Source organism: Acidovorax sp. 35-64-16, assembly GCF_002281195.1.
GTDB lineage: Bacteria > Pseudomonadota > Gammaproteobacteria > Burkholderiales > Burkholderiaceae_C > Acidovorax > Acidovorax defluvii.
This window is the reverse complement of record NZ_NCFM01000016.1, coordinates 1-55,274: the sequence shown is the minus strand read 5'-3', so window position 1 is coordinate 55,274 and position 55,274 is coordinate 1. Positions and strand designations below refer to the sequence as shown.

Genomic DNA, 55,274 nt, shown 5'->3' with positions numbered 1-55,274 from the left:
TGTTCGTCAGCGGCGCGCTGTGGGGTATCGACAGCTTCGATCAGTGGGGCGTAGAGCTGGGCAAGGTGCTGGCGCGCGATCTGCAGCAGCGCCTGGCCAGCGGGGATGCCGAGGGGCTCGATGCCTCCACGGCAGGCTTGCTGAACCGCCTGCGGGGCTGAGCCCGGTGACCCCTCAGCAGGGTCGAAAAAAGTTTACCGGCAGACCCGGAGTGTCTACCCGCATGTGCAGCAGCGAGCCCGCCGGAATAGCCGCCTCACATTCGCTGACGGGCCGCCCGGCACGCGCCGAGGTGACATAGAGCGTGCGCAGGTCATCGTCGCCAAAGCACACCTTGGTGGGGCATTGCACGGGCGTGGGGATGCGCTGCAGCACATCGCCCGAAGGCGACAGCTGCACAATGCCGGCCCCTTCGTACATGGCCACCCAATAGTTGCCGTCCACGTCCACGCTGGCGCCGTCGGGGCGGCCACCATAGGGCTCACCGACCACCTTGGGGGCGAAGCGGGCCCAGGGTTGCCGATCACGGATGCTGCCTGTGGCGGCGTTGAACGCAAAGCGGTCAATACGGTGTTCGGGGGTGTTGGACCAATACATCCAGCGGTTGTCGGGGCTGAAGGCGAGGCCATTGGCCGTGAAGTTGTCGCCCGCCATGCGGTCGATGGCGCATCGGCCTGTGGTGCAGTCCAGGCGCCACATGGCGGCATCGGGTTGCGTGCGCGGGGTGATCATGGAGCCGGCCCAGAACCGCCCGGCCGTGTCGCATTTGCCATCGTTCAGGCGCAGCAGCCGGGTGTTGTGCGCATCGGCCGGCAGGGTGGCCAGGCAAGCCAATGCACCTGTGGAGGTGGTCAGGCTGTAAAAACCATCGCGTAACCCGATTACTATTTTTCCATCCTCCGACGGAGCGCAGCATCCGGGCTCGGACGGCGTCTTCCATTGCCAGGTGCGACCGGTGCCGGGCTCCCATGCATTCACCGTGAAGCCCGCGATGTCGCACCAATACAGCCGCTTCTCCAGTGGATGCCAGAACGGTGACTCACCCAGCTCAGAGGGTGGCAACGGGAGTGCTTGCAAGGGCATTGCTTGATCCGGAGGTGTTATCAAATTACATTCTAGGTCGATATCCGGATGGAGCATCCCATGCATTCAGTTGTAGCGCGCGTGACGGCTCGCATCACCCAGCGCAGCGCAGGCACCCGCGCCGCCTATCTTGTCGGCGTGGATTCCATGATCCACCGCCAACCCTCCCAAGACCGCATGGGCTGCGCCAATCTGGCCCATGCCTTCGCCGCATTGCCGGGCGCCGACAAGTTCCGGGTCACGGTTGAAAAGGCGCCCAACATCGGCGTTGTGACGGCCTACAACGACATGTTGTCGGCCCATCAGCCCTACCAGAGCTATCCCGCCATCCTGCGTGACGAAGCGGCCCGCCACCAGGCCACGGTGCAGGTGGCTGGCGGCGTGCCCGCCATGTGCGACGGCGTCACGCAGGGCACGCCCGGCATGGAGCTGTCGCTGTTCTCGCGCGATGCCATTGCCATGGCCACTGCGGTAGCGCTGTCCCATGATGTTTTTGATGGCGCACTGCTGCTGGGTGTGTGCGACAAGATCGTGCCGGGCCTTTTGATTGGCGCGTTGCACTACGGACATTTGCCCTGCGTGTTTGTGCCTGCCGGGCCCATGGGTACCGGGCTGCCCAACAAGGACAAGGCCAAGGTGCGTGAGCAGTACGCCCAGGGCTTGGTGGGGCGCGAAGATTTGCTCCAGGCCGAAACGGCCTCGTACCACAGCCCCGGCACCTGCACGTTTTACGGCACGGCCAACAGCAACCAGATGCTGCTCGAAGCCATGGGCCTGCATGTGCCCGGCGCGGCCTTTGCGCCACCGGGCACCGAAGAGCGCGAAGCCTTCACGCGCCAGGCCCTGCGCACGGTGCTGGACATCGGCAAACGCGGCCAGCGGTTCACACCCATCGGGCGGCTGGTGGACGAGCGCTGCATCGTCAATGCCATGGTGGCGCTGCTGGCCACGGGCGGTTCCACCAACCACCTCATCCACTGGGTGGCCGTTGCGCGCAGTGCGGGCATTCTGATTGACTGGTCCGACTTTGATGAGCTGTCGTCTGCTGTGCCGCTGCTGGCCCGCGTGTACCCCAATGGCGATGCCGATGTGAACCAGTTCCAGGCGGCAGGCGGCCCTGCGTGGGTTCTGCGCGAGCTGTTGTCTGGCGGCCTCATGCACCCCGATGTGATGAGCGTGAACGCGGGTGGCATTGCCGGAGGCGGGCAGGGGGCCCCGGCGGTTTCGGGTGACGAAACCGTGCTGCGCCCCGTGACTCTGCCGTTCTCGCCCACCGGCGGGCTGCGCTTGCTGCAAGGGCGCCTGGGCCGTGCGGTGATCAAGGTCTCAGCCGTGCCCGAAGACCGTCACATCATCGAGGCGCCTGCGCGTGTGTTTGATTCGCAAGAGGCCTTGCTCGCCGCCTTCAGCGCAGGCGAGGTGCAGCAGGACATGGTGGCCGTGGTGCGCTTTCAGGGCCCGCAGGCCAATGGCATGCCCGAGCTGCACAAGCTCACCCCGCCGTTGGCCGTGCTGCAAAACCGGGGCTTCAAGGTGGCGCTGGTGACCGATGGGCGCATGAGCGGGGCCTCGGGCAGGGTGCCCGCTGCCATCCATGTCACGCCCGAGGCGCTGGCCGGTGGCCCGCTGGCCAAGGTGCGCGACGGTGACATCGTGCGCGTGGATGCCGTGGCCGGCACGCTGGATGTGCTGGTGGATGAAGCCGAGTGGGCCGCCCGCACGCCCGCGCCGTACAACGCCCCCGCCGCCACCGGCTTTGGCCGCGAGCTATTCGCCAACTTTCGCCGCCATGCAGGCGGTGCAGAACAAGGAGCCTGCACATGGATGTAAAGGCTGGCCCCCTGAGCCGCTTCGCGTCATCCCCCCGGGGGGACGCCACCACTGGCCTGGCAAAGCCAGTTCCACGGTGGCCCTGGCTTTGCATCGCGACCGTTTCAACCGCCGTGCGCGGCACCCAGTCCTCAGGAACACAACACTTATGAACCCGCTTGATATCGCCAGCCATGGCCCCGTCATCCCGGTGATCGTGATCGACCGCGTGGCCGACGCGCTGCCCCTGGCCGAGGCGCTGCTGGCCGGTGGTGTGAAAGTGCTGGAGGTGACCTTGCGCACGCCGGTGGCTCTGCCGGCCATCGAAGCCATTGCCCGCCAGCTGCCCGAGGCTGTGGTGGGCGTGGGCACGGTGCTCCATGCGGACGATGCCCGCCGTGCCAGCGAGGCGGGTGCCCGCTTTGCCGTGAGCCCGGGTTACACGTCCGAAGTGGGCCGAGCCTGCCAGGGCCTGAACCTGCCCCTGCTGCCCGGCGTGGCCACGGCCAGCGAGATCATGGCGGCGCTGGCCGACGGGTTCTCGTTCCTCAAGCTGTTTCCGGCCGAGGCCGTGGGCGGCATCCCGCTGCTCAAGGCCTGGGCCAGCCCGTTTGGCCAGGTGAGCTTTTGCCCCACGGGGGGTATCACCCCGATCACCGCCCCCAACTACCTGGCGCTGCCCAACGTGCGCTGCGTGGGCGGTTCGTGGCTCACGCCCGCCGATGCCGTGCGTGCTGGCGACTGGGCGCGCATCACCCAGCTGGCACGGGCCGCGCAGGCCTTGGGGCGTGGTGGCGACTGAAATATTGATGGAAAGTGGCTCTAGCGCTTATTTAACAAGCGCTGGCAGCTATTAAAAATGGAGTATTTTTGGTGCGGTGTGGCTGCGGAGAATGCCGGGCTAAGGCTTCCAGCGCACCGTGACGCGCAGCCCACCCAGCCCCGGGCTGGTGTCGGTGCCGACCTGCAAATGGTGCAGGCGCGCAATGCGCTGGATGATGGACCAGCCCAGTCCGCTGCCGCTTTGGCCGGTGCCCAGCACGCGAAAAAACCGTTCTCCCAGGCGCGCTTGTTCTTCGGGTGTGAGGCCGGGGCCGCTGTCTTCCACGCTCAATTGCGCGTGGCCATCGCCTAGCTCGTTTATCTGCAGCTGCACCTCGGCACCCTCCGGGCTGTAGCGCAAGGCGTTGTCCAGCAGGTTGCGCAGCAGTACGCGCGCCAGGGGCTCGGGCAACGGGATGTGCACGCCGGGCGCTATCGGCTCGCGCAGCACGATGCGCTGGTGCCGGCGTTCTGCCGTAGCCTGCAGATCGGCGGCCACCTGGCGCGCAACGTCGGCCAGCGGCGTGCTACTGCGGTCGGGGGTGGCTTCGGCATCCAGCCGGGCCAGTTGCAGGAGTTGTTCCACGAGCCGGGTGGCCCGGTCGCAGCCCTGGACGGTGGCTTCGAGCGCTTGCGCTCGTTCATGTGCGTCTGTGGCGCCTTGTGCCACCTGGGCCTGCATGCGGATGCCGGCGATGGGGGTGCGCAGCTCGTGCGCCGCATCGGCCGTGAATTGCTGCTCGGTGGCCAGCAGCCGGGCCATGCGCTGGAACAGCTCGTTCAACGCTGTCACCAGCGGCAGCACCTCGGGCGGGACGCCTTCGATGGACAGCGGCGCGAGCGACTGCGGTTGGCGTGTTGCTACGGCGTTTCCGAGGCGCCCCAGCGGCCGCACCGAGCCACGCACCGCCCACCAGATGCCCAGTGCCAGCAATGGCATGGCCCACAGCATCGGCTTGAGGATGCTGGTCAGGCTGGCCTGCACGATCTCGCGGCGCACCGATTGCAGCTCGCCCACCACAATGCGTACATCGCTTTCTCGCCCCTGGGTGACGAACACGCGCCAGGCCTTGCCATCCACCTGGCTGTCCGCAAAGCCCCGCTTGCGCCGCTGCGTCAGGGGCTCCTGCGGCGCGCTGGCCGAGCGGGCCAGCAGCTGGTCTTCGTGCCACAGCTGGAACACCACGCGCGGCTGGTGCTTATCCAGCTCGGGCGCTTCGTTCAGGCGGTCTTCGTCCAGTTCATCGAGGGGTTGCAGGCGCAGCAGGGCGGCGGTCTGCGCCAGATGGGCGTCGAGCAGGTCGCTGACTTCGTCATCGGTTTCGTGCCAGGCCAGCGCTGCGGCCACGCCCCAGGCCACCAGCACCAGCGCCAGCACCGTGGTCAGCAGCCGGGTCTGCAGCGAGCGTGGCGTGCGGGGGGCGGCAGCGCTGCTCATGCCGGCTCCCGTGCGATGCGGTAGCCCACGCCGCGCACGGTCTCGATCAGGGCCGCGCCCAGCTTGCGCCGCAGGTGGTAGATGTGCACCTCGACGGCGTTGCTGTTGATTTCGCTGCCCCACTGGTACAGGCGCTGCTCCAGCTGCTCGCGGCTGAGCACACGCCCGGCGTTCAGCAGCAGCGCGTGCAGCAGGTCGTATTCGCGGTTGGACAGCTCCACGGGTTGGCCATCCACCAGCACCTGGTGGGCGGCCGGGTCCAGCGCCACGTTGCCAGCGACCAGCCGGGTTTCGCTTTGGCCGTGCGCGCGCCGCACCAGGGCGCGCAGGCGGGCGGCCAGCTCATGCAGGTCGATGGGCTTGATGAGGTAGTCGTCAGCGCCCGCGTCCAGCCCGGCGATGCGCGCGGGCACCGCGTCGCGGGCCGTCAGCACCAGCACGGGCGTGGTGTTGCGCCGTGCGCGCACCTGGCGCAGCACCTCCATGCCATCCAGCCGTGGCAGGCCCAGGTCCAGCACGGCAGCCTGGTAGGCGCCGGTGGCCAGCTCACGCTCGGCCGCCACGCCATCGCGCACCCAGTCCACCTGGAAGCCGTTTTGCGCCAGGCCGGCGCGGATGCCCGAGCCCAGCAGTTCGTCGTCTTCGGCCAGCAGGATGCGCATGGAGGGTGCTTTCAGTCAGTCGTCGTCATCATCATGGTGATTCTCGCTCCAGCGTGCGGCATCGCCAGCGGGCAGCTCGGGCGCAGTGTTCCACTGCCACGTCCAGAATGCGAGCACGCAGGCCAGTACGGCGGCGGCGAGCCAGCCATGGTTGCGCTGGGCCAGATTGGGCCCGGGGCCCTGCACGCGGCCTGTCAGCATGGGCAGTGCCTGGTTTTTACGGCGCAGAACGCTCAGCAGGGCGATCAGGCCGATGTGCGCCAGCACCACGAACAAGAGGGTGTTGCCAAAGAACTCGTGCACTTCCTCCAGCCATTCGCCGCCCCATTCGTCCCACACCGCGTAGCCGCTGAGGGTGAGCGGCGCTACCAGCGCCAGGATCAGCGCCACGGCCAGTGCCATCAGCAGGTTTTGCCCCGGTCGCCAGGTGGCCTGCAGAGCGGAGGGTGAACGCACCGCGGCCAGGGACTTCAACCATGCCGGCAGCCCCTGCAGCTTGCGCCACAGCACCGACATGCGCACTTGGCGCGGTCCGAACACGCCCCACAGCAGGCGTGCCACGACCAGCCCCGCCAGCGTGTAGCCCAGCGTGACGTGCACCAGTCTCCAGCGCTCGCCATCGGCGGTGATATAGGCCGCCGTGAAGCTCAGCGCCATCAGCCAGTGCAGCATGCGCGTGGTGGCATCGACCACGCGGCGGGTGGCAGGCCGGGGCGTTTGCGCTTGCGCCGGGGACGGCGCGGAAGCTGAAGAGGGCGAGGCTGAAGAAAGGGTGTCAGAAGTCATGGCGGTTCTCACTTCGGAATGCGGACGCGGTCGTCGTCAAAGTCACCTTGGTCGGCGCGGGTGTGGCAGGCCATGCAGTTGGCGCGGCTGCCCACGGCGGCGCGCTTCCACACCGCCGGCTCCACGTCGCGGTGCTTGCGCTCAAACCAGGCGGATTGGGTGATGCGGTCTTGGGGCGGCGCCTCGCGCACGCGCTTGTAGGTGCCCGCATGGGCTTCGAGCCAGGTGCCGATCTGGCGCACCATGGCCGCATCCAGCGAGGCGTCGGTGCCGTAATGCTGGTCCAGCCCTTTCATCATGCGGCTCCACGAACTGGCGGGCAGCATGCCGGGCGGGTAGGCCATGTGGCAGGCGGCGCACTCCTGCTTGTAGACCGGCAGCATGGCGCTGGCGGGCATCTGGCGGCTGTCAGCCCAGGCGGCGGGCAGTGCGCAGGCCAGCGCCAGCAGCGTGGCAAAACGGCCAGTGGTGCGCAGGAGCGGCGCGGGGGGAATCATCAAGGAGTTGCGGTTCATGGCTTGTCCTTGGCGGGGGCGGGGGCGGGTGGGGGTGGGTTTTTGGCGTCGAACTGCAGCAGCCAGGCCAGTACATCGGCCTTTTCGACGGCGGTGCATTCACGGCTCAGCACGTCGTTGCAGTTGCGGCGAAACCATTTGTCCACCTTGGCCTGGTCTGTGAAGCGCTCGGGGTTGAAGGCCGGCGCCAGCGGGGTGATGGTCTTGCCCGTGCTGGCGTGGCGCGTGGGCGTGGTGGGCGGATTGCCATGGCACGAGGCGCACGACCATTCGCCACCATGGCGGCTGGTGAAAAACACGCGGCCGCGCTCGGCGTTGACCGACTTGCCGGAAACATCGCTCCAGCGCTGCATCTGCGAGGCGGCGGTGGTGTCGCCGGCGTGGGCCGGTACCAGGGCAAAGGTCAGCGCCAGCAGCGCAACCATGCGTGCGAGAGAGATGGGGTGTTGTTTTTGCATGCCGCCATGGTGCAGGGCGGGCATGAAGAATGGCTTAAGGAGCGCCAAGGCCGCCGCAGGTCATTTCGTCAAAATAATGGTCAAAATTGCCTCTGGTGCTTATTTATAAAGCGCTAATAGCTATTAAAGTAGTAGCAAATGGGGGTGCGGGTCGACGCCGCTGCAGCGATCCGACGGACGTGGCCACGCACACGCACTTGTCGCACTGCCCGCCTATCATGCTCCGGGGCACTCGCCCGCAATTCGTCAGCATTCAACCAAGACAGAGGGAATTCACCATGGATTTTGTTCAGGCAATCAAGTCGTGTCTGGGGCAGTACGCCACGTTTTCGGGGCGGGCAAAACGCTCCGAGTTTTGGTGGTTTTTTCTGTTCCAGGTGCTGGTTATGGTGGCCGCCAGCATGCTGGGCGATGTGATCAACGGCATCGCATCGCTGGCGTTGCTGTTGCCGGCACTGGCCGTGGGCGCCCGCCGCCTGCACGACATCGGCCGCACGGGCTGGTGGCAACTGCTGCTGCTCACCGGTATCGGTTTTCTGGTGCTTCTGTACTGGTGGGTGCAGCCCAGCGACGCGTCGGCCAACGGCTAAACGCAGCCCCTGGCCGCGTGGCATGAAAAAAGCCCGCAGGCCAAAAGACCTGCGGGCTTTTCGTGGGGCTGCGCAGCCAGCGCGGCTGCGCGAGGACCAGGCAATTACATGCCCATGCCGCCCATGCCACCCATGCCGCCCATGTCAGGCATGCCGCCGCCAGCACCGGCTTCTTCCTTCGGAGCGTCAGCCACCATGCACTCGGTCGTCAGCAGCAGCGATGCCACCGATGCTGCGTTTTGCAGCGCCGTGCGGGTGACCTTGGTGGGGTCCAGAATGCCCAGCTCGAGCATGTCGCCGTAGCTGTCGTTGGCAGCGTTGAAGCCGAAGTTGCCCTTGCCGGCCAACACAGCGTTCACCACCACCGAGGCTTCGCCGCCGGCGTTGTTCACGATTTCGCGCAGAGGCGCTTCGATGGCCTTCAGCACCAGGGCAATGCCGTGGTCCTGGTCAGCGTTGTCACCCTTGATGGAGGTGCCAACGGCTTGCTTGGCACGCAGCAGGGCCACGCCACCACCGGCCACAACGCCTTCTTCCACAGCTGCGCGCGTTGCGTGCAGTGCGTCTTCCACGCGGGCCTTCTTTTCCTTCATTTCGACTTCGGTGGCAGCGCCGACCTTGATCACGGCAACACCGCCAGCCAGCTTGGCCACGCGCTCTTGCAGCTTTTCGCGGTCGTAGTCGGACGTGGCTTCTTCGATCTGCACGCGCACTTGCTTGACGCGGGCTTCGATGTCAGCAGCTGCGCCAGCGCCGTCGATGATGATGGTGTTTTCTTTGCCCACTTCGATACGGGCAGCCGTGCCGAGGTCGGCCAGCGTCACCTTTTCGAGGGTCAGGCCCACTTCTTCTGCGATGACCTTGCCGCCCGTCAGGATGGCGATGTCTTCCAGCATGGCCTTGCGACGGTCGCCGAAGCCAGGAGCCTTGACAGCCACCACCTTCAGGATGCCGCGGATCGTGTTGACCACCAGCGTAGCCAGGGCTTCGCCTTCGACTTCTTCGGCAATGATCAGCAGCGGACGGCCAGCCTTTGCCACTTGCTCCAGCGTGGGCAGCAGGTCGCGGATGTTGCTGATCTTCTTGTCGAACAGCAGCACGAAAGGGTTGTCCAGAATCGCGGATTGCTTTTCGGGGTTGTTGATGAAGTAGGGCGACAGGTAGCCGCGATCAAACTGCATGCCTTCCACGACGTCCAGTTCGCTTTCCAGCGACTTGCCGTCTTCCACGGTGATCACGCCTTCCTTGCCAACCTTGTCCATGGCGTCAGCGATCAGCTTGCCGATGGTTTCGTCGGAATTGGCAGAGATCGAGCCGACCTGTGCGATTTCCTTGGAGGTGGTGGTGGGCTTGGAAGCCTTCTTCAGCTCGGCAACCAGGGCCGTCACAGCCTTGTCGATACCGCGCTTGAGGTCCATCGGGTTGATGCCGGCGGCCACGTACTTGAAGCCTTCGCGAACGATGGCTTGTGCCAGCACGGTGGCGGTGGTGGTGCCGTCACCAGCGTTGTCGCTGGTCTTGGAGGCCACTTCCTTCACGAGCTGGGCGCCCATGTTCTGCAGCTTGTCCTTGAGTTCGATTTCCTTGGCCACGGACACACCGTCCTTGGTCACGGTAGGGGCGCCGAACGAGCGCTCCAGCACCACATTGCGACCCTTGGGGCCCAGAGTCACCTTGACCGCGTTGGCCAAAATGTTCACGCCTTCAACCATGCGTGCGCGGGCTTCGCCGCCGAAAACTACGTCTTTTGCTGCCATGATGGAGCTCCTGAATATCTAAAAATTTGTGAAACAGATGACTGTGTCGGGAAAAGAATTGCGTAGCGAGCGGTTCACAGGCTAGGCGGACGGAGCGCAGGAACCGGAACGTACTCCCTGTACGTGAGGACTCCGAGCACCGCCCAACGACGCATGTGGGCCGCGCAGTAGCAATTACTTCTCGACAACGGCGAACAGGTCGTCTTCTTTCATGACCAAGAGTTCGTCGCCGCCGACCTTGACGGTCTGGCCCGAGTACTTGCCGAACAGAACGCGGTCGCCGACCTTCACGTTCAGGGCGATCAGCTCGCCCTTGTCGTTCTTCTTGCCGGGGCCGATGGCCAGCACTTCACCTTGATCAGGCTTTTCAGCGGCGTTGTCAGGGATCACGATGCCGGAGGCGGTCGTGGTTTCGCTTTCGATACGCTTGACGATCACGCGATCGTGCAGAGGGCGAAGATTCATTGCATTGCTCCTGTTGACTGAAAAAAATAGCCGGATTACAAGCACCCGAAGTTTCGGACGCCACCAAACTTCCTCCGCACCAGCGCCTTGTTAGCACTCGTTTGGGGTGAGTGCTAATGATACGGGCATTTGTGGCCATTTCAAGACGCCCCTGTGCGAGCGGGGGATTTTGGGTGGGGTTGCAGCGTGCAGTCACCCTGATGGGTGTGCCCTGGCCAGACCGTGTTGCGTTCACCTGGCCGTGCGTTTATGCGGGGGGTTGAGTGCCGCAAAAATAAAGGCTAATTGGGCAATGCCAGCAAGCACTTGCGCCTGTTTTTGCTCCCAATCATGTGGATCGGAGTCATTGAGCTTACTCAGGCCCCCTGCCGGGCCACCAGCGCTTCCAGTCCCATGGCACGTATGGTGACGGCGGCTGCGTCGGCGGCAGTGCGGTCGCTGTAGGGTCCCACCCGCACTCTTAGCCGGCGCTTTTTTCCCACCCGTGTTTCCTGCCGGAAGGCCGGCAGGCCCTCGTTGAGCAACCGCGCCTGGGCCTTGCGGGCATTGGCTTCTTCGGCAAAAAGACCAACGTTGATGTAATAGCCCGGCGCAGTGCCGACCGCTGGCAGGGGTTGGGCGGTGCTGGCGGAGGCAGTGGTGTCTGGCGGTGCTGCCGGGGCGTCGGGAGTGGATGCCCTGGCCTTGGCTTGGGGCGGCGATGGGCGTTTTGGGGGTGCGACCTTGTCTGCGGCCTGCGCCAGGGGCGCTGCGGCAGGAGGGGAGGAGGCAGCGGGTTGTGGTTGAGCAGCGGGAGCAGGAGCAGGAGCCTGCTCGGGAGCTGCCGCTGGCACTGGGGTAGGCATTGTTTCCGAGGTGGGCAATTGGCCCGCTGTGGCGCTGTCGGTCGCTGCTGGCGACGGCAGTGCTGCGGGTTCGGACGCCACAGGCTGGGTCGGCATGGTGGCTGGCTGCAGGAGCGCATCGGGTGGCGTGGTAGGCGCAGCGGGTTCGGGAGGCACGGGGCGAACCGGGGCAACGGGCGTGGAAGAGTCTGCCCCCGCCGTGCCGGTGGAAGGCATTGCCAGATAGGCACCGGCAGCGGCCAGCGCCAAGGCCAGATTACCAGCCACCAGCCAGGCGAGCCGTTTCCAGGAGCTGGCTTGCCGCGCCAGCAGTGCGCAGGCTTCGTTGAGGGTATGCGTGGCAGTAAGGGCCCGCGCTATTTTTTTGTGGGTATCGGCATGCAGCAGGGCGTTCCCGTAAAGGCCGGGCACGGCACAACTGAGCAGTACAAAAGCCGCCGCCACGCCCCATTCCACCGCCTCGGGCCACTCCAGCAGCGGGCGCCCCACGCCGAACACCAGCAGTGCCACGCCCTCGGCCGCCGCCACATACACCAGCGCTGCGCCCCACAGCTGGCGAAACACCATCCAGTTCAGGGTGCACAGGCTGGCGGCCCAGTTCCAGCTGGTGGTGGTGCGGCCCGCCTCATCGAAGCGCGCAAAAATCGGCAGATAGCGGGATAGATGCACGGGGCCCAGCGCCGCGCTGTAAAGGGCCGTCAAGGCGCTGTCGGACCGGGGTTTCGACGGCAGCTGTGCGGTAATTTCTGCAGATTCCGTGGTGGCGTGCATGGCTGATTCTGGCATGTGCCGATCCGCAGGCCACGGGGTTTGACCGTGGTGTTGCAACGGCGCAGCTGCCCTTGCCCGCAGTTGCAGAGGCGGCCGCCGGGCCCTGCGGGAGGCGCCGGGTTGGAAGTGCAGGTGCGTGGGCCGTGGAATATATGCCAAAACGGCCGCTAGCCCTTTTAGGTAAAGCGCTGGCAGCTATTAAAATTGATGGTGCCGATGGGGTGCAGCACGCACCGTTCGCACTGGGTGAAACCGTTTCACGAGTGCAACGCGAACGGCTCCAGCCTTATGGCGCCGGCCCCGCCACCCGCCACCCAGCATCATGCGGGGCGAGGCTCGGCCCTGTGGGTTGCTTATGCCCCCCGCACCATCGCCAGGATCTGCCCTGCGTCCAGCGTAGCGGCCTTCTGCTGGATTTGCGGCAGGTATTGCGTCTGCAGTTGCTTGGCGGGGCCGAGCAGGTTCTGGAAGGTTTCGCGCAGCATGGCCGTGCTCATCACCCGGCCGCCCGCGTAGTAGCGCCGGGCTACCTGCCCCAGCGCGTAGGTGGTGGCAAACGAAAACGCCATGCCGGTGGCGGCACCGCCCATGCGGCCCAGGGTTTTGCCCGCTGCCTTGCCCAAGAGGCCACCGAGCAACTTGCGGCCAAACTGCTCCAGGTATTGCGAGGTCAGGCCCACCCCGGCGGCGGCGATGAATTCCTTGATGTGGCCCTGGTCCAGCTCTACGCCGTAGGCCTTGCCAATGCCATACACCATCTTCACCTGCAGCGGAATGATGGCCATCGACGCCCACGACTGCGGCAGCAACTCCAGTGCGCCGTTGAGCAGGGCGTAGTTGAGGATGGATTTGTCCAGGTCCGCATCCGATGTGCCCGTGGCGGGGGCAGCGGGCGCGGTACCCGGTGCTGCTACTGCAGGCAGGGTGGGCGGGATGGCTTTTTCTGCCACATCCACCAGCGCATCGGCTTCCTGGTCAAACGCCGCAGTCTGCTGGGCATCGAGTTGCAGCGCCGTTTTGAGCGTGGCCAGAAAGTCGCGCTCGGCCGCCGTCTGGCGGCCGTCCACATCGCACACGCACACCGCCATTTCGTAGGCCAGCTGGCGCTGCATGGGGTCACCCAAGGCGCTGGCCGCCGCCTGCACACTGGTGCGCTGCAGCAGCACGTCCTGGTAGATGCGCGGCAGGTCGGCCATGCCCGCGTCGCCAGCCAGCGACTGGGCCAGGCGGCGGATTTCCTCGCGCTCGGTGTCGTCCTTGCTGCCGTCGGCAAATGCGGCCAAAAGGGCAATGGTAAGAATGGATTTTTGCTGGTCCAGGTTCATGGTGGCAGGTCTCGTGCGGCGTTAAAAATGGTGAGGGGCGGATAGCAAGCGCCTTGGCGCAGCACCAACGCGGTGCTGTGCAAGTGCCGTTCATACAGATGCAGTCTAGGCAAGCTTGTTTCAACGCCACAGTTTGTGTGGAATTGTGGGCGGGTGCCAGGCAATGGCGTGGCACAACCAGGCGCTGCAAATACCTCGCCTGTAGCCGCAGTGCCCCGCTGGCGGCGCAGGCATTGCCGAGTCACTACCATGCAGCTTTTGCCCGCCGGAGCCACTTTGCCATGACTGCCACGCCCACTGCCCTCAAGATTGATTTCGTCTCTGACGTGTCCTGCCCCTGGTGCATCATCGGCCTCAAGGCGCTGGAGCAGGCGGCAGACAGGCTCAAGGATGAAGTCGCGGTCGACCTGCACTTTCAGCCTTTCGAGCTGAACCCGCAGATGGCACCGGAAGGCCAGGACATTGGCGAGCACCTGCACGAAAAGTACGGCGCCTCGCCCGAGCAGAGCCAGAAGAACCGCGAATCCATTGCCGCGCGCGGTGCCGAGCTGGGATTCACCTTCGGCATGGACAAGCGCAGCCGCATCTACAACACCTTTGATGCGCACCGCCTGCTGCACTGGGCGCAAGAGCACGGCCTGCAGCGAGCGCTCAAACATGCGCTGTTCACGGCGTATTTCACCGATGGGCAGGACCCCAGCAGCCACGAAGTGCTGGTGCGGGTGGCGGGCGAGGTGGGGCTGAACCCCGATGCCGCCCGCGAGCTGCTGGCCTCGGACCGCTATGCCACCGAGGTGCGCGAGCGCGAGCAGTTCTATCAGCAGCAGGGCATTCACTCGGTGCCCGCGATCATCATCAACGACCGCCACCTGATCTCGGGCGGGCAGCCGGTGGAGGTGTTCGTACAGGCGCTGCGCCAGATTGCGGCGCAGGGTTGATGAGGTTGATTTGCTATTAAATTAATAGCTGTTAGCGCTTTAAGGGTAAGGGCTAGAGGCTGATTTCATTAAAAAACCAGCCGGGTGCCCCATGTGAACGGGTGCGTGACCCATCCTCAAAGGCTGGGTTTGTTACCGCCTGAATGCAAGGGGCAGGCCCTTCGACTAGCCCAGGATGAAAGGCGTTGAAGGGCTGCTCCGGCATAGCGCCCGCCGGTTCACTTGCGCAGCGGAATCGGCGTGGCGCGGTCCACCGGCACGGCGGTTACGCTGTTCTGGGGCGAACCGTCGATCAGCTTTTCTGAATAGGTGAGGTAGACCAGCGTGTTGCGCGCCGGGTCCACCATGCGCACGATGCGCAGGCGCTTGAACAGGATCGACATGCGCTCGCTGAACACTTCTTCCTGCTTCTTGAGCGGCTCAGGGATGCTGATGGCACCTACCTGGCGGCAGGCGATCGATGCCTCTGCGCGGTCTTCGGCCAGGCCCAGCGTGCCTTTGACGCCCCCGATACGCGCGCGCGACACATAGCAGGTCACGCCCTGCACGCCGGGGTCGTCGTAGGCCTCCACGATGATGTCGTGGTCGCGTCCGATCCATTGAAAGGCCGTGTCCACAGTGCCGATTTTTTCACCGGAAGCGGCCAGCGCAGCGCCCGACAGCAGGGTGGAGGCCAGCAGGCCCCCGGCCACAGCCGCCCGACCTGCCCATCGGCGCGCGGCCATCATGCGGCCACTCCCGCTTCGGCGCAGCGCCGGGCCAGGTGCGCCAGGGCTTCTTCCACCTGGTCCACCAGCACCAGGCACAGGTCGCCCGGCTGCAGGCGATCCAGGGCAGTGTCGATGGCAATGAACTCGCCCCGGATTTCCTCGACATGCCTGGTGCGGGCTGCGCCGGCAAGGCCTTCACGCAGCAGCGCCATCACTTCGCCATCGCCGCGGCCGCGCTGGGCGGCGTCCTGGTACAGGATCACGTCGTCAAAGGCCGCGCCGAGAATCACGGTCTGCTCGCGGATGTCTTCGTCGCGGCGGTCGCCGGCGCCGCTGATCACCACGCTGCGGCGGTTGCCGGGCAGTGCATCGACGGCGGCGACCAGGGCGCGCATGGCGTCGGGGTTGTGGCCGTAGTCGGCAATCACCGTGGCGCCCTTGAAGTCCATGAGGTTGAAGCGGCCCGGGGCGTTGTCGCTGTCATTCACAAAGCCCGAAAGACCGCGGCGAATGGTCTGCCAGGGCAGGCCAGCGCCCCAGGCGGCCGCCACGCTGGCCATGACGTTTTCGACCTGAAAACCGATCTTGCCGTTGCGCGTGATGGGCACGTCGCGCAGGTGGATGGTTTCGCGCCACGAGCCTTCTGCGGCCACCACGGAGTCGCCGTCCACATACACGGTGCGGTGGCCCTGGGCGCGGTGCGTGGCCATCACGGGGTGGTGGCGGTCGCTGGCAAAAAAGATGATCTTGCCTGGGCAAGACGAGGCCATGGCCGCCACGATGGGGTCGGTGGCGTTGAGCACGGCATAACCGGTGGTGGCCACGTTCTGCACGATCACGCGCTTCAATACCGCCAGGTCTTCCACCGTGGTGATGTAGTTCAGCCCCAGGTGGTCGCCCGCGCCGATGTTGGTGACCACGGCCACCTGGCAGCGGTCAAAACCCAGGCCTTCGCGCAAGATGCCGCCACGGGCCGTTTCGAACACCGCGGCGTCTACCTCGGGGTGCAGCAGCACGTTGCGGGCGCTCTTGGGGCCACTGCAGTCGCCGCTGTCGATCTGGCGGCCGTTCACATACACGCCATCGGTGTTGGTCATGCCCACGCGCATGCCCTGGGCCGTGAACAGGTGGGCGATCAGGCGTGCGGTAGTGGTCTTGCCGTTGGTGCCGGTGACGGCCACCACCGGAATGCGGCCGTTGTCGCCATGGGCGAACAGGCGGTCCACCATGGCCTGGCCCACGTTGCGGGGCTTGCCATAGCTGGGGGCCAGGTGCATGCGCAGGCCGGGGGCGGCGTTCACCTCCACAAAGCCGCCGCCTTGTTCTTCCAGCGGGCGCAACACGGTTTCGGCCACCATGTCCACGCCGCAGATGTGCAGGCCCACCATCTGGGCGGCGGCCACGGCGCGGGCGGCCACTTCGGGGTGCACGTCATCGGTCACATCGGTGGCGGTGCCGCCGGTGGATAGGTTGGCGTTGTTGCGCAGGATGACGCGCTGGCCCTTGGAGGGCACCGAATCGGGCGTCAAATCCTGCATGGCCAGGCGGGCCACGGCAATGTCATCGAGGCGTATCTTGGTGAGCGAAGTGGCGTGGCCTTCGCCACGGCGCGGGTCGAGATTGACCTGGTCCACCAGCTCGCGCACGGTGTGCTGGCCGTCGCCCAGCACCTGGGGCGGCTCACGCCGGGCGGCGGCCACCAGCTGGTCGCCCACCACCAGCAGGCGGAAATCGTGGCCGGGCAAAAAGCGCTCGACCATCACGGTGCCGTAGTCGGCCGCGTTCTTGTAGGCTTCTTCGAGCTGGGCGCGGTCGGTGATGTTGACCGTGACGCCCTTGCCCTGGTTGCCGTCCTGGGGCTTCACCACCACGGGCAAGCCGACCTTGAGGGCGACTTCCCAGGCCTCTTCCACGGTATCCACGGGCTGGCCCAGCGGCACCGGCACGCCGGCCGCGTGCAGCAGGCGCTTGGTGAGGTCTTTGTCCTGGCCAATCGATTCGGCCACGGCGCTGGTCGAATCGATTTCGGCGGCCTGGATGCGGCGCTGCCTGGAACCCCAGCCAAACTGCACCAGGCTGCCGCGGGTGAGGCGGCGAAACGGAATGTCGCGCGCCACGGCGGCATCGACGATGGCGCCGGTGCTCGGGCCCAGGCGCTCGTCTTCGTCCAGCTCTCGCAGGTTGGCAATGGCGGCTTCGGCATCGAAGTCGCCCTGGCCCAGCGCGGCGTTGATGAGGCGCTGGGCATCTTCAAAGGCCTGCCGGCCCACCGCTTCCTCGCTGTATTCCACGACCACCTGGTACACGCCGGGATCGATCGTGGCGGTGGTGCGGGCAAAGGTCACCGGGCAGCCGGCCTGGGCCTGCAGGGCCAGCGCTGCCGTTTGCAGCACATGGGCGAGCGAGACATCGCCGCTGCCGCCTTCGGGGTGCAACATGCCGATGGCCGGAAACAGGGCCCGCAGCCGGGCTTCGAAGCCGTCCATGCGGGAGATGGCCTGTTCAGACTCGGCGCAGGCCACCACGGCCTCGATGGCCATGTGGCGGCTCCAGAGGTTGGGGCCGCGCAGGGCCCGGGTGCGAGATACATCCATGAAAGTGTCTTTCTGTGGTCCATCAGGGCTGGCAGGCCCCGGTCAGTTCGAGGGTGATGGAATCAACAACGGGTTGGCATCAGGTGGGCAGGGTGCTCACGGACGGCAGTTCGGGCTCGAAAGTCTTGATCCCGGCGCCGATGAGGTCGGGGGCAATGTCCAGCGCCCAGGCGGCGCCAATTGCGGCCAGCAGGGCATCGGTGTCGGGCACGATGGCGTTGCGCCCGAAAGTCAGCTCGGACAGCGTGCCCAGCACATGCTCCGCGCTGCCCGTGGCCAGTACCACGCGGTTGTTGCGCACCACCACGGCCCGGCCATGGTCGCGGGCGCGGTGTTCCACGATGGCGGGCAGGCTGGCGTCTTGTGCGTACAGCACCACGTCGCCATCGCACAGCGGGGCGAGATCGGCCACTTGTGGGTCGGCAGCGTTGAGCACGGCGGCGCCGCCGTCCAGCACCACATCCACCTGCGTGCGCAGCACCTTGGTCATCTGCTCACGGGTCTGGATGTCGAATTCGGCCAGGTTTTCTGCGCCGTCCATGTCGGTGACCACGCCCACCTGGCAGCGGTCGTAGGCCAGCCCGTCGCGCAGGATGGTGCGGGCGTCGTTTTCAATCACGGCCGCTTGCACCATGCGGTTCATGAGCATGCGGTGGGCCGCCTCCCAGTGGGCGCTGTCTGCGGATTCCACGCAGCGGCGGTCCAGAAAAAGGCCATCACGGCAGGCCAGGCCGGTGTGACGCCCGCCCAGATGCAGCAGCCAGGCCACCAGGCGTGCAATGGTGGCGGTGCCCCGGGTGCCGGCCACGCCCACCACCGGGATGCGGCCGACGGTGTCATCGTCTTGGTGTTCTTCTGCGGGGAACAGGTGCTCGACGATGGCCTGGCCCACGGGCCGGGGCGCGCCCTCCGCGGGCTTGAGGTGCATGAGCAGGCCGGGGCCGGCGTTGACTTCCACAATGGCGCCGCCTTGTTCGTGCAGCGGGCGGGAGATGTCCTGCGCCACCATGTCGATACCGGCGATGTCCAGCCCCACCACCTTGGCGGCCAGCGCGGCGATGTAGGCCACCTCGGGATGCACGTCGTCGGTGCAATCCACGGCCACGTTGCCGTTGCGCTGCACCACGATCTGGCGGCCCGCGACGGGCACGGAGTCTGCGCCCAGGTCCTGGCGCTTGAGTTCGAGCTGCACCTTGGTGTCGGTTGCCAGGTCGATGATTTCGAGCGGGTATTCTTCTTCGTAGCCCCGGCGTGGGTCGGAGTTGAGCTGGGTGTCGATCAGTTCCTTGACGGTGGACCGGCCATTGCCGGTGATGGACACCACTTCACCCCGCGCCGCCGCCACCAGCTTGCCGCCCACCACCAGCAGGCGGTGTTCATCACCCAGGATGAAGCGCTCCACCATCACGTCGCTGCCTTCGGGGTAGGCGACGTGGTAGGCCGCCTCAATGTCTTCCTTCTTTCGCAGGTCCAGTGTCACGCCACGGCCATGGTTGCCGTCCGAGGGCTTCACCACGACGGGCAGGCCGATGTCCTCGGCGGCTTCCCAGGCCTCTTCAGGGCTGTTGACCACCTGGCCGTCTGGGATGGGCACACCGCAGGATTTGAGCAGGCTCTTGGTGAGGTCCTTGTCGGAGGCGATGCCCTCGGCAATGGCGCTGGTGAATTCGCTCTCGGCCGTCCAGATGCGGCGCTGGCGGGCCCCGTAACCCAGCTGCACCAGATTCCCGTCGTTCAGGCGGATATGCGGGATGCCGCGGTCGGTGGCCGCCGTGACGATGCACGCGGTGCTGGGGCCCAGGTAGCGGTCGTCCACCTCGGTGCGCACCTTGGCCACGGCCGACGGCACATCAAAAGGTTCATCGTTGATGGCGGCCATCAGCAGGCGGTGGCCTTGTGCCAGTGCCATGCGTGCCACCTGCTCGTCGCGGGCACGGAACACCATGCGGTAAACGCCGCGCACCGACGTGCTGCGCGTCTGGCCAAATCCCGTGGGCATGCCCGACAGATTGAGCAGCTCGATGACGACATGCTCCAGCACATGGCCACACCAGGTGCCTTCTTGCAGCCGCTGCAGGAAACCGCCGCGCTCGCCCACGCCGCAGTGGTGCTCTTCCAGCGCCGGCAACCAGGTGGTGAGGCGGTCGTTCAGCCCGGGAATGGTGTGGGAGGGATGGTCTTCCAGAACACCAAGGTCGAGCCAGACCTCGAGTGCCGGCCGGTAGGTCCAGATGTTGGGGCCGCGCAGGTAGTTGATGCGGAGCAGTTGGATATCGTCGATTTTTGCCATGTTGCGGAGCGGTTCAGGGGCACCGGGCGGGCCGGACAGGGAGTGCAATTGTGCGCCCGGTTGTGCGTGAGTTTTGCTATTGAAGGGGTGGAGGGGGGAGCCGTTTGCTCCGGCGCTTCAGGTTTCGGTCAAAATTCCGGCTTCTGCACCGCGTGCGGCTTTGTATCGCTGGCGGCAGAGAACCCAAACTTATGCAACATCACCATTCTGTGGACGCCTCCGGTGTCTTTTCTGGCCCCCAAGGGGCCGATTTGCGGGCCATGCTCGCTCCCCAAGAGAACGTGCTGGCGGCGTTACAGGTTGACCTGAGCGCCGAACTGCGCTTTGCCACCGGGTGGGTGGTGCTGACCCCGGAGCGCATCCTGGCCTGTGACCCGGGCGCTGCCGCCTGGCGTGCCTGGCCATTGTCCGGCGGGCTGGCGCTGCGGTTGCAAGACCATGGCGGGGTGGGAACGCTGGAGCTGCAGGCCCCCGATGCGCGGCTGGCCTTCTGGCGGTTCACCCTGGGCAATCATCCCCAGGCCCTGCGCCTGGTGCAGCGCTTCGAGCAGGCGGTGGCCCGCGGCCTGGTGGCTGGTGCGGCGCCGCAAGAGGCCGACGAGCCCACCTGCCCCCTGTGCCATACCCCGCTGCCCCCCGACACCGAAGAATGCCCCGCCTGCGCGCGTGCGCAGCCGCCGCAAACGTCTACCTGGGTGCTGCTGCGCCTGTGGCGCTTTGCGCGCCCCTACCGCAAGCAGCTGGCCGCTGGCTTTGCCCTCACACTGGCTTCTACTGCGGCCACGCTGGTGCCGCCCTATCTCACCATCCCGCTGATGGATGACATCCTGATCCCGTTCCAGAACGGCCAGCAGATCGAGCCCGGGCTGGTCGTGCTGTATCTGAGCGGCCTGCTGCTATCGGCACTGGCTGCATGGGGGCTCTCCTGGGCGCGCACCTACATCCTGGCGCTGGTGTCCGAGCGCATTGGCGCCGACCTGCGCACCACCACCTACGAGCACCTGCTGCGCCTGTCGCTTGACTACTTTGGCGGCAAGCGCACGGGTGATCTGATGGCGCGCATCGGCTCCGAGACCGACCGCATCAACGTGTTCCTGTCGCTACATGCCCTCGATTTCGTCACCGATGTGCTGATGATCTGCATGACGGCGGCCATCCTTTTCTCGATCAACCCCTGGCTGGCATTGGTCACACTGGTGCCGCTGCCCTTTATTGGCTGGATGATTCACACCGTGCGCGACCGCCTGCGCACGGGTTTCGAAAAGATCGATCGCGTGTGGTCCGAGGTGACCAATGTGCTGGCCGACACCATTCCGGGCATCCGCGTGGTCAAGGCATTCGCCCAGGAAAAGCGCGAAGCCCAGCGCTTTCGCGATGCCAACCAGCACAACCTGGAAGTGAACGACAAGCTCAACAAGACCTGGTCGGTGTTCACGCCTACCGTGTCGCTGCTGACCGAAATCGGCCTGCTCGTGGTCTGGGCGTTCGGCATCTGGCTGGTGTCGCACAACCAGATCACCGTGGGTGTGCTGACGGCCTTCATTGCCTACATCGGGCGCTTTTACGGCCGGCTCGATTCAATGAGCCGCATCGTTTCGGTCACGCAAAAGGCAGCGGCGGGCGCCAAGCGCATCTTTGACATCCTGGACCATGTGAGCAACGTGCCCGACCCGGTTCAACCCGTGAAGCTGGCCCGCGTGGAGGGCGCGATCCAGATGCGCAACGTGGGCTTTCGCTACGGCAGCCGCGCGGTCATCAAGCACCTGGATTTGGACATTCGCCCCGGCGAGATGATCGGCCTGGTGGGGCACAGCGGCTCGGGCAAGAGCACGCTGGTCAACCTGATCAGCCGGTTTTACGACGTGAGCGACGGTTCCATCCAGGTCGATGGCGTGGACATTCGGCGTTTTGCCGTGGCCGACTACCGCCGCCACATCGGCCTGGTGCTGCAGGAGCCCTTCCTGTTTTTCGGCACCATTGCCGAGAACATTGCCTACGGCAAGCCCGATGCCACGCGCGAAGAGATCATTGCGGCCGCCCGCGCCGCCCATGCGCACGAGTTCATCCTGCGCCTGCAGCACGGCTACGACTCGCTGGTGGGCGAGCGCGGCCAGGGCCTGTCGGGTGGCGAGCGCCAGCGCATCAGCATTGCGCGCGCGCTGCTGATCGACCCGCGCATCCTGATACTGGACGAAGCTACGTCGGCCGTGGACACCGAAACCGAAAAGGAAATCCAGAAGGCGCTCGATAACCTGGTGCAAGGACGCACCACCATTGCCATCGCCCACCGCCTGTCCACCCTGCGCAAGGCCGATCGGCTGGTGGTGATGGACCGGGGCGAGGTGGTCGAGGTGGGGCCGCACGACGAACTGATGGAAAAAGAGGGCGCCTACTGGCGGCTGTATGAAGCCCAGGCCCGCCGCGCCGAAGAGGACGCCGAGGCCGCCGGCGTCATCATCGACAGCGGCTTGCTGCACCCGGCGCACCCTGCTGGCAATTCGTGACAGACACCGAAGGAACCGCCATGAACACCACCGCCTTCACCCTCGTGTCGATGCCTGCATTCACCCTGGCCCGCAACCCGCACGGCCGGCTGGTCCTGACCCTGCCCAACGGCACCGCCCACGAAGGCATCACGCCCGTGCGCGCATTTCCCATTGCGGCGCCCGCCGAAGGGCTTTCCCTCATCGGCCCGGATGGCCATGAGCTGGTCTGGATTGACCGGTTGGACCAGTTGCCCGAGTCGACGCGCAGCCTGATTGATGAAGAACTGGCGGTGCGGGAGTTTGTGCCCACTATCAGCCAGATCTCTTCTGTATCGAGCTTCTCTACTCCCAGCACATGGGACGTTGTCACCGATAAAGGGCCCGCCCAGTTCGTGCTGAAGGCCGAGGAAGACATTCGCCGGCTGAACGGGCGCACGTGTCTGCTGATTTCTGCGGGGGATGGCATGCAGTTTCGGGTGCCGGACACCACAGTGCTGGACCGCCAATCCCTGCGGTTGCTGGAACGATTTCTGTAAGTAATCATGGAAGGTGGCGCAAGAAGGTAAAGGTATCGGCGCACCCGTCTTTTTTGAGGGTAAACCCTTGTTTTTGCGCATAAGGCGAAAAAAGGCTTAATTTCCCCTTCTTTTTGCCGTTATGAATGTACGAGGAGGCTGTAAAGCCCTTTCTCTTTTTCATTCATTAAGGGCCATGGTTATGCAACTGCCACCTGTCGATCGATCGCCAAACTGGCGTCCTCAGGGCGCTGATTTGTATTCCACTGGTGCTTCGGGCGCCCCTGCGGTGCGCCCCATCAACGCGCCCAACCCGGTCGAGTCCATGGACCGGCTGGGAGAAGGCGCCATCGTGCGCGAGCCCGATAAGCCTTCCGCCCCCGAGGCTCCCAACCGTGACTGGACGGAAGTCAAGAAAAAAGAAACGGTCGAGGAGCCCCCCGAGCCGCCCAAGGAACCCATTTCCAAGCAGCTGCTGGAGTTCATCCAATCCATGTGGCGGGCCAGCGGCAGTGCGGTTGAGCTGGCACAGGACATCAACAAGATGACCCTGCAGGAACGCCTGGCCCAACAGGTCAAGAACGAGCCGTTGACCTATTCAGACCCCAAGATCAAGCGCACCTCGGGCTTGTAAAAGGTCAGGCTTGGGCTGTGCTCCTGCTCGGGCCGCAGGCAAACCCGTGCGTGGGTAGTGGACCAACATTTACCAATGGTTTTTTGCTATTGAATAAATAGCTAAAAGCGCTTTCTGTGTAAGCGCTTGATGGCAATTTTGGCATTATTTTTCGAAACCTATCGCATTGCCTCAAGGCTTGGCGACCGGATTGCCCGACGCCACATTCGCCTGCGCAGCACGCTTGCGTTCACGTTCTGCGCGGTATTTCACGGCAAAAACCTGCACTTCGGCGTAAGACACGAAGTTGTCGCGGTTGGCGTCGGCGTCTTCAAATGCGGCGGACAAAGGCGGAAAGAGCACGACTTCGCTGCGGCTGAGTTTGCCGTCGCCATTGAAGTCGAGCATCTTGAACTGCTGCATGGCCTTGATTTCGCCTTTGGAAAGCGGAGCCTGGGCGGGAGCGGCGGCCACGAACGGGCCGGCCAGAGCCACGGTGCAGCCCAGGGCAGCCAGCAGTGCCAGCGAGATTTTCATGCGCATGCGAAAAAACTCCTTGAATCGAACCGGACGATGGTGACATAGCTGCGGCTGGCCGGCGGGTTTGCAACGCCGTGCAGGCAGGCTTTCACCGGGTGTTGCATTGTTTTGTCCGGCCGTCACGGCCCCTACATGGCTCGTTTACATCCAATGTGCCCAGAGACACTTCACTGGGCCGACTGCGTGCCCTGGTTGGCAATGCCACTGCGCACATGGCCGGCGGGCACATGGCGCGCTGCCGAGGTGACATGGCCCGTCTGGTCGTCAAAAAAGAAATCGGGCTCGAACTCGCGCAGGAACTCGCCCTTGGGCATGCCGCCCAGAAACATGGCCTCATCGACCGCGATCTGCCAGCTCATCAGCGTCTGGATGGCCCGCTCGTGGGCGGGTGCACCGCGGGCGGTGACCAGGGCCGTACGAATGCGCATGGACGGCGCACCGCTTTGCTGCAACCGATGCAAGGCCGATAAAAATGGCTTGAAGGGCCCGGGCGGCAGCGGCAGCAGGGCTTTTTCGACCTCGTGGGCCTGGAAGGCGTCGAGTCCGGCCGACTGGAAAACCCGCTCGGCCTCGTCCGAAAACAGCACGGCATCGCCGTCGAACGCAATGCGCACTTCGTGCGGGTGGGCGATGCTGGCCTGGGCCGATTGCGTGGCGACCTGGGCAGCGGGGAAGCCCATGGCCAGCGCCTCGTTCACGTCGGCCGCGTTGGCTGAAAGAAACAGGTGCGCACCCAGAGGCCGCAGGTAGCGAAACGGCGCCGCCCCCTGCGTGAAAACCCCGCGCTGCACCGACGCCAGCCCGTGTGCCTTGGCCGAGCGGAACACGCGCATGCCGCTGACCGGGTCGTTGCGCGACAGCACCACCACTTCCACCCGCTGCTGCGCGGGCTCGTTGAAGGCGAGCAGCTTCTTGACCAGCGAAAACGCCACGCCAGGCCGCGCGGGAACATCCAGCCGGTCGAGCTGCAGTTGCATGTAGCTTTGCGGATGGTCCGGGTCGAAGAGTCGGTTTTCTTCTTCGAAATCGAACAGCGCGCGCGACGAAATCGCCACCACCAGTTTGTCGTCCAGTGTCACGGCCATGGAGCCTCCATATCAGTTGCTCCACCGCGCGGCGCCCCATCCGCAGCCCACCCAACGGGCGTGGCCCAGACCAGCGGCCGCCGTGCAAGGGCCGCCCCGCCGCACTGGCGGCGTCCCCCCTCCCGCATTGCGCAGCGAGGCGAGAGAGGGGGTGAAGGCGCGCAGCGCCACAGGGGGGTGCACTTCACTTCACAAACTGGTTGAGCTGGATGATGGGCAGCAGCACCGCCAGCACGATCAGCATCACGATCAGGCCCATGGCCACGATGAGCAGCGGCTCCAGGATGGTGGCCAGCTGCATGGCGCGGCGCTGCACTTCGGTGGACAGCTGCGTGGCGGCACGCTGCAGCATCACGGGCAGCTGGCCGGTCTGTTCGCCCAGGCGGGCAAACATGGCCAGCAGGCCGGGGAAGCGTTTTTTCTGGGCCAGCGCCGAGGCCAGCGGCGCGCCCTCGCGCACCAGCACCAGTGCGTCGAGCGCGTCGGCCCGCAGCGCGCGGTTGTTCAGGGTTTCGGCGGCGGCCTGCAGGGCCTTGAGGATGGGCACGCCTGCACTGGCCAGCATGGCCAGGGTGCTGGCAAAGCGCGCTGCGTTGTAGCCGCGTGCCAGTTTTCCCACCAGGGGCAGGGTCAGCCAGGCAGCGTCAAATTTTTGGCGAAAATGCTCAAAAGTCAACGCCCATCTTGCGCCTATAGCTATAAATGCAATAGCTATCAGCATCAACCAACCATAGCTGCGGACGACGGCGCTCAGCCCCAGCATGGCCACGGTGAGGAAGGGCAGGGCGCGCTTGGTGCCGGCAAACACGCTGGCCACCTGGGGCACCACGTAGCTCACCAGAAACAGCACGATCACGATGGCGACCAGGGTGACGATGGCCGGGTACAGCGCCGCGCCCATCAGCTTGGCCTGCAGGGCCTGGCGTTCTTCGAGGTCGTCGGCCAGGCGCTCCAGCACCAGGCCCAGGTTGCCGCTGTGCTCGCCTGCGCCGATGACGGCGCAGTAAATGTCCGAAAACTCGCGCGGGTGCTGCGCCAGGGCGCGGGCAAATGTGGCGCCGGCATTGACCTCGGCGCGCAGCGCGGCCACCAGGTGGCGCTGGCGTTCGTCGTCGGCCTCTTCGGCGAGCGCCGTGAGCGCGCGCTCCAGCGGCAGGCCGGAAGAGACGAGCCCGGCGATCTGGCGTGTCCAGATGGCCAGGGCCGAGGCGCCAAACACCGGCCGCGTGAACAGCCGCTGGCCCAGGCTGGCCGAGCTGCCGTCGAGCGACTGGCCGGTCTGCACCGGTTCCACCGCCAGCGGCACCAGCGCCTGGGCCCGCAGCAGGCTGCGCGCCGCCTTGGCCGTGTCGGCCTCCATGAGGCCCCTGCGGGTCTGGCCCTGGGCGTCCAGGGCTTCAAAGGAAAATGCGGGCATGCGATGCGAAGGGGGCAGTAAAGAGGCGTTTGGGTGGTCAGTGAATCACACCACTGGCGGTCCCAGACAAAAAATTCGTCGGTCCGTGATGGTAGCGGCTCGCTGCTGCCCCGGCCGACGCGCTGTGGTGGCGCCGCAGCGATGACTCAGGTCAAGACAGCGCCGCCTTGGGCGCGCAGAATGAAAAGCGAACTGCGGCATCGGGTTGCAGATGTTCTGAACAAGGAGCTTTCATGCTGAAGAACAAGGTGGCGTTGGTCACGGGTGCTTCGTCGGGTATCGGGCGTGCGGTGGCGCTGATGTGGGCGCGCGAGGGCGCCAAGGTGGTGGTGTCGGACGTGAATGTGCAGGCGGGCGAAGAAACCGCCGCCTTGGTGCGTGCCGCGGGGGGAGACGCCATTTTTGTCGCGGCCGACGTGGGCAAGCCTGCGGACTGCGAGGCACTGGTCAACCGCACGGTGGCTCACTATGGCCGCCTGGATGTGGCGTGCAACAACGCCGGCATTGGTGGCCCGCAGGCGCCCACGGCGGACTACCCGCTGGACGGCTGGGATCAGGTCATCAACATCAACCTCTCGGGCGTGTTTTACGGCATGAAATACCAGATCGCCGCCATGCTGAAAAATGGTGGCGGCTCGGTCATCAACATGGCGTCCATTCTGGGCGCGGTGGGTTTTGCCACCTCGCCTGCGTACGCCGCCGCCAAGCACGGCGTGTTGGGGTTGACCAAGGCAGCGGCCCTGGAATACAGCGCACAGGGCGTGCGCATCAATGCCGTGGGCCCCGGTTTCATCCATACGCCCATGATCAGCGGGCTGGAGCAGGACGCTGGTGTCAACGCCATGCTGGTGAGCGCTCACCCGATCGGCCGCCTGGGCCGGCCTGAAGAGGTGGCCGAGCTGGTGACCTGGCTGGCATCCGACAAGGCGTCGTTCGTGACCGGGGCTTACTACCCCGTGGATGGCGGCTACCTGGCACGGTGATGTGCTGGTAGGGCGCCGAGAAACGCTCAGGCGTTCACGGCCTCGCTGCCCTCTGCCATCGCGGCATGCGCCTGGGCCGCGATGTCCAGCGAACGAAGGCGCAGCGCCGGGTCGAACACATCGCTCACCAGCATTAGTTCGTCGGCGCTCGTGGCCTTGTGCAGGTGGGCCAGGCCGGCGCGCACGGTGTCGGGCCCGCCGATGACGGCGGCGGCCAGAAAATCGCCAATGGCTGCGCGCTCTTGCGGTTGCAGGCGCGCGGCAAAGTTCTCGATGGGTGGCAGCAGGCGGCTGCGGTCGCCCGTCAGGATGCCCAGCACACGCTGGTAGGTGCTGCTGGCCAGAAACTCGGCCTCCGCGTCGGTGGGCGCCGCGATCAGCGGCACGCCAATCACCACATAGGGCTTGGGCCAGGCCGCCGACGGGCGGTAGAGATTGCGGTACAGGTCAATGGCCTGGTGCAGCATGCGCGGTGCAAAGTGCGAGGCAAAGGCATAGGGCAGACCGCGTTCGGCTGCCAGCTGCGCCGAAAACAGGCTGGAGCCCAGCAGCCAGATGGGCACGTTGGTGCCCGCGCCGGGCATGGCGATGAGGCGCTGGCCCGGCTCGGCAGGAGCCAGCAGGCGCTGCAATTCGGCCACGTCTTGCGGAAAGTCGTCGGCCGTCTCCACGCGGCTGCGGCGCAGCGCGCGCATGGTGGTGGGGTCGGTGCCGGGCGCGCGGCCCAGGCCCAGGTCGATACGGCCGGGGTACAGCTCGGCCAGCGTGCCAAAGGCTTCGGCCACCACCAGCGGCGCATGGTTGGGCAGCATCACGCCGCCCGAGCCCACGCGGATGCGCTGCGTGCCCCCGGCAATGTGTCCCACCAGCACGGCGGTGGCCGAGCTGGCAATGCCGGCCATGTTGTGGTGCTCTGCCAGCCAATAGCGTTTGAAACCGAGCGATTCGGCGTGTTGCGCGGTGCGCAGGGCGATCTGCAACGCCTGGGCGACGGTGCCGCCTTCGCGCACGGCGACCAGATCGAGCATGGAAAGAGCGGGGCGTGGGGTGGTAGTCATGGCCTGATTGTCGGCGCGGCGCGCAATGGCTGCTGCCGCTGCTGCGGGAGCCGGGTCTTTGTGCAAGGTCGTCGGCCGCCGGTGCGACGCAGGTGTCATTTTTTGGTAGCCAAAACACCGGCGGGCAAACAAAATGTTTCAAATCCATTGCCGCCGAACCTGGCGCGATGTGTGGCGGACACCTTGCATTGGGGGAAACATGGGTTTTTTCAGTCGATTTTTCAGGATTCGTGAGCAGGATTCCTCCAGCCCCGAAACCACCTGGGCCGTGGAAGACAACGGCAGCGAACTGGTGCTGGATGAAGAGTACGCCTCCATGCTGATGACCGAAATCGACATCGACGCGGCGATCATCAGCCACGAAGGCTGGCGTTTGCAGTTGCAGGACATGGTGCATGGCCGCTCCAGCGAGGTCATGCGCCCCGAGCGCATTTGCCAGGACGACCGCTGCGACCTGGGCCGCTGGCTCAACGGTTCTGGCCAGGAACGGCTGGGGCATTACCCGGCGTTTGGCATGCTGGTGGCGCGCCACCGCTATTTTCACCAGCAGGCTGCCGCCGTCATCACCTGCTTTCAGGCGGGAGACCAGACCCAGGCCCTTCAGCTGCTCAACGGCCGCTGCCGCCATGCCTCCAACCAGGTGCTGTTGCTGCTCAAAGAACTCAAGCGGGGGATGGGGCAATAAGCCTTGTCGTCAGGTGCCATGGCCCCCTCAACGGCGGCGTCGGTGTTGCAGCGGGCGACGGATGGTTCAGGCAAGGCAGGATCTGCTCCTGCGGTTCGTCTGGAGGCTGGCAATGTCTGGCAGGGCTGTGCCTTGACACTGTGCCGAGGGCTGTGGCGATGGCCTGCGTTCCGCAGCGGCACAAAGCCCCGGGCTGCGGCAGGGGCCTGTTCAGTAGCTGCGCCCGCCCTTGTACATCGCGTGCTGGCGCCGCTGCAGCGTGGCCGCTTCGCCGAGCCGGGCCATGGCCGCGCCCGCGTGCGCGTGCGTGATGGCCATGCCCAGCGCATCGGCGGCGTCGGTGCCGGGCAGGCCCGGCAGCTGCAGCAGGCGGCGCACCATCTCCTGCACCTGGTTTTTGGCGGCGCGGCCATGGCCGACCACGGCCTTTTTCATCTGCAGCGCGGTGTATTCGGCCACGGGCAGGTTGCTGGCCACCAGGGCGGTAATGGCGGCGCCGCGCGCCTGGCCCAGCAGCAAGGTGGACTGGGGGTTGACGTTGACGAAGACGATCTCGACGGTGGCCACGTCGGGCTGGTAGCGCACCGCCACCTCGCTGATGCCGTCGAACAGCACTTTCAGCCGGCCAGGCAGGTCACCCAGGGCCAGCGCGGTGGTGCGGATGGTGCCACTGGCCACATAGCTCAGCCGGTGGCCGTCCACATCGATCAGGCCAAAGCCCGTGGTCTGCAGGCCGGGGTCAATTCCCAGAATTCTCATTTGCTATTAAATTAATAGCTGATTGCGCTTGATGGATAAGCGCTACAGCCCATTTTTGTCTAAAAACCAGTGCGGCGGCGCCCGGCAGCGGCTAACCACAGTGCCGGCCCACAGACATGTATCGCACAGGGCCAGCGTGAAGGCGATGATACGGGGGCAGCTGCCGAACCCGCCCCGGCGCCGGGCTGACCTGTGTGCTGGCCTGCCGAAACTGCCGCCGCATTGAGCCACCCCGGACCAGGCCCGGTCAAATCCGTGAAAATCAGCGGTTTCCTGCATTCATTTCGCAAAGATTTTCATGACCGAAGCCCATACCGCTCCCCCGCTGCCCGACCACCTGTCCATCGACCCGCGCAGCCCGCACCATGTGGCTGCCGTTTTCGAGCACGACATCGGCATCCGCCTGAACGACAAGGACCGTTTCGACGTCGAGGAGTACTGCATCAGCGAAGGCTGGGTCAAGGTGCCCGCAGGCAAGACGCTCGATCGCAAGGGCAAGCCGCTGCTGATCAAGCTCAAGGGCAAGGTGGAAGCGTTTTACCGCTGATGGCGATCCCCGCCACGGCACCCGCCGGTGGCGTGGGCGGTGCGGCCTGCGCGATGCATCCGATGGCCGAATCCACCCCGGTCAGCCGCTGGATCATCTACTGCGACGGCAGCGCCATGCCCAACCCCGGCCGCATGGGGCTGGGTGTGGTGCTTTGCGCGCCCGACGGCACCCGCCACACGCTGGCGCAGGCAACCCACACCACGGGTTGCAACAACGAGGCCGAGCTGCGTGCCCTGCTATTGGCCCTGGGGGCGTTGCGGGCGCGCGGCGCCAGCGCGCTGCGGGTGTACAGCGACAGCAGCATTTTGGTGGAGCAGCTCGGCGGCACGCCGGTGGCGCCGATTGCGCGGCTGCAAGACCTGTTCGATGAGGCGCGCACGCAACTGCAGTCGTTTGCGGCGGTGAGCCTGCAGTGGATTCCGCGCCACCGCAATGCAGAGGCCGATGCCCTGGCCCGCGCTGCGCTGGGGTGCGCGCCCAAGCCGCCCGCCGAGGCTTTCGGCAAGCGGCGCAAAAGCAAGAAATAGGCACCGGTTGCGCCACCCCGGGCCCACGGGGCGCTCCGGTTGGGGCGCACTGCACTTGCGGTGAGTCGTCGGTGCTGGCGCTTGCCTTTACGCCTTTTCAGGGCAGCTCGGCGCTGCCCATGCGGGCCATGATGGTGCGCGTGCGCCCTGCCAGATAGGCCGATCCCGGCGTCTTTTCGAAGCGCTTGGGCGCGGGCAGCATGACGGCCAGGCGTGCGGCCTCTTGCGGTGACAGGCGTGCGGCCGGCTTCTTGAAGTAATGCTGGGCTGCGGCCTCGGCGCCAAACACCCCGTCGCCCCATTCCACACTGTTGAGGTAGATCTCCAGGATGCGCTGCTTGCTGAGCAGTTGCTCCAGCAGCAATGCCAGCACAAACTCCTGCCCCTTGCGCAGCAGTGTGCGCTCGCCCGAGAGCAGCAGGTTCTTGGCCAGTTGCTGCGTGATGGTGGAGCCGCCACGGATCTTGGGTGCGCGCACGGGCTTGTCGGGCGCCCGGGCCTGGGCCTTGGCGATTTGCGCCTCGGCCTGGGCGTTGCGTTCCCAGGCTTTTTCGATGGCGTTCCAGTCCACGCCGTCGTGGTTGACGAAACTGTCGTCTTCCGAGGCAATCACGGCGCGCTTGAGGTGATCGGAAATCTGGGTGTAGGGCATCCACTGCTGGCGCCAGCGCACCTGCCCCTTGCTGGCCAGCTGCGTCCAGATTTCGGAACGCTGAAAGGCAGTGGATTCCGGGGCGACCACGGCCATCGCTGCGATGCGCGCCACAAAGAACAGCTGCAGGGCCACCACGGCAATGACCACCAGGCCCAGCCAGCGCAGTAGAGCTTTCATGGTGGTGACCCGCTCACACCGTGGCCTGCAGTTCTTTGAGCACTTGCGCCGATGGCGGGCGCACGCCGCGCCACAGGGCAAACGCCTCGGCAGCCTGCTCCACCAGCATGCCCAGGCCGTCGCGGGGAACGGCGCCGTGCTGGCGCGCCCAGTCAAGAAAGCCTTGCGCCGCCGGGCCATACATCATGTCGTAGGCCATGCTGCCGGTGCGCAGCACATGGGCGGGCACAGGAACGGCGTCCCCCGCCAAGCTGCTGGCGGTGGCATTGATGATGAGGTCAAAATTGGCCTCTAGCGCTTGTGGCGTAAGCGCAAGTAGCTCTGCTTTTTGTAGCGATGCAAGGCCGGCATGGGCCTGCACCAGCGCCTGGGCCCGGGCCAGCGTACGGTTGGCCACGGTGATGTGGCGCACGCCCGCCTGCAGCAGGGGACCCAGCACGCCGGCTGCAGCACCACCTGCGCCCACCAGCAGCACGTCGCGCCCGGCCAGTGCCAGACCGGCGTTGCGCGTGATGTCGGCCACCAGGCCCAGGCCGTCGGTGTTGTCGGCGTGGATGCCGTCGGGCGCAAACACCAGGGTGTTGGCGGCGCCCGCCAACTGCACGCGTTCGCTGCGGTGCGTGGCCAGGGCGGCGGCTTCGATCTTGAAGGGCACGGTGACGTTGCAGCCGCGCCCGCCGCGTGCGATGAAGTCGCGCACGCCCTGGGCAAAGCCGTCGATGGGCAGCAGGCAGCGCTCGTACACCATTTGCTCGCCGGTCAGCTCGGCAAAACGGGCGTGGATAGCGGGCGAGCGGCTGTGCGCCACCGGGTTGCCCATCACGCAATACAGGTCAGCGGAAGAACTCATGGAACGCGGTGTGAAGGGGTGGGGGGCGGACAGGGCGCGTTGTTGTCTGGCGCGCCACTGGCTACCGGAGGCCGTCGGAGGCTGTTACTCAGGGGCTACGGCCTTCAGGGTTGGCTTCGAGGTTGGTTTCGAGGGTTTGGTCACGCGTGAACTTGAAGCGCGCCACCATGGCAATCTGGTCGGCCTGGCGGCGCATCTCGGCATTGAAGTGCCCGAACGGGCCAGCGGCCCGGGCAATGGCCTCGGCCTGCCGGTCCAGCGCGCGGTTGCCCGAGCCTTGCACGATCTCGGTAGCCAGAACGCGCCCATCGTGGTTGACGGTCACAATCATCGTCAACTCGCCATACAGCTTGCGGCCGCCTTGCTCGGGGAAGTTTTCGGTGCCCTTGTCCTCCACCTTGCTGCGCAGGGCCGAGTAATAAACGGCATACGCCTCTTCGCGTGTGGCGGGGCTGATGTAGCGCTTCTTGGGGCGCGCGTTTTCTTGGTTGATGCGCTTTTCAATCTCGGCCAGCAGCTTCACGAGCTGGCGGCGTTTTTCTTCTTCGGAGACCTGGCTGCCGCTTTGGCTGGGCTTGCGCAGATCGGGCTCGGGCAGGCTTGCCAGCTGCTTGCGCAACTGCGCCAGCAACTGGTTTTGCTGCTCTTGCAGAGAATCGAGCCGACGCTGCGACTCTTCGAAATCGTCTCCCACCGCCGTGAGGGCCGAGTAAGGCAGGGGACTGGTGGCCCGGCCCTTGTCGGCCTCGCCACCCCCAGCCATGTTGGCTTGGGCAATGGCCTGGGCCTTGTCGGGCCGCTCGCTGGACTTGGCGTTGACCAGGATGACTTCGAGCGGAGTGTCCTGGAACACGCGGTTGAAGCCTTCGGGGTCGATAAAACGCACCGACAGCAGCGCTGCGTGCAGCGCCACTGAAATGCCCAGCGTGAGCTGCAGCGTGGTGAAGCGGGAGAGGAATGGCTGGGATTTCACGGGGCTGGATTTTCGGGGCTGGCGGTCTCGGCCTCGTTTACATCGACGGCGATGGCGATGGGGCCGGCCACGGCTTCGTCGTCCTCGGCATCTTCCACCGGGCCGTCGTCGCTGGTGTCGTCGGGATCGTCCAGGCGCTCAATCACGGTGCCGTGCAGGTCCAGCGTGATCTCGTCCACCTCGCCCAGCTTGACCTTCAGGCGCGCGCCACGCGGCAGGTTTTGCGCACCCAGCACGGGAAACACCAGCGGGAGTTCGTCCGCCCGCACCAGAAAGCTGCCGCCCGGGCCTTCCTTGAACACGGTGGCGTTGAGCTCGGTGATGCCGTTCTGCTCCACGTATTTGAGCGTCCAGAAGCGCTCCATACCCGCCTGGTAGCCGTTGTAGGCGCTGTAGGCCGCGTCAAAGCTGCTGATGATGGAGAACAGCTCGGCGTCCTTGGGCTTGAAGGGTGCCGCCAGGGCCGCCGTCTTGCCATTGCGCACGCAGGCAATGATCTGCCACTGGTTCACCAGATCGACATAGCGGCGAAGGGGCGAGGTGGCCCACGAATAGCTTTTCACGCCAATGCCGGCGTGCGGCAGCGCTTTGGTGCCCATGCGCACCTTCACGCCCGGCGCCATGCTGGCCTGGCTGCGGTAGATGCCGGGCACGCCCAGCTCGGCCATCCAGCTGCCCCAGGTGCTGTTGGCCACGATGGCGGCCTCGGCCACGATCAGGTCGAGCGGTGCGCCGCGCTGGCGCGTGGTGATCTGCACGGTTTCCGAGCCGTTGGGTTCGGCCTTGTCGTTCCCCACCAGGCGGAAGTTGTAGTCGGGCCGGTTGAAGTTTTCGGGCTTGCCGCGCACCACTTCGCGCTGGGCCTTCAGGCTTTTGGCCAGACGGTGCAAAAATGATAGCTGGTCGCGCACATCCAGCAAGCGCTGCGGGGTATTTTCGACCTCAACGGCCGGATCGGTCAGCCAGGCTTCGGTGACGATGTGGTCGAGCTGGTCGTGGCGCAGGTTGGCCACCACGGGCACGCGCTCCAGCCTGGTTTCGGTGCCGGTGATCTCCAGCGTGGCTTCGTTCACCGTGACATACAGCGACACCGCCGGGTTGGCGCGGCCTTCGTCCAGCGTGTAGATCTGCACCACCTCGTCGGGGAGCATGGTGATCTTGTAGCCCGGCATGTAGACGGTGGACAGGCGGCTGCGGCCCAACTGGTCCAGCGGTGTGCCCGGCACGATGGCCAGGCCGGGGGCGGCAATGTGGATGCCCAGCACCACGCTGCCCGTGCCCAGGCCCTGCACCGACAGGGCATCGTCGATTTCGGTGGTCTGCGAGTCGTCGATGGAGTAGGCCTGCACCGGGGCCAGTGGCAGGTCTTCGGGCGGCTGCGGCGCTGCCAGTTGCGGGAAACCCGTGCCCTTGGGGAAGTTGTCGAACAGAAAGCGCTTCCAGTGGAACTGGTAGGCCGAATCGATGGCGCCCGCCTTTTGCAGCAGATCGAGCGGCGCCAGGTGCGTGGCGCGGCTGGCCTCGACCACGGCCTTGTACTCAGGCGCGTTCTTGTCGGGGCGGAACAGTATCTTGTAGAGCTGCTCGCGGATGGGTTGCGGGCATTCGCCACGACCCAGTGCCTCGGCCCAATCGGCGATCTGCTGCACGATCAGTTTCTTTTTCTCAATGGCGGCCAGCGCCTGCTGCAGGATTTCGGCGGGCGCCTTCTTGAAGCGGCCCTTGCCGGCGCGGCGAAAGTAGTGCGGCGCCTCGTGCAGGGCCAACAGCGCACCGGCCTGCTGGGTCAGCGTGGCGTTGTCCGAAAAATAGTCGCGGGCGAGGTCGGCAAAGCCGAAATCGTCCTCGGGGGCGAATTCCCAGGCCAGCGGCAGCTCGATGGTCTGGGCAAGCGCCTGCGCCTGGGCCATCAGCTCCGACGGCGCGGGCTTCTCAAATTTCAACAGGAGGTTCGCGGCCTTTACCTTGACCCGCTTGCCCGAATCGAGCTCGACTTGGGCCGAGCTTTCAGCTTCGGACAGGATGCGACCGGCCATGAATTTGCCGGCTTCTTCAAACAATGCGTGCATGGGCGGCATTCTCCCATGGGCGCGGCGGTGCGGATTATTGGTGCGCCCGGACCTGCTCAGGTGTGCGGCGCGGTGCAGCCCACGCACCAGGGTGCGAAGGTGTGCAGGTTCTGAGGGCGATGCCCGGGTGTGCACCTATGATCCGTGGCTTTCCACCGTGCCCTGGTTGTATTGACATGCGTCTGGATGCCATTGCTGCACCGCTGACCCTGCTGGCAGTGGCCTTGCCGTTTCTTTTTTCGTATTCCCACCCTCCCTCGTCCAATTTCTGGCCTTTGGTGGCTGCGTGGGCTTGCGGCGCTGTGCTGGCGCTGGTGGTGGTGTGCCGGGCCTGGCGGTTGCGCCGCTTGCCGGGTGCGGCCCCTGCGGCCGACGGCCGTGTTTTTGTGGCATCGCAGCTGGCCGTGGGCCTGCTGTTGGCGGCCCTGCTGGGGGGGGTGGTCGGGTTGCTGCAGTATTTTCTGGGCGACCCCGGACTGGCGCCCTGGGTGCAGCCTTCCGAGCCGGGGCAGGCCATCGGCAACCTGCGCCAGCGCAACCAGCAGGCATCGTTGATGAGCCTGGGCGTGTGGGCACTGCTGTGGCTGGTGGTGCAGATGCAGGCGCGCATGGGCGCCGAAAGTGGAGCGTCGGCAACGCCCCTGCAGCGTGCCTTGCTGGGTGGGGGCCGTGCATGGCCGTCCTGGCTGGTGGGCCTGCTGCTGGTGTGGGCGCTCACGCTGCTGGCAGCGGGCAGCGCGGCCACGGCATCGCGCACGGGGGCGCTACAGTGGGTGCTGATGATTGTGCTCCTGGTGCTCTGGCGTGGCACCAGTGGGCGCCTGGCCGTGGGGCTGGCGGTGATCGGGCTGTTGCTTTATGCCCTGGCAGGCTGGATGCTGCCAGCTCTCTTGCTGGACTGGACGGGCTTTACCACCGATGGGGTGTTTGCCCGGCTCGCGAGCGATCCGCAGTCCATGGGCAGCCGACGGGAGCTATGGGCCAACGTGCTGTATCTGATTGCCCAGAAGCCCTGGACGGGCTGGGGCTGGGGTGAACTGGACTATGCGCACTACATCACCTTGTTTCCGGGCGATCGCTTTTCGGTGCTGCTGGACAACGCACATAACCTGCCGCTGCACCTGGCCGTAGAACTGGGCCTGCCGGTGGCCGCCGTGGCATGCGGCGCCGTGGTGGCATGGGTGGTGCGTGCCCGGCCGTGGCAGGAGACGGATGCGGTGCGTCAGCTGGCCTGGGGGGCGCTGGCCATCATCGGCTTGCACAGCATGGTGGAGTTTCCCCTGTGGTACGGCCCTTTTCAGCTGGTTACGGTGCTGGCGCTGGCCCTTTTATGTCGGCGGGCGCTGCTGGGCTGGGTGCGTTCGCCGGCACTTTTGAGCGGTGCTGCGGTGGTCTGGGTGACCGCAGGCGTGGTGGGTGCAGGCATTGCCTGGGACTACTACCGCGTCAGCCAGCTCTACCGACCCATGGCATTTCGGGCGCCGTCTTACCAGGGGGAGACCCTGGCCAAGGTGTCCGGCACCCCGCTGTTCACCGACCATGTGGATTTTGCGCTGCTGACCACCACCGCGCTGACGCGCGAGAATGCGTCGCAGGTCCATACGCTGGCCACGGAGTTGCTGCATTTTTCACCCGAACCCCGCGTGATCGAGAAACTGATAGAAAGCGCGCTGCTGCTGGGGCGGGACGATGAGGTGGCGTTCCAGCTACGGCGCTACCGCGTGGCCTACCCCGAGGACCATGCGCGCTGGGCGCGCGCCCAGCGCCTCGCCTCGTCAACGCCGCAATGAACCTTTGGCCTATGCCAGTTGCAGAAACTGCGCTACGGCTGGCAGGTGGTCTTCGAAGTCACTGAGTGCATGGTCGCCGCCTTCCAGCAGCGTCTGCTGGGCGGCAGGGTAGCGTGCCACCATTTCCTGCCAGTCGAGCACCTCGTCGCCCTTGGCGATGATGGCCATTTCGCGGCCCACGGGCAGGGTGTGCTCTGCGGACAGCGCCTGCAGCTCGGCAATGTATTCGGGCAGAAAGAAAAAACGCTCGGCCGGGTCATGCCACGCCGTTTGCTCTCCAATATGGCGCGCAAGATCCCGCGCGGGGTGGACAGCGGGATTGAGCAGAACACTCGGGCAGCCCGTGTGGCGCGCGACCCAGCTGGCATAGAACCCCCCGAGCGACGAGCCCAACACGGCCATGGTGGCCCGTGGCCAGGTGGCAATGCCTTGAGCCACCAGGTCCATGGCGGCGCGGGGCGAGGGCGGCAACTGGGGGCACCACCAGTGCACCGCAGGATGGTGCTGCGCTACGTACGCTGCCATCCGGCGTGCCTTGGCCGACTGGGGGGAAGAGCGAAAGCCGTGCAGGTACAGCAGGTGCGTGGTGATCATGGCGATTTCGGTGGGGTGGGGGCAGGGCTATTACTGCCTTTGGCGGGCGTGACGCCAGCATAAGATGGGTGCCTTGGGGTGCCACGCCGTGCGGCGCCCAATTCGCCTGCGCACACCATGTCTGATTTTGCCCCGCTTTCCACCGCCAAACGCCTGGTATTGGGGGCAGGGGACAAGCCGCCCCCTGCGCTGGGCCGTTTTGAACTGCTGCGCGAGCTTGGGCGGGGCGCCCAGACCAGCGTGTGGCTGGCCTTTGACCCGCGTCTGCAGCGCCAGGTGGCTATCAAGCTCATGCCTGCGGTGCAGCCCGAGGATGCTTCAGCGCTGGATCAGTGGCTGCGCGAGGCGCGCCATGTGGCGGCGCTGACCCATCCCTTCATCGTGCCGGTGCTCGAAGTAGACGTGCAGGGGCTCCAGTCCTACATCGTGTTCGAGTATGTGCCGGGCCGCACCCTGGCAGAACACCTGGCGCAGCAGGGACGGTGCGCTCCCCACGAGGCCGTGGCGCTGATGGTGGATGTGCTGGAAGGCCTGCAGGCTGCCCATGCGTCCGGTATCGTGCACGGGAATCTGAAGCCGTCGAATGTCATGGTGGACAACCAGCGCCATGCGCGGGTGATGGACTTTGGAACGGCAGCGCCCGTGCAGGCCGCGGCCAGCGCGCAAGGGGTTGTCGGCACGCCGTCCTATCTGGCGCCCGAGGCCGCCGGGGGCGCTGCACCGTCGCCCGCGATGGATGTGTATTCGGCCGCGCTCGTGCTGGTGGAGCTGCTCACGGGCCACCCCTTGATGCCCCGGCAAGATGCCTGGCAGGCGCTGTACCGCAGCGCCAACGAATTTGCGACCCTGCCGGACGACCTGGGCCCGGGAGTGGATGGCGCCTTGCGCGCCGTAGTGCAGCGCGCTCTGGCACGCAGCCCGGGGGCGCGGTATGCCACGGCCGGGGATTTTCGCGACGCCTTGCGCGGCTGGGCGGCACCCGTCAGCGCCCCCACTGCCGCCAGCAATGCCACCCTCGATTTTTTGCTGCGGCGCATGCGCCACAAAAGCGATTTTCCTGCGCTCTCGGACTCGGTGGCCCGCATCCAGCGGGTGGCCAATTCCGAAGACGACAGCATCAGCGACCTGACGCACGAGATCCTCAAGGATGTGGCGCTGACCAACAAGCTGCTGCGCCTGGTCAACAGCGTGCACTATGCGCACGCCAGCCGCGGCACGATCAGCACCGTGTCGCGCGCTGTCAGCCTGGTGGGGTTCAATGCGGTGCGCAACATGGCGCTCAGCCTGGTGCTGCTGGACCACATGGAAGACAAGGCACATGCCAGCCAGATGCGCGAGGAATTCCTGCGCGCCATGATGGCGGGTTCCGTCGCGGCCGAGTTGTGCAGCCCGGGGCAGGTGGCTGAGGAAGCCTTCATTGGCGCCATGTTCCAGAACCTGGGGCGCATGTTGTGTGAGTTCTATTTCCCTGAGGAAGCGCAGCAGGTGCGCAGTGTGGTGGCGGCGGGGCGGCTGCAAGGCGGTGAGGAATCGGCCGCCGTGCAGGTGCTTGGCTTGGGTTTTGAAGACCTTGGTGCTGGCGTGGCGCGGGTGTGGGGGCTGCCCGAAAGCCTTCAGCGCTGCATGCGCAAGCCCATGGGGGCACCCCCGATGCGCTCGGCCGAGCAGGGTGTGGAGCGTCTGCGCTGGGTGGCCATGGCGGCCAACGAGGTGGCCACCACGCTGCTGCACAGCGGTGATGCGCAGACGGAGGACCGGCTGCAGCAGACCGCCGCACGCTATGCGCGCACCCTGGCGCTCTCGCCCGAGGCCATTGCCGAGGCCACCCTGCGCGCGCGCCACAAGTTGGTGTCGCTGGCCCAGGCGCTGGATCTGCAGGTGGCGCCGGGCTCCGCAGCGGCCAGGCTGCTGACGCTGCCGACGCCCCAGGCAGATGCCGCCGTGCCGCAAGACGCGCTGGCCCTGCTGGAGTTGCGCGCTGCTGAGCCGCAGCCCCTGCCCGCCGTGCTGGAGTCGCAGGCCGCAGGCACGGTGTCGGTGGCCCAGGTCAACGAAGTGCTGGCGGCGGGCATCCAGGACATCACCAACGCCATGGTGGAGAACTTCCAGCTCAATGACGTGCTGCGCATGATCTTGGAAACCATGTTCCGTGCCCTGGGTTTCCGGCGCATGGTTTTTTGCCTGCGCGAGGCACGCACCGACCTGCTGACGGGGCGCTTCGGCCTCGGCGAAGACAGTGAAAGCGCCGTGCGCGCCATGAAGGTGCCACTGAAAACGCCCGGCGACCTGTTTGCAGCGGTCTGCGTGCGTGGTGCCGACACCCTGATCAACGACGCCACGCAGGCGCGTATGCAGGCGCGCCTGCCGCAGTGGTATGTGCAGGGCATCAATGCACCGGCTTTCCTGTTGCTGCCCCTGCAGATCAAGGGACAACCGTTCGCCCTGATCTATGCCGACCAGTCAGCGCCCGGGGGCATCGTGGTGGATGACAAGGTGCTGGGGTTGCTGCGCACCCTGCGCAACCAGGCCGTCATGGCCTTTCGCCAGGCAGGCTGATGCGGCCTGTGCGCGCCGGATGTGCCCGGCTGGCCGGCCGGGCCCGATAATTGCGCCATGGCCGCCGTTTTTGACAAGCCCTCTATCGCCCAGCGTTTCGTGCCCCTGTTTCAGGGGTTTGACTGGCCGCTCGTCCTGGTGGTGGCCGTGCTGGCCAGCGCCGGGCTGCTGGCCATGTATTCATCGGGATACGACCATGGTTCGCGTTTTGCCGACCATGCGCGCAACATGCTGATTGCCGGCTCCATTCTTTTCGTGGTGGCCCAGGTGCCGCCCCAAAAGCTCATGGTCTTTGCCGTGCCCCTGTATGCCGCGGGGGTGGCGCTGCTGGTGGCGGTGGCCCTGTTTGGCATTACCAAAAAAGGGGCCCAGCGCTGGATCAACCTGGGCATTGTCATCCAGCCCAGCGAGATCCTCAAGATCGCCATGCCCCTGATGCTGGCCTGGTGGTTCCAGAAGCGTGAGGGGCAACTGCGGCCGCTGGATTTTGCCGCTGCGGGGTTGCTGCTGGCCATTCCCGTGGGCCTGATCATGAAGCAACCCGACCTTGGCACCTCGCTGCTGGTGCTGGCGGCGGGCCTGTCGGTGATCTTTTTTGCCGGCCTGTCCTGGAAGCTGGTGCTGCCACCGGTGTTGCTGGGCGCCGTGGGCATCTTGCTGCTGGTGTCGCTGGAGCCCCAACTGTGTGCCGAAGGCGTGCGCTGGTCTATCCTGCATGACTACCAGCAGCAGCGCATCTGCACGTTGCTCGATCCATCGCGGGACCCGCTGGGCAAGGGGTTTCACATCATCCAGGGCATGATTGCCATTGGCTCGGGTGGCATTTTTGGCAAGGGGTTCATGGCGGGGACGCAGACCCATCTCGAATTCATTCCCGAGCGCACCACCGACTTCATCTTTGCGGCCTTTTCGGAAGAGTTTGGCCTTGCTGGCAACCTGTTCTTGATCGTGTGCTTTTTGCTGCTGGTGTGGCGTGGGCTGGCGATTGCCGTGGGCGCAACGACCTTGTTCGGGCGGCTCATGGCGGGAGCGGTGTCGATGATCTTTTTCACCTATGCCTTTGTGAACATGGGCATGGTCAGCGGAATCTTGCCTGTGGTGGGCGTGCCGCTGCCGTTCATCAGCTATGGCGGCACGGCCATGGTCACGCTGGGGCTGGCGCTGGGCATTCTGATGTCGGTGGCGCGGGCCCAGCACCTCGATCCCAAGGACGCGCGGCCGGCGCTTTGACCGCCGCCTCCATCGTTTGCCCGTTTACCCGCATCCATCTTGCGCGATGGGGGCTTGCGGGTTACAACCCGGGTGCCAACTGTGTTTTGGCATTTATCCGGAGGTACTTCCCATGGCGTCTAGGTTTGAGCTGAAAAAATCCAAAAACGACAAGTTCGTCTTCAATCTGCTGGCTGACAACGGGAAGGTCATTTTGACCAGCGAACTCTACGACTCCAAGGCCAGCGCGCTCAATGGCATTGAATCCGTCAAGAAAAACGCTCCCGACGATGGCCGCTATGGGCGGCTGAGCGCCAAGGATGGATCGCCCTATTACACGCTCAAGGCAGGCAACGGTCAGGTCATTGGCCAAAGCCAGATGTTCTCGGGCGAAAAGGCCCGGGATGACGGCATCGAATCGGTCAAGAGCAACGCCCCCGGGGCGGTGACAGACGATCAGACGGCTTGATTTCGCCGCAGGGGTGGGGTGGCGCGCCGCGTGGGTATGCGCCCCAGCTCCGCTTGGGGCAGGGCGGCGCGCCTAAAATGGCCGCATGTCCTCACGCTCCCCCTCTGCCGCGCCCCAGCGCGCGCCCACCCTGCAACGCATTGACGTTGCTCGCCAGTTGCTCCTGACGCCTTTTGGTCTGGACGAAAGTCATCTGGCGCGTGCGCTGGCGGAAATTCGCACCCACCAGGTCGACGACGCCGACCTGTATTTCCAATACACCCGCAGTGAAGGCTGGAGCCTCGAAGAGGGCATCGTCAAGACGGGTTCGTTCTCGATTGACCAGGGCGTAGGGGTGCGCGCCGTCAGCGGCGAAAAGACGGCGTTTGCCTATTCCGACGACATCTCCGAAGCCTCGTTGCTTGACGCGGCGCGAACTGTACGGTCGATTTCATCTGTAGCCCAGGCAGGTCGTGCGCGAGTAGCTCCTAAAAAAATAGCTAACGGTCGCAGCCTCTATCCTGGCGTGGACCCCATCTCCACGCTGGACAGCACGGCCAAGGTCGCCCTGCTGATGCAGGTGGAGCAGCGTGCTCGCGCCAAGGACCCGCGCGTGGCCCAGGTCATGGCGGGCCTGGCGAGCGAATACGACGTGGTGCTGGTAGCCCGTGCCGACGGCACGCTGGCGGCAGATGTGCGGCCGCTGGTGCGGCTGTCCGTTACCGTGATCGCTGAGCAAAACGGTCGCCGTGAAATGGGCTCGGCCGGTGGCGGCGGTCGCTTTGGTCTGGCGTATTTCGATGCCGAGCAAATTGCCCAGTATGTGGACGAGGCGGTGAACGCGGCCCTGGTCAATCTGGAGTCGCGCCCCGCGCCAGCGGGCGAGATGACGGTGGTTCTGGGCCCCGGCTGGCCCGGCATCCTGCTGCATGAGGCCATCGGCCACGGGCTGGAGGGCGATTTCAACCGCAAGGGCTCCAGCGCCTTCAGCGGCCGCATCGGCCAGCGCGTGGCAGCCAAGGGTGTCACGGTGCTTGACGACGGCACCATCTCGGATCGGCGCGGCTCGCTCAACGTAGACGACGAGGGCAACACCAGCCAGCGCAACGTGCTGATCGAGGACGGCATCCTGAAGGGATACATCCAGGATTCGCTCAACGCCCGTCTCATGGGCGTGGCGCCCACCGGCAACGGCCGGCGCGAGAGTTATGCGCACATTCCCATGCCGCGCATGACCAACACCTACATGCTGGGCGGCGACAAGGACCCCCAGGAGATCGTGGCCAGCATCAAAAAGGGCCTGTATGCCACCAACTTTGGCGGCGGGCAGGTGGACATCACGTCCGGCAAATTCGTTTTTTCGGCCAGCGAGGCCTACTGGGTGGAAAACGGCAAAATTCTCTACCCCGTCAAGGGCGCGACCATTGTGGGCAGCGGTCCCGATTGCCTCAAGCGCGTCAGCATGATCGGCAACGACATGAAGCTCGACAGCGGCGTGGGCACCTGCGGCAAGGAAGGCCAGAGCGTGCCTGTGGGCGTGGGCCAGCCCACGCTGCGCATCGACGGGCTGACGGTCGGCGGTACGGCCTGAAGCACACGCGGGCGGTGCCGCGGGTGGTTGCCTGGGCACATCGTGGCACCCGGCGGGCCACGCGGGGGCGACAGCCTGAAGAGGCGGGCGCACAATCACACCATGCCTGCGTCGCTTTCCAGTTTGCAGCAAACACTCCAGTCATTTGGCGATATCAGCCGTTTTCTGCGTGAAGGCGTGGCGGACGAGGATTCCCGCCAGTTGCGGGACAGCCTGGGGGCGCTGTCGATGCACATTGAGGAGGCGACGCGCCTGCGCCGATCCGGCGCCGATGCCGGTGCCATCACCCGCCGCGTGGTGGAACTGGCCCAGTGCGCACGCGAGCACCAGCTTTTCCTCACGGGTTTGGGCTCTGCTTGGCATGCGTTGTACGAGTTTGGCGCTTACCAGCGCGCGCTGCGGGAGTTGCGTGACGCCGTCGCCGCATGGCAGCAGGCGCTGGAGCGCCACAGCGCGCGCGAGAGCGCCTGCTTTCGCCAGTTTGAGCTGCTCGCCTGGCGCACGCTGGGTGAAGCATTGCTGCTCATCGACATGTACGAGCACGACAGTGGTCCGCAAAGCGATTTGCCCGATGCATTGCCACAGCGGCTGTCGGGCTGGCAGCGGGTGCGGGCCTGGTTTGGGCGCCTGCGGCGATAGCTGACTGTCGCCAGTTTTTGCAGTCCACGCGCACAGTTGCCGCCGCGCCACAATGCCCCGGGCTTGCTGCGCTGCGACAAACACTGTGCTACATTGATTCACATGCAAGTACGCAGCGCGTTTTATTTTTGGTTTTGGATCTCAGTCCCCGGCGGATGAGAGGACAGCGCGCAAGCCCACAAACCTCCCCATACCAACCGCCGACGCTGTAAAGCCCGGCGGTTTTTGTTTTTCTGACCTTCTCCCATTTCAATCCACGAGGAAGCAACCATGACGGCCCACGCCACCCCTGCCAGCGATGCCTGGTACCGCAGCGTCGAGAAAACCAGCCAGACCGACGACGAACGTATCAAGGACATCACCGTGTTGCCACCTCCCGAACACCTGATCCGCTTTTTCCCCATCAGCGGAACGCCGGTGGAAGCGCTGATCACCCAGACCCGCAAGAACATCCACCGCATCATGGCGGGCAAGGATGACCGCTTGCTGGTGGTGATTGGCCCCTGCTCCATCCACGACCCCGCGGCGGCGCTGGAATATGCCCGTCGCATGGCTGCCGTGCGTGCCCAGTACGCAGACACGCTGGAGATCGTGATGCGCGTGTATTTCGAGAAACCCCGCACCACGGTGGGCTGGAAGGGCCTGATCAATGACCCCTATCTGGATGAGAGCTATCGCATCGACGAAGGCCTGCGCATTGCGCGCCAGTTGCTCATCGAGATCAACCGCCTGGGCATCCCGGCGGGCAGCGAGTTTCTCGATGTGATCTCGCCCCAGTACATCGGCGACCTCATTAGCTGGGGTGCCATCGGCGCACGCACCACCGAAAGCCAGGTGCACCGCGAGCTGGCCTCGGGCCTGTCTGCGCCCATTGGATTCAAGAATGGAACGGATGGCAACATCCGCATAGCCACCGACGCCATCCAGTCGGCCAGCCGGGGCCACCATTTCCTGTCGGTGCACAAGAATGGCCAAGTGGCCATCGTCAACACCAAAGGCAACAAAGACTGCCACGTCATCCTGCGTGGTGGCAAGGCCCCCAATTACGATGCCGCCAGCGTCGCCGCCGCCTGCAAGGACCTTGAAGCCGCCCACCTGCCCGCCACCTTGATGGTCGATTGCAGCCACGCCAACAGCAGCAAGCAGCACCAAAAGCAGCTCGATGTGGCGCGGGATATTGCAGCCCAGATCGCTGGAGGTTCGCGCAGCGTGTTCGGTCTCATGATCGAGAGCCATCTGAACGCCGGTGCGCAGAAGTTCTCGCCTGGCAAGGACCTGCCCAGCGCGCTGGAGTATGGAAAGAGCATCACCGACGCCTGCCTGGGCTGGGACGATTCGCTGCAGTCGCTGGCCGAACTCTCGGCGGCCGTGGTGGCCCGCCGCGCGCTCTGATACGAAGTTCATACCGTCGGATAACCAGCATCGGATAACCAGAGGCAGGGAGCCCGCAGCCAGTGCTTTGTCAAGACGATCCAGCGAAGCTGGACGACTGGGGCAGTCCCTGTGACGCTGCACCGCTGTGGCGGTGTAAGCTCAAACCTTTGGCGGGGCGCACCGGGTGTGCCGCCCCGGCCCTTGCATCCCCATTGCGCCAGAAAGGCAAGCATCATGCACAGCGAAGTGTCGGTCCAACTGACTGGAAACCAGGAATTCCGTTTTGATCTGGAGGGCCAGGAGCCCATGACGCACGAAGGCGGGCGCCGCTGGCTGGACGATCAGTTCACGGCCCTCGATTGCGAGCCCCTGCGCGCCAGCGGCAAGGTGCTGCTGGCCGACAAGGTCTTGACCGTGGCGCTTGCCGCAGGCAATGCGTTGTTCAACGATCCCGTGTGGTCGCGCGACTTTGCCCGTGCCGCCAGTGCTGCGCTGGCCAAACCCGTGGTGCGGGTGGACGTGCCAGCCATGGCTGTGTCCTTCTGAAAATCAGGTTAAAATAGCCGCTAGCCCTTATCTGATAAGCGGTGGTAGCTATATTTATGATAGTGAATGCAGCAAGCGGTCGTGCACCCCGCCGAAGCCACCATTGCTCATGCAGACGATGTGATCGCCCGGCTTTGCGGCCTGCTGCACCTGGCTGACCAGCGTGTCGATGTCTGGCGCGGTCTGTGCGCGCTGGCCGGGGCCTACGCCCAACGGCGCCAGGGCGTCGGCGGCATCCCAGTCCAGCCCGGCCGTGTGGCAAAAGGCCAGATCGGCGTTCTCCAGCGCCCAGGGCAACTGGCTTTTCATGGCGCCCAGCTTCATGGTGTTGCTGCGCGGCTCGAACACCGCCAGGATGCGTGCATCGGCCCCCAGGCTGCGGCGCAAGCCATCCAGTGTGGTGCGCAGCGCGGTGGGGTGGTGCGCAAAGTCGTCGTACACCGCGATGCCGTTGACGGTGCCGCGCAATTCCATGCGGCGTTTGACATTCTGAAAATTGGCCAGCGCCTGTGCGGCCTGCGACACGGGCACGCCCACATGGTGGGCCGCTGCAATCGCTGCCAGCGCATTGAGCTGGTTGTGCACGCCCGTCAGGCTCCATTGCACGCGCGCTACCGCAGCACCCTGGTGCAGCACGTCAAAAGCCTGCGGGTCGCCCACGGCAGAAAAATCGCTCACTGCGGCGCCGAAGCTGCTCACCGTGCTCCAGCAGCCGGTGTGCAGCACACGGGCGAGGCTTTCTTCGAGCCCGTTGACCACGATGCGACCCGAGGGCGGCACGGTGCGCACCAGGTGGTGAAACTGGCGCTCGATGGCGGCCAGGTCATCAAAGATGTCGGCATGGTCGAATTCCAGATTGTTCAGCACCGCCGTGCGCGGGCGGTAATGCACGAACTTGCTGCGCTTGTCGAAAAAGGCGGTGTCGTACTCGTCGGCCTCAATGACAAAGAGCGGGCGGGTGTCGAGCGCCCCTTCGCCTGCGATGGGACGCTGCGTGGCGCCCAGGCGGGCAGACACCCCGAAGTTCAGTGGCACGCCGCCAATCAAAAAGCCCGGCTGCAGTCCGGCACTTTCCAGAATCCAGGCCAGCATCGACGTGGTGGTGGTCTTGCCGTGGGTTCCCGCCACAGCCAGCACGTGCCGGCCCTGCAACACCTGTTCGGCCAGCCACTGCGGGCCGCTGGTGTAGGGCAGGCCGGCGTCCAGAATGGCTTCCATGAGCGGAAACTTGGGGCTGCCGTCGGCCAGCCGGGCGCGGCTGACCACATTGCCCACCACGAACACATCGGGGCGCAGCGCCAGCTGGTCTGCTCCGAACCCTTCGATCAGCTCGATGCCCAAGGCGCGCAGCTGATCGCTCATGGGTGGGTAAACACCGGCGTCGCAGCCAGTAACCTTGTGCCCTGCTTCCCGCGCCAGCGCGGCCAAGCCCCCCATGAACGTGCCGCAGATCCCGAGTATGTGTATGTGCATGGGCGCAGATTCTAAGGTTCAAGCACAAAAGGCAACGCAGCGCTTGTGTGGTAAGCGCAAGAAGCTATTAAAAACATAGTGTCTGCCAGGGTGGCTGGAGTGCAATGGCCATATCTTCGTCGGGCCATGCGGGGCGGCGTGGCGGCTTGTCACGGGTTGGCGCCACAATAGCGCCTCCCAACGCCATCCCATTGCGCCATGCCAACACCTTTGAGCGCCGAAATCGCCAGCACCACTGCCCGGCTGGTCGTGGAAGAGGGCCTGGAGTGGGGCCCCGCCAAACGCCGTGCCGTGCGCCAGCTGGGCCTGCCGGCACGCACCCCCCTGCCCGACAACGATGAGGTGGAAGACGCAGTACGGGAATACATCGCCCTGTTTTGCGCCGACACCCAGCCCCGTGAATTGCGTGCCCTGCGCCAGCTGGCCCTGGTCTGGATGGAGCGCATGTCCGCTTTTCGGCCCCATCTCGGCGGCGCGGTGTGGCGTGGCACTGCCACCCGGCTGTCGGATATTTATCTGCAGTTGTTCTGTGATGACTCCAAATCAGCCGAGATCGCGCTGATAGACCATAACGTCGATTGCGAGCCGCGCACCGTCCCAGGCTTTCACGGCGATTCTGTCGAGGCCCTCAGCGTGGGCAGCAAGTGCCCTGAACTGGGTGAAATGATCGGCGTGCATTTGCTGATCTACGATCTCGACGATTTGCGCGGAGCCTTGCGCCCCGATACCAAGGGACGATCGCCACGTGGTGACATCACCGCGGTGCGGCGCCTTCTTCAGGAAAATGCCCCATGACTCTGCCATCCCTGCCATCTGCTGAATCGTCTGTTTCCTCTGAGTCTGGTCATGGCGTAACGCCCGTAAGCCGGCGCAGGGCTTTGTATGCTGGTGTGGCTGCCGCTGCCGCGCTGGGTGGTGCCGGCCTGGCCTGGTGGCGCCTGCAGCCCCGCGCTGTGCAAGCGGGCGCCGAGCAGGCACTTTGGACCCAGGCATTCGACACGCCCGAGGGCGCCCAGCTGGCCATGGGGGCGTTTGCTGGCAAACCCTTGCTGCTCAACTTCTGGGCGACCTGGTGTCCGCCCTGTGTAGAAGAGTTGCCCCTGCTCAACACCTTTCATCGCGAAAACAAGGCCAACGGTTGGCAAGTGGTGGGGTTGGCGATTGATCAGCCTTCTTCGGTGCGGAAATTTCTGGCGCGGCTACCGCTGGATTTCCCGGTGGGCTTGGCAGGGCTGGGGGGCTCGGAGTTGGGGCGCTCCTTGGGCAACCTGACGGGTGGCCTGCCCTTCACCGTGGTGCTCGGCGCGGAAGGGCGCGTGTTGCATCGTAAAATGGGCCAGGTTACCCCGCAGGACTTGCAAAAGTGGGTTGCCCTGCGCTGAAGATATTTTCCGTAAAAATAGCCAGTCAAAACCGCTGATAGGGGCTATGCCCCCGCTGTCGATGGTGAAAAATGCGCTCTAAAGACTGAAGTAGGCTGAAATTGGAGTAAATTCGCGCCTTATTCAGTTTTATAGCCGTTGGAGCTCCCATGGATTTGCGAAAACTCAAAACCCTCATCGATCTGGTATCCGAGTCGAATGTGTCTGAACTCGAGATCACCGAAGCCGAGGGCAAGGTCCGTATCGTCAAGAGCGGCGGCGCTGTGGTGCAGCAGTATGTTCCGGCTCCCATGCCCGCTGCGGCTGCAGCAGCCGCGCCGGCCACCGTTGCCGAGCTGCCCGCACCGGTGGCTGCAGCGCCCACTGGCCATGTGGTGAAGTCGCCCATGGTGGGCACTTTTTACCGTTCGTCCAGCCCCGGTGCCAAGGCGTTCGTCGAGGTGGGCAGCCAGGTCAAGGAAGGCGAGACGGTCTGCATCATCGAAGCCATGAAGATCCTCAATGAAATCGAGGCCGACAAATCCGGCACAGTGACCAAGATTCTGGGTGAGAACGGTCAGGCCGTCGAATACGGACAGCCCTTGTTCGTGATCGAGTAATTCCTGCCCATGTTTACAAAGATCCTTGTCGCCCACTGCGACGTTCTTGCCAGCGGCAAGGCAATGAAAATTGCCCTGGCACGCGCCAGCGTGCGGGCGATGAGCCGCGAGATAGCCTATGTTTAAAAAGATCCTGGTCGCCAATCGCGGCGAAATCGCCCTGCGCATCCAGCGCGCCTGCCACGAGCTGGGCGTGAAAGCCGTGATGGTCTACTCCGAGGCCGATCGTGATGCCAAGTATGTAAAGCTGGCCGAAGAGGCCGTCTGCATTGGCCCTGCGCCCTCGCCGCTGTCTTACCTCAACATGCCGGCCATCATTTCGGCGGCCGAGGTGACGGATGCAGAAGCCATCCACCCGGGCTACGGTTTTCTATCCGAAAACGCCGATTTTGCCGAGCGGGTGGAAAAAAGCGGTTTCCAGTTCATTGGCCCCACACCAGACAACATCCGCACCATGGGCGACAAGGTGTCGGCCAAGCAGGCCATGATCCGCGCCGGCGTGCCCTGCGTGCCCGGATCGGAAGGCGAGCTGCCGGATGATCCGGTGCAGATCCGCCGCATTGCCAAAGCGGTGGGATATCCCGTGATCATCAAGGCGGCCGGCGGCGGTGGTGGCCGCGGCATGCGTGTGGTGCACACCGAGGCAGCGCTGGTGAATGCCGTGCAGATGACCAAGGCCGAAGCGGGCGCTGCGTTTGGCAATCCTGCTGTGTACATGGAGAAGTTCCTCCAGAACCCGCGCCATATTGAGATCCAGATCCTTGCCGACAAGCACCGCAATGCCGTGTACCTGGGCGAGCGCGACTGCTCCATGCAGCGGCGCCATCAGAAGGTGATCGAAGAGGCTCCGGCACCCGGCATTCCCCGCAAGCTGATCGAACGCATCGGCGAGCGCTGCGTGGCTGCCTGCAAGAAGATCGGTTATCGCGGTGCGGGCACTTTCGAGTTTCTGTACGAAAACGGTGAGTTCTACTTTATCGAGATGAACACGCGCGTGCAGGTGGAGCATCCGGTGACCGAATGGGTCACGGGTGTGGATATTGTGCGCACGCAGATCATGGTGGCGGCCGGTGAAAAGTTGCCTTTCACCCAGCGACAGATCGAGATTCGTGGCCATGCCATTGAATGCCGGGTGAACGCCGAAGACCCTTACAAGTTCATCCCTTCTCCGGGGCGCATCACCATGTGGCATGCGCCGGGCGGCCCGGGGGTGCGGGTGGATTCGCATGCGTACACCAACTATTTTGTCCCCCCGAACTACGACTCGATGATCGGCAAGATCATCGTGCATGGCGACACGCGTGAACAGGCCTTGGCCCGCATGCGCACGGCGCTCTCGGAAACCGTGATCGAGGGGATCAACACCAACGTGCCGTTGCACCGCGAGCTGATGGTGGATGCCAAGTTTGTGTCGGGCGGCACCAATATTCACTATCTGGAAGAGTGGCTGTCACAGCACAAGCGGTGAAATCCTCCCGCGCATGGTTCCATGCTGGCTCCTGGCAACGGGTGCCAGCATTTCATTTTTTCTGAGAGGCGTGTTTCATGTTTGAGCTGAGTCTGATGTGTCCGGAAGACCGCATTGAGGCGGTGAGCGATGCGCTGGATGCGCTGGATGCCCTGAGCGTGTCGGTGGAGGACGCTGACGCGCAGACCGATGCCGAGCAGGCATTGTTTGGAGAGCCGGGCATGCCTCCGCCCAAGGAGGGCTGGCAGCGCAGCCGGGTGGTGGCCCTGTTTGAAACCGAAGCCGCCGCGAGCGAGGCGCAGCAATTGCTGGCCGTGCAGGATTTCTTCACGGGGTGCAAGGTGCTGGGGCTGGCGCAGGTACCCGAGCAGGACTGGGTGCGACTGACGCAGTCGCAGTTTGCACCCGTCGACATCACTCCCGACTTCTGGATTGTTCCGACCTGGCATGAGCTGCCAGCGCAGGCCCTGCGCAGCATCCGGCTGGATCCGGGGCTTGCTTTTGGCACGGGCACCCACCCCACCACGCGCATGTGCCTGCGATGGATTGCGCGCCACGGCGCCACCAGCGCAGCAGCCGGCAATCCCCTCGGCCGGGTGCTTGACTACGGCTGTGGCTCGGGCATTCTGGCCATAGGTGCGGCCAAGTTCGGCGCCACCGATATCGATGCCGTGGACATTGATCCAGCCGCCGTCGAATCCACGATGCAGAATGCCCTGGCCAACGGCGTGCAGGTGCGGGCAGGCCTGCCGGACAAGGCCCAGGGGCTCTACCAGACGGTGCTGGCCAACATTCTTGCCACTCCGTTGAGGGTACTGGCACCATTGCTGTGCGCGCATGTGGCACCAGGCGGACACCTTGTGCTGGCAGGCATTCTGGAGCGCCAGGCGCAGGAGCTGCAGGAAGCCTACGCGCCATGGATTCGCCTTGAGGTGGCGGATGCCGAGGATGGCTGGATCCTCATGACGGCCTCCCGCTGAGTTGTCCACGCCGCTGAAGTTTGTCGTTAAGGGGCGCTTACTACAATGGATCGCAGATGAGCCAGATTACACGCTGCCCTTCCTGCGCGACGAAATTCAAGGTGGTTGCCGATCAGTTGCGCATATCTGACGGCTGGGTGCGCTGCGGGCAATGCAAGGAAGTCTTCGACGCATCGGCCCATCTGCTGCCTTCTGAGTCGCAGGCTCTGCTGCCGGACGTGTCCATGACCGCGTCGCGCCCACCACCGACGCCGGTGGTACGCGCCACCAGTGCAGTGCGTGCCTGGGGCGCCCCTTCTGCGGACACCCCCGCTGCTCCTTCGGCGCTGGGTGTGCCGCCTGCCAAGGCGCACGACCTGTCCTGGGATCATCCTTTGCCAGACAGCGTGCTGGATGTGCCAGTCCAGGCTGTGCCCTCGTTTCTTGTTGCGGGTAAGGCGACTTTCTCATTCCCTGGACAGGAAATGACCCTGCAGCCTACTGCTCCATTTGCCTGGAGATCGGTTGTACCCCCAGCCGGCACCGCTCTTGCTGACGGGGCGATGCCGGGGGCTGATCCCTTAGTTCCGGTGGCCGATGCGGTGCCGCCGCTCGTTCCCCTCCATAAAGGGCATTCTTCGGAAAACGCGTCCCCTGCGCTACAGATGGGTGAGAGCCTGCCAGGCTACGAATTGCCATATGACGAGTTCCGTGAAGAGTGGCCTGAGGATGAGCTGGCCGGAGACTCTTCTACTGCAGGCGCTGCCTTGTATCCGCCACTGGAGTTGCCGCGCAAGCAATCCCTGATTGAGCCGGAAAGAGGCGGCGACTTTGTGGATGAGCATGAGATTTCGCACACGCAGAAGGATTCACCAGGACGGGGTTCGGACACGTCATTCGATGAATCTCTCTCCCCGGAATCTTTGTCCAGGGACGGTATGGGGCGAACCGAAAATCTGCAGGATGGGGCGGTGGGCGTCATCCCGCGGGCGCAGGACGAAGATGACTCGCCCGAGGGCACTTCGGGTGCGGATGAAGTGAGTTTTGTCCGCGCCGCAAAGCGCAAGGCCTTCTGGCGGCGCCCTTTGGTGCGGACGGGGTTGGGGGTCATCGCAATGGTGCTGTTGTGCACCTTGGCATTGCAGATGGTGCTGCAGGAGCGGGACCGCATTGCGGCCATGGACGTCCGTGTTCGTCCTTGGCTTCAGAGGCTGTGCGAGCCCTTGCAGTGCACCTTGGCCCCGCTCAGGCAAATATCAGATGTCGTTATTGAAAGTTCTTCTTTCAACAAAGCACGCGGAGACAGCTACCAGCTGGTTTTTGTCATCAAGAACCGAGCAACGCTGCCCCTGTCCATGCCTGCGATGGAGTTGACCCTGACTGATACACAGGACCAGCCCGTGCTTCGGCGTGTATTTTTACCCCAGGAGATGGGGGCTCCTGCGGAGCTTCCCGCACTGGGTGAATGGACCTCTTCGGTGGCGGTCGTCGTGACCACTGGCGGAGCGCGTGTGGCTGGCTATCGGCTGCTGGCGTTCTATCCCTGATTCTTAACCAACTTTTGCCATGGCTGTATTGATTTGTGGTTCCCTTGCGTTTGACACCATCATGACTTTTGAAGGGCGGTTTGCCGAGCAGATCCTGCCCGATCAACTGCACATCCTCAATGTGTCGTTTTTGGTGCCCTCCTTGCGGCGGGATTTTGGCGGGTGTGCCGGCAATATTGCCTACAGCCTGCAACTGTTGGGAGGCAAGCCGCTCCCCATGGCCATGCTGGGCAGTGACGGCGCTGATTACCTCTCGCGACTGAAGGAGCTGGGCATCAGCACTGCGCATGTGGGGCAGGCCCATGACACCTACACCGCGCAGGCCATGATCATGACGGACCGTGACAACAATCAGATCACGGCATTTCATCCCGGGGCGATGATGCAGGCCCATGTGAACCGCATCGAGCCTCAGGCCGACGTGAGACTTGGCATTATTGCGCCCGATGGAAGGGATGCCATGCTGGAGCACGCCGCCCAGATGGTTGCGGCAGATATTCCGTTTGTATTCGATCCAGGCCAGGGGTTGCCCATGTTCAACGGGGCCGAGCTGTCCCGGTTTGTCGAACAGGCCACCTGGGTCACGGTGAACGACTATGAAGGCAAAATGCTGTGCGAACGCACGGGCTGGTCTTGCGGCGAAATTTCACGCAAGGTGAAGGGTTTGGTTGTCACGCTGGGGGCGCAAGGTTGTGAGGTGTGGGTTGACGGAGAAAAGACCCTGGTGCCCGCAGTTGAACCCGCTGAGGTGGTGGATCCGACCGGGTGTGGGGATGCATGGCGCGGGGCCCTGCTTTTTGGGTTGGAGCGCGGCTGGTCGCTCGCGCGTTGCGCCGAACTGGGCAATCGCGTAGGGGCGCTCAAGATCGCACAGCGTGGGCCACAAAACTACACACTCGACTTCACACCCGCCTGATACCGTTTGCATGCAAAGACGTTTGGTCCATCTGCTCTCTCGGTAGCGGTTGGCGCGTCTGAATCCGCTTGTTTCCGGCATAAAAAAACCCGGTGCGCAAGCACCGGGCTGGGCACTGAAAGTGCAGGATTTACGGCTTGGTGCCGGTGGGGAAGGGCCAGGCCGCCTGGGGGTTCAGCGTGGTTTGCGCGGATGGTGCTGCGGCTGGGGCCTTCGCGGCTTTTTTGGCTGGGGCTACCTTCTTTGCAGGGGCTGCTTTTGGGGCGGGGGCAGCCTTCTTGGCGGCCACTACCTTCTTGGCAGGAGCGGCAGCTTTCTTCGCTGGCGCAGCCTTCTTGGCAGCCACTACCTTCTTGGCAGGAGCGGCAGCTTTCTTCGCTGGC

General features: G+C 65.0%; 52 protein-coding genes and 1 pseudogene (1 of these 53 running past the window's edge). 27 read left to right on the top strand and 26 right to left on the bottom strand.

From position 1 onward, the window contains the following. Positions 1–161 carry the end of a glucose-6-phosphate isomerase gene (pgi, locus tag B7Y64_RS12125; protein WP_291327295.1) on the top strand. 1,402 nt of this gene lie to the left of the window's left edge, so 161 of the gene's 1,563 nt are visible here — the last part of the coding sequence; the start codon falls outside the window, past its left edge; its stop codon occupies positions 159–161. Positions 162–174: 13 nt separating this feature from the next. On the opposite strand, the gene B7Y64_RS12120 is transcribed toward pgi, so the two are convergent. Beyond that, positions 175–1,083, bottom strand: coding sequence for an SMP-30/gluconolactonase/LRE family protein (locus tag B7Y64_RS12120; protein ID WP_291328978.1), 909 nt, complete (start codon positions 1,081–1,083; stop codon positions 175–177). Positions 1,084–1,143: 60 nt separating this feature from the next. Here B7Y64_RS12120 and edd point away from each other — a divergent pair, with 60 nt between their 5' ends. Both edd and eda read left to right on the top strand, forming a co-directional pair. Next, entirely contained in the window at positions 1,144–2,913 is a 1,770-nt protein-coding gene (gene edd / locus B7Y64_RS12115; RefSeq protein ID WP_291328976.1) for a phosphogluconate dehydratase, read from the top strand. A 148-nt stretch (positions 2,914–3,061) separates the two neighbouring features. Beyond that, positions 3,062–3,694, top strand: coding sequence for a bifunctional 4-hydroxy-2-oxoglutarate aldolase/2-dehydro-3-deoxy-phosphogluconate aldolase (eda, locus tag B7Y64_RS12110; RefSeq protein WP_291328974.1), 633 nt, complete (start codon positions 3,062–3,064; stop codon positions 3,692–3,694). Between the two features lie 99 nt (positions 3,695–3,793). On the opposite strand, the gene B7Y64_RS12105 is transcribed toward eda, so the two are convergent. The 5 genes from B7Y64_RS12105 to B7Y64_RS12085 are packed head-to-tail and all read right to left on the bottom strand — an operon-like array spanning position 3,794 to position 7,597. Next, positions 3,794–5,152, bottom strand: a complete 1,359-nt coding sequence (locus tag B7Y64_RS12105; RefSeq protein ID WP_291328972.1) for an ATP-binding protein — start codon at positions 5,150–5,152, stop codon at positions 3,794–3,796. Next, entirely contained in the window at positions 5,149–5,814 is a 666-nt protein-coding gene (locus B7Y64_RS12100) for a response regulator (RefSeq protein WP_024812890.1), read from the bottom strand. Before B7Y64_RS12100 ends, B7Y64_RS12105 begins: the two co-directional genes overlap by 4 nt. Before the next feature lie 15 nt (positions 5,815–5,829). Next, positions 5,830–6,600, bottom strand: coding sequence for a cytochrome b/b6 domain-containing protein (locus tag B7Y64_RS12095; RefSeq protein WP_291328969.1), 771 nt, complete (start codon positions 6,598–6,600; stop codon positions 5,830–5,832). An 8-nt stretch (positions 6,601–6,608) separates the two neighbouring features. Next, positions 6,609–7,097, bottom strand: a complete 489-nt coding sequence (locus tag B7Y64_RS12090; RefSeq protein ID WP_291328980.1) for a diheme cytochrome c — start codon at positions 7,095–7,097, stop codon at positions 6,609–6,611. Between the two features lie 14 nt (positions 7,098–7,111). After that, positions 7,112–7,597, bottom strand: coding sequence for a DUF1924 domain-containing protein (locus B7Y64_RS12085; RefSeq protein ID WP_291328967.1), 486 nt, complete (start codon positions 7,595–7,597; stop codon positions 7,112–7,114). Between the two features lie 254 nt (positions 7,598–7,851). On the opposite strand from B7Y64_RS12085, the gene B7Y64_RS12080 reads away from it, so the two are divergent. Beyond that, on the top strand, positions 7,852–8,163 hold the full coding sequence (locus B7Y64_RS12080; protein WP_291328965.1) for a DUF805 domain-containing protein: 312 nt from the start codon (positions 7,852–7,854) through the stop codon (positions 8,161–8,163). Positions 8,164–8,267: 104 nt separating this feature from the next. Here the strand turns inward: B7Y64_RS12080 and groL are convergent, their stop codons facing one another. From groL to B7Y64_RS12060, 4 genes are all read right to left on the bottom strand, one after another. Then, positions 8,268–9,920 (bottom strand): chaperonin GroEL, encoded by a 1,653-nt coding sequence (gene groL / locus B7Y64_RS12075; protein ID WP_024812885.1) that lies wholly within the window; start codon positions 9,918–9,920, stop codon positions 8,268–8,270. A gap of 174 nt (positions 9,921–10,094) precedes the next feature. Then, the gene (locus B7Y64_RS12070; RefSeq protein ID WP_291328963.1) at positions 10,095–10,385 is read right to left on the bottom strand and encodes a co-chaperone GroES; all 291 of its coding nucleotides are present in this window, start codon (positions 10,383–10,385) and stop codon (positions 10,095–10,097) included. 356 nt (positions 10,386–10,741) lie between these two features. After that, the gene (locus B7Y64_RS12065) at positions 10,742–12,001 is read right to left on the bottom strand and encodes an SPOR domain-containing protein (protein WP_291324417.1); all 1,260 of its coding nucleotides are present in this window, start codon (positions 11,999–12,001) and stop codon (positions 10,742–10,744) included. A gap of 353 nt (positions 12,002–12,354) precedes the next feature. Then, entirely contained in the window at positions 12,355–13,326 is a 972-nt protein-coding gene (locus tag B7Y64_RS12060) for a DUF533 domain-containing protein (protein WP_111865605.1), read from the bottom strand. 281 nt (positions 13,327–13,607) lie between these two features. Between B7Y64_RS12060 and B7Y64_RS12055 the strand changes: the two genes are divergently transcribed. After that, positions 13,608–14,264 carry a DsbA family oxidoreductase gene (locus B7Y64_RS12055; RefSeq protein WP_291324416.1) on the top strand — a complete coding sequence of 219 codons (657 nt, stop codon included), beginning with the start codon at positions 13,608–13,610 and terminating at the stop codon, positions 14,262–14,264. Positions 14,265–14,482: 218 nt separating this feature from the next. On the opposite strand, the gene B7Y64_RS12050 is transcribed toward B7Y64_RS12055, so the two are convergent. The 3 genes from B7Y64_RS12050 to cphA (B7Y64_RS12040) form a co-directional block, all read right to left on the bottom strand. Beyond that, on the bottom strand, positions 14,483–14,989 hold the full coding sequence (locus tag B7Y64_RS12050) for a CreA family protein (RefSeq protein ID WP_111865804.1): 507 nt from the start codon (positions 14,987–14,989) through the stop codon (positions 14,483–14,485). Beyond that, positions 14,989–17,568 carry a cyanophycin synthetase gene (gene cphA, locus B7Y64_RS12045; protein ID WP_291324415.1) on the bottom strand — a complete coding sequence of 860 codons (2,580 nt, stop codon included), beginning with the start codon at positions 17,566–17,568 and terminating at the stop codon, positions 14,989–14,991. The genes B7Y64_RS12050 and cphA (B7Y64_RS12045) overlap by 1 nt, the downstream gene beginning before the upstream one ends. 79 nt (positions 17,569–17,647) lie before the next feature. Further along, complete coding sequence (cphA, locus tag B7Y64_RS12040) at positions 17,648–19,858, bottom strand: cyanophycin synthetase (protein ID WP_024812878.1); 2,211 nt, start codon at positions 19,856–19,858, stop codon at positions 17,648–17,650. A 191-nt stretch (positions 19,859–20,049) separates the two neighbouring features. Between cphA (B7Y64_RS12040) and B7Y64_RS12035 the strand changes: the two genes are divergently transcribed. After that, entirely contained in the window at positions 20,050–22,362 is a 2,313-nt protein-coding gene (locus B7Y64_RS12035) for an ABC transporter ATP-binding protein (protein ID WP_291328961.1), read from the top strand. A 20-nt stretch (positions 22,363–22,382) separates the two neighbouring features. After that, positions 22,383–22,880, top strand: a complete 498-nt coding sequence (locus B7Y64_RS12030; protein ID WP_291324414.1) for a DUF1854 domain-containing protein — start codon at positions 22,383–22,385, stop codon at positions 22,878–22,880. A 4-nt stretch (positions 22,881–22,884) separates the two neighbouring features. On the opposite strand, the gene B7Y64_RS12025 is transcribed toward B7Y64_RS12030, so the two are convergent. Continuing rightward, positions 22,885–23,043: a hypothetical protein gene (locus tag B7Y64_RS12025; protein ID WP_291328959.1), complete on the bottom strand. Its 159-nt coding sequence runs from the start codon at positions 23,041–23,043 to the stop codon at positions 22,885–22,887. An 18-nt stretch (positions 23,044–23,061) separates the two neighbouring features. On the opposite strand from B7Y64_RS12025, the gene B7Y64_RS12020 reads away from it, so the two are divergent. Then, the gene (locus B7Y64_RS12020; protein ID WP_291324413.1) at positions 23,062–23,493 is read left to right on the top strand and encodes a hypothetical protein; all 432 of its coding nucleotides are present in this window, start codon (positions 23,062–23,064) and stop codon (positions 23,491–23,493) included. Between the two features lie 171 nt (positions 23,494–23,664). On the opposite strand, the gene B7Y64_RS12015 is transcribed toward B7Y64_RS12020, so the two are convergent. The 3 genes from B7Y64_RS12015 to gspF all read right to left on the bottom strand — a co-directional run bounded on the left by B7Y64_RS12015 (position 23,665) and on the right by gspF (position 26,514). Then, positions 23,665–24,009 carry an EF-hand domain-containing protein gene (locus B7Y64_RS12015; RefSeq protein WP_366444434.1) on the bottom strand — a complete coding sequence of 115 codons (345 nt, stop codon included), beginning with the start codon at positions 24,007–24,009 and terminating at the stop codon, positions 23,665–23,667. A gap of 170 nt (positions 24,010–24,179) precedes the next feature. Next, positions 24,180–25,097, bottom strand: coding sequence for a 5'-nucleotidase (locus B7Y64_RS12010; protein WP_291324411.1), 918 nt, complete (start codon positions 25,095–25,097; stop codon positions 24,180–24,182). Between the two features lie 184 nt (positions 25,098–25,281). Continuing rightward, on the bottom strand, positions 25,282–26,514 hold the full coding sequence (gene gspF / locus B7Y64_RS12005) for a type II secretion system inner membrane protein GspF (RefSeq protein WP_291324410.1): 1,233 nt from the start codon (positions 26,512–26,514) through the stop codon (positions 25,282–25,284). 233 nt (positions 26,515–26,747) lie between these two features. Here gspF and B7Y64_RS12000 point away from each other — a divergent pair, with 233 nt between their 5' ends. Then, positions 26,748–27,497: an SDR family oxidoreductase gene (locus B7Y64_RS12000; protein ID WP_291324409.1), complete on the top strand. Its 750-nt coding sequence runs from the start codon at positions 26,748–26,750 to the stop codon at positions 27,495–27,497. A 26-nt stretch (positions 27,498–27,523) separates the two neighbouring features. On the opposite strand, the gene B7Y64_RS11995 is transcribed toward B7Y64_RS12000, so the two are convergent. Then, complete coding sequence (locus tag B7Y64_RS11995) at positions 27,524–28,555, bottom strand: LLM class flavin-dependent oxidoreductase (protein ID WP_291324408.1); 1,032 nt, start codon at positions 28,553–28,555, stop codon at positions 27,524–27,526. Between the two features lie 199 nt (positions 28,556–28,754). On the opposite strand from B7Y64_RS11995, the gene B7Y64_RS11990 reads away from it, so the two are divergent. Beyond that, positions 28,755–29,240 (top strand): CZB domain-containing protein, encoded by a 486-nt coding sequence (locus B7Y64_RS11990; protein ID WP_111865619.1) that lies wholly within the window; start codon positions 28,755–28,757, stop codon positions 29,238–29,240. A 210-nt stretch (positions 29,241–29,450) separates the two neighbouring features. Here B7Y64_RS11990 and ruvC read toward each other — a convergent pair whose 3' ends face one another. Continuing rightward, a complete protein-coding gene (gene ruvC, locus B7Y64_RS11985) occupies positions 29,451–29,999 on the bottom strand; it encodes a crossover junction endodeoxyribonuclease RuvC (RefSeq protein WP_291324407.1) in 549 nt (182 codons plus the stop codon). A gap of 298 nt (positions 30,000–30,297) precedes the next feature. Between ruvC and B7Y64_RS11980 the strand changes: the two genes are divergently transcribed. Continuing rightward, complete coding sequence (locus B7Y64_RS11980; protein ID WP_024812867.1) at positions 30,298–30,546, top strand: DUF3297 family protein; 249 nt, start codon at positions 30,298–30,300, stop codon at positions 30,544–30,546. Positions 30,547–30,608: 62 nt separating this feature from the next. Then, entirely contained in the window at positions 30,609–31,076 is a 468-nt protein-coding gene (locus B7Y64_RS11975) for a reverse transcriptase-like protein (protein WP_291324418.1), read from the top strand. Positions 31,077–31,173: 97 nt separating this feature from the next. Here B7Y64_RS11975 and B7Y64_RS11970 read toward each other — a convergent pair whose 3' ends face one another. From B7Y64_RS11970 to B7Y64_RS11955, 4 genes are all read right to left on the bottom strand, one after another. Continuing rightward, positions 31,174–31,908: a transglycosylase domain-containing protein gene (locus B7Y64_RS11970; RefSeq protein ID WP_291324406.1), complete on the bottom strand. Its 735-nt coding sequence runs from the start codon at positions 31,906–31,908 to the stop codon at positions 31,174–31,176. Positions 31,909–31,921: 13 nt separating this feature from the next. Beyond that, positions 31,922–32,758, bottom strand: coding sequence for a shikimate dehydrogenase (aroE, locus tag B7Y64_RS11965; protein ID WP_291324405.1), 837 nt, complete (start codon positions 32,756–32,758; stop codon positions 31,922–31,924). Between the two features lie 88 nt (positions 32,759–32,846). Continuing rightward, positions 32,847–33,731 carry an energy transducer TonB gene (locus B7Y64_RS11960; protein WP_291324404.1) on the bottom strand — a complete coding sequence of 295 codons (885 nt, stop codon included), beginning with the start codon at positions 33,729–33,731 and terminating at the stop codon, positions 32,847–32,849. Then, positions 33,728–35,800, bottom strand: coding sequence for an RNB domain-containing ribonuclease (locus B7Y64_RS11955; protein WP_291324403.1), 2,073 nt, complete (start codon positions 35,798–35,800; stop codon positions 33,728–33,730). The genes B7Y64_RS11960 and B7Y64_RS11955 overlap by 4 nt, the downstream gene beginning before the upstream one ends. A 176-nt stretch (positions 35,801–35,976) precedes the next feature. Between B7Y64_RS11955 and B7Y64_RS11950 the strand changes: the two genes are divergently transcribed. Beyond that, positions 35,977–37,590 (top strand): Wzy polymerase domain-containing protein, encoded by a 1,614-nt coding sequence (locus B7Y64_RS11950; protein WP_291324402.1) that lies wholly within the window; start codon positions 35,977–35,979, stop codon positions 37,588–37,590. A 9-nt stretch (positions 37,591–37,599) separates the two neighbouring features. Here B7Y64_RS11950 and B7Y64_RS11945 read toward each other — a convergent pair whose 3' ends face one another. Then, positions 37,600–38,184, bottom strand: a complete 585-nt coding sequence (locus B7Y64_RS11945) for a YqiA/YcfP family alpha/beta fold hydrolase (protein ID WP_291324401.1) — start codon at positions 38,182–38,184, stop codon at positions 37,600–37,602. Between the two features lie 117 nt (positions 38,185–38,301). Here B7Y64_RS11945 and B7Y64_RS11940 point away from each other — a divergent pair, with 117 nt between their 5' ends. The 7 genes from B7Y64_RS11940 (at position 38,302) to B7Y64_RS11910 (ending at position 46,547) form a co-directional block, all read left to right on the top strand. Next, a complete protein-coding gene (locus B7Y64_RS11940) occupies positions 38,302–40,740 on the top strand; it encodes a serine/threonine protein kinase (protein WP_291324400.1) in 2,439 nt (812 codons plus the stop codon). 57 nt (positions 40,741–40,797) lie between these two features. Further along, the gene (rodA, locus tag B7Y64_RS11935; protein WP_114656178.1) at positions 40,798–41,970 is read left to right on the top strand and encodes a rod shape-determining protein RodA; all 1,173 of its coding nucleotides are present in this window, start codon (positions 40,798–40,800) and stop codon (positions 41,968–41,970) included. A gap of 112 nt (positions 41,971–42,082) precedes the next feature. After that, complete coding sequence (locus tag B7Y64_RS11930; protein ID WP_024812857.1) at positions 42,083–42,418, top strand: YegP family protein; 336 nt, start codon at positions 42,083–42,085, stop codon at positions 42,416–42,418. A gap of 85 nt (positions 42,419–42,503) precedes the next feature. Continuing rightward, complete coding sequence (gene tldD, locus B7Y64_RS11925; RefSeq protein ID WP_291324399.1) at positions 42,504–43,988, top strand: metalloprotease TldD; 1,485 nt, start codon at positions 42,504–42,506, stop codon at positions 43,986–43,988. A 102-nt stretch (positions 43,989–44,090) separates the two neighbouring features. Beyond that, entirely contained in the window at positions 44,091–44,627 is a 537-nt protein-coding gene (locus B7Y64_RS11920; protein ID WP_114656176.1) for a hypothetical protein, read from the top strand. Positions 44,628–44,897: 270 nt separating this feature from the next. After that, a complete protein-coding gene (locus tag B7Y64_RS11915) occupies positions 44,898–46,019 on the top strand; it encodes a 3-deoxy-7-phosphoheptulonate synthase (RefSeq protein ID WP_024812854.1) in 1,122 nt (373 codons plus the stop codon). 216 nt (positions 46,020–46,235) lie between these two features. Beyond that, complete coding sequence (locus B7Y64_RS11910; RefSeq protein WP_291324398.1) at positions 46,236–46,547, top strand: hypothetical protein; 312 nt, start codon at positions 46,236–46,238, stop codon at positions 46,545–46,547. A gap of 54 nt (positions 46,548–46,601) precedes the next feature. On the opposite strand, the gene mpl is transcribed toward B7Y64_RS11910, so the two are convergent. Further along, positions 46,602–48,020 carry a UDP-N-acetylmuramate:L-alanyl-gamma-D-glutamyl-meso-diaminopimelate ligase gene (gene mpl / locus B7Y64_RS11905; RefSeq protein ID WP_291324397.1) on the bottom strand — a complete coding sequence of 473 codons (1,419 nt, stop codon included), beginning with the start codon at positions 48,018–48,020 and terminating at the stop codon, positions 46,602–46,604. A 198-nt stretch (positions 48,021–48,218) separates the two neighbouring features. Here mpl and B7Y64_RS11900 point away from each other — a divergent pair, with 198 nt between their 5' ends. The 7 genes from B7Y64_RS11900 to B7Y64_RS11870 all read left to right on the top strand — a co-directional run bounded on the left by B7Y64_RS11900 (position 48,219) and on the right by B7Y64_RS11870 (position 54,891). Then, positions 48,219–48,815: a hypothetical protein gene (locus B7Y64_RS11900; RefSeq protein ID WP_291324396.1), complete on the top strand. Its 597-nt coding sequence runs from the start codon at positions 48,219–48,221 to the stop codon at positions 48,813–48,815. Continuing rightward, a complete protein-coding gene (locus B7Y64_RS11895; RefSeq protein WP_291324395.1) occupies positions 48,812–49,402 on the top strand; it encodes a TlpA disulfide reductase family protein in 591 nt (196 codons plus the stop codon). Before B7Y64_RS11900 ends, B7Y64_RS11895 begins: the two co-directional genes overlap by 4 nt. Positions 49,403–49,551: 149 nt before the next feature. Beyond that, positions 49,552–50,001, top strand: coding sequence for an acetyl-CoA carboxylase biotin carboxyl carrier protein (gene accB / locus B7Y64_RS11890; RefSeq protein ID WP_024812849.1), 450 nt, complete (start codon positions 49,552–49,554; stop codon positions 49,999–50,001). 118 nt (positions 50,002–50,119) lie between these two features. After that, complete coding sequence (gene accC / locus B7Y64_RS11885; protein WP_024812848.1) at positions 50,120–51,469, top strand: acetyl-CoA carboxylase biotin carboxylase subunit; 1,350 nt, start codon at positions 50,120–50,122, stop codon at positions 51,467–51,469. A 77-nt stretch (positions 51,470–51,546) separates the two neighbouring features. Further along, the gene (gene prmA / locus B7Y64_RS11880) at positions 51,547–52,449 is read left to right on the top strand and encodes a 50S ribosomal protein L11 methyltransferase (RefSeq protein WP_291324394.1); all 903 of its coding nucleotides are present in this window, start codon (positions 51,547–51,549) and stop codon (positions 52,447–52,449) included. 56 nt (positions 52,450–52,505) lie between these two features. Next, a complete protein-coding gene (locus B7Y64_RS11875) occupies positions 52,506–53,975 on the top strand; it encodes a DUF3426 domain-containing protein (RefSeq protein ID WP_291324393.1) in 1,470 nt (489 codons plus the stop codon). Positions 53,976–53,994: 19 nt separating this feature from the next. Continuing rightward, positions 53,995–54,891: a carbohydrate kinase family protein gene (locus B7Y64_RS11870; RefSeq protein ID WP_291328957.1), complete on the top strand. Its 897-nt coding sequence runs from the start codon at positions 53,995–53,997 to the stop codon at positions 54,889–54,891. A 130-nt stretch (positions 54,892–55,021) separates the two neighbouring features. Here B7Y64_RS11870 and B7Y64_RS11865 read toward each other — a convergent pair. Then, a pseudogene (locus tag B7Y64_RS11865) lies at positions 55,022–55,274 on the bottom strand (histone); the annotation flags it as partial.

Bases quoted from the DNA above. Each gene is read 5' to 3' on its own strand.
- B7Y64_RS12120 (WP_291328978.1), bottom strand. From the start codon at position 1,083: ATGCCCTTGCAAGCACTCCCGTTGCCACCCTCTGAGCTGGGTGAGTCA.
- edd (WP_291328976.1), top strand. From the start codon at position 1,144: ATGCATTCAGTTGTAGCGCGCGTGACGGCTCGCATCACCCAGCGCAGC.
- eda (WP_291328974.1), top strand. From the start codon at position 3,062: ATGAACCCGCTTGATATCGCCAGCCATGGCCCCGTCATCCCGGTGATC.
- B7Y64_RS12105 (WP_291328972.1), bottom strand. From the start codon at position 5,152: ATGAGCAGCGCTGCCGCCCCCCGCACGCCACGCTCGCTGCAGACCCGG.
- B7Y64_RS12100 (WP_024812890.1), bottom strand. From the start codon at position 5,814: ATGCGCATCCTGCTGGCCGAAGACGACGAACTGCTGGGCTCGGGCATC.
- B7Y64_RS12095 (WP_291328969.1), bottom strand. From the start codon at position 6,600: ATGACTTCTGACACCCTTTCTTCAGCCTCGCCCTCTTCAGCTTCCGCG.
- B7Y64_RS12090 (WP_291328980.1), bottom strand. From the start codon at position 7,097: ATGATTCCCCCCGCGCCGCTCCTGCGCACCACTGGCCGTTTTGCCACG.
- B7Y64_RS12085 (WP_291328967.1), bottom strand. From the start codon at position 7,597: ATGCCCGCCCTGCACCATGGCGGCATGCAAAAACAACACCCCATCTCT.
- B7Y64_RS12080 (WP_291328965.1), top strand. From the start codon at position 7,852: ATGGATTTTGTTCAGGCAATCAAGTCGTGTCTGGGGCAGTACGCCACG.
- groL (WP_024812885.1), bottom strand. From the start codon at position 9,920: ATGGCAGCAAAAGACGTAGTTTTCGGCGGCGAAGCCCGCGCACGCATG.
- B7Y64_RS12070 (WP_291328963.1), bottom strand. From the start codon at position 10,385: ATGAATCTTCGCCCTCTGCACGATCGCGTGATCGTCAAGCGTATCGAA.
- B7Y64_RS12065 (WP_291324417.1), bottom strand. From the start codon at position 12,001: ATGCACGCCACCACGGAATCTGCAGAAATTACCGCACAGCTGCCGTCG.
- B7Y64_RS12060 (WP_111865605.1), bottom strand. From the start codon at position 13,326: ATGAACCTGGACCAGCAAAAATCCATTCTTACCATTGCCCTTTTGGCC.
- B7Y64_RS12055 (WP_291324416.1), top strand. From the start codon at position 13,608: ATGACTGCCACGCCCACTGCCCTCAAGATTGATTTCGTCTCTGACGTG.
- B7Y64_RS12050 (WP_111865804.1), bottom strand. From the start codon at position 14,989: ATGGCCGCGCGCCGATGGGCAGGTCGGGCGGCTGTGGCCGGGGGCCTG.
- cphA (WP_291324415.1), bottom strand. From the start codon at position 17,568: ATGGATGTATCTCGCACCCGGGCCCTGCGCGGCCCCAACCTCTGGAGC.
- cphA (WP_024812878.1), bottom strand. From the start codon at position 19,858: ATGGCAAAAATCGACGATATCCAACTGCTCCGCATCAACTACCTGCGC.
- B7Y64_RS12035 (WP_291328961.1), top strand. From the start codon at position 20,050: ATGCAACATCACCATTCTGTGGACGCCTCCGGTGTCTTTTCTGGCCCC.
- B7Y64_RS12030 (WP_291324414.1), top strand. From the start codon at position 22,383: ATGAACACCACCGCCTTCACCCTCGTGTCGATGCCTGCATTCACCCTG.
- B7Y64_RS12025 (WP_291328959.1), bottom strand. From the start codon at position 23,043: ATGAAAAAGAGAAAGGGCTTTACAGCCTCCTCGTACATTCATAACGGC.
- B7Y64_RS12020 (WP_291324413.1), top strand. From the start codon at position 23,062: ATGCAACTGCCACCTGTCGATCGATCGCCAAACTGGCGTCCTCAGGGC.
- B7Y64_RS12015 (WP_366444434.1), bottom strand. From the start codon at position 24,009: ATGAAAATCTCGCTGGCACTGCTGGCTGCCCTGGGCTGCACCGTGGCT.
- B7Y64_RS12010 (WP_291324411.1), bottom strand. From the start codon at position 25,097: ATGGCCGTGACACTGGACGACAAACTGGTGGTGGCGATTTCGTCGCGC.
- gspF (WP_291324410.1), bottom strand. From the start codon at position 26,514: ATGCCCGCATTTTCCTTTGAAGCCCTGGACGCCCAGGGCCAGACCCGC.
- B7Y64_RS12000 (WP_291324409.1), top strand. From the start codon at position 26,748: ATGCTGAAGAACAAGGTGGCGTTGGTCACGGGTGCTTCGTCGGGTATC.
- B7Y64_RS11995 (WP_291324408.1), bottom strand. From the start codon at position 28,555: ATGACTACCACCCCACGCCCCGCTCTTTCCATGCTCGATCTGGTCGCC.
- B7Y64_RS11990 (WP_111865619.1), top strand. From the start codon at position 28,755: ATGGGTTTTTTCAGTCGATTTTTCAGGATTCGTGAGCAGGATTCCTCC.
- ruvC (WP_291324407.1), bottom strand. From the start codon at position 29,999: ATGAGAATTCTGGGAATTGACCCCGGCCTGCAGACCACGGGCTTTGGC.
- B7Y64_RS11980 (WP_024812867.1), top strand. From the start codon at position 30,298: ATGACCGAAGCCCATACCGCTCCCCCGCTGCCCGACCACCTGTCCATC.
- B7Y64_RS11975 (WP_291324418.1), top strand. From the start codon at position 30,609: ATGGCCGAATCCACCCCGGTCAGCCGCTGGATCATCTACTGCGACGGC.
- B7Y64_RS11970 (WP_291324406.1), bottom strand. From the start codon at position 31,908: ATGAAAGCTCTACTGCGCTGGCTGGGCCTGGTGGTCATTGCCGTGGTG.
- aroE (WP_291324405.1), bottom strand. From the start codon at position 32,758: ATGAGTTCTTCCGCTGACCTGTATTGCGTGATGGGCAACCCGGTGGCG.
- B7Y64_RS11955 (WP_291324403.1), bottom strand. From the start codon at position 35,800: ATGCACGCATTGTTTGAAGAAGCCGGCAAATTCATGGCCGGTCGCATC.
- B7Y64_RS11950 (WP_291324402.1), top strand. From the start codon at position 35,977: ATGCGTCTGGATGCCATTGCTGCACCGCTGACCCTGCTGGCAGTGGCC.
- B7Y64_RS11945 (WP_291324401.1), bottom strand. From the start codon at position 38,184: ATGATCACCACGCACCTGCTGTACCTGCACGGCTTTCGCTCTTCCCCC.
- B7Y64_RS11940 (WP_291324400.1), top strand. From the start codon at position 38,302: ATGTCTGATTTTGCCCCGCTTTCCACCGCCAAACGCCTGGTATTGGGG.
- rodA (WP_114656178.1), top strand. From the start codon at position 40,798: ATGGCCGCCGTTTTTGACAAGCCCTCTATCGCCCAGCGTTTCGTGCCC.
- B7Y64_RS11930 (WP_024812857.1), top strand. From the start codon at position 42,083: ATGGCGTCTAGGTTTGAGCTGAAAAAATCCAAAAACGACAAGTTCGTC.
- tldD (WP_291324399.1), top strand. From the start codon at position 42,504: ATGTCCTCACGCTCCCCCTCTGCCGCGCCCCAGCGCGCGCCCACCCTG.
- B7Y64_RS11920 (WP_114656176.1), top strand. From the start codon at position 44,091: ATGCCTGCGTCGCTTTCCAGTTTGCAGCAAACACTCCAGTCATTTGGC.
- B7Y64_RS11915 (WP_024812854.1), top strand. From the start codon at position 44,898: ATGACGGCCCACGCCACCCCTGCCAGCGATGCCTGGTACCGCAGCGTC.
- B7Y64_RS11910 (WP_291324398.1), top strand. From the start codon at position 46,236: ATGCACAGCGAAGTGTCGGTCCAACTGACTGGAAACCAGGAATTCCGT.
- mpl (WP_291324397.1), bottom strand. From the start codon at position 48,020: ATGCACATACACATACTCGGGATCTGCGGCACGTTCATGGGGGGCTTG.
- B7Y64_RS11900 (WP_291324396.1), top strand. From the start codon at position 48,219: ATGCCAACACCTTTGAGCGCCGAAATCGCCAGCACCACTGCCCGGCTG.
- B7Y64_RS11895 (WP_291324395.1), top strand. From the start codon at position 48,812: ATGACTCTGCCATCCCTGCCATCTGCTGAATCGTCTGTTTCCTCTGAG.
- accB (WP_024812849.1), top strand. From the start codon at position 49,552: ATGGATTTGCGAAAACTCAAAACCCTCATCGATCTGGTATCCGAGTCG.
- accC (WP_024812848.1), top strand. From the start codon at position 50,120: ATGTTTAAAAAGATCCTGGTCGCCAATCGCGGCGAAATCGCCCTGCGC.
- prmA (WP_291324394.1), top strand. From the start codon at position 51,547: ATGTTTGAGCTGAGTCTGATGTGTCCGGAAGACCGCATTGAGGCGGTG.
- B7Y64_RS11875 (WP_291324393.1), top strand. From the start codon at position 52,506: ATGAGCCAGATTACACGCTGCCCTTCCTGCGCGACGAAATTCAAGGTG.
- B7Y64_RS11870 (WP_291328957.1), top strand. From the start codon at position 53,995: ATGGCTGTATTGATTTGTGGTTCCCTTGCGTTTGACACCATCATGACT.